Source organism: Euryhalocaulis caribicus, assembly GCF_000412185.1.
GTDB lineage: Bacteria > Pseudomonadota > Alphaproteobacteria > Caulobacterales > Maricaulaceae > Euryhalocaulis > Euryhalocaulis caribicus.
Window position 1 is genome coordinate 1 of the sequence record NZ_ASJA01000001.1, and the last position, 55,372, is coordinate 55,372.

The 55,372-nt window shown below is 58.5% G+C and carries 60 protein-coding genes and 1 tRNA gene (1 of these 61 cut by a window edge); 38 read left to right on the top strand and 23 right to left on the bottom strand.

The window, feature by feature from the left end; all coding sequences use genetic code 11:
- Both L338_RS00005 and L338_RS00010 read right to left on the bottom strand, forming a co-directional pair.
- Nucleotides 1–2,152, bottom strand: a 2,152-nt coding sequence (locus L338_RS00005) for a DUF4175 family protein (RefSeq protein ID WP_152485755.1), incomplete at its 3' end; no start/stop codon positions are given.
- A 39-nt stretch (nt 2,153–2,191) separates the two neighbouring features.
- Nucleotides 2,192–2,470 (bottom strand): hypothetical protein, encoded by a 279-nt coding sequence (locus L338_RS00010; protein ID WP_022696301.1) that lies wholly within the window; start codon nt 2,468–2,470, stop codon nt 2,192–2,194.
- A gap of 76 nt (nt 2,471–2,546) precedes the next feature.
- Here L338_RS00010 and L338_RS00015 point away from each other — a divergent pair, with 76 nt between their 5' ends.
- Together L338_RS00015 and L338_RS00020 are read left to right on the top strand one after the other, a co-directional pair.
- Nucleotides 2,547–3,149: a TlpA family protein disulfide reductase gene (locus L338_RS00015; protein ID WP_022696302.1), complete on the top strand. Its 603-nt coding sequence runs from the start codon at nt 2,547–2,549 to the stop codon at nt 3,147–3,149.
- 68 nt (nt 3,150–3,217) lie between these two features.
- Nucleotides 3,218–4,468: a DUF819 family protein gene (locus tag L338_RS00020; protein ID WP_022696303.1), complete on the top strand. Its 1,251-nt coding sequence runs from the start codon at nt 3,218–3,220 to the stop codon at nt 4,466–4,468.
- 13 nt (nt 4,469–4,481) lie between these two features.
- Here L338_RS00020 and L338_RS00025 read toward each other — a convergent pair whose 3' ends face one another.
- The 6 genes from L338_RS00025 to L338_RS00050 form a co-directional block, all read right to left on the bottom strand.
- Nucleotides 4,482–6,731: a VWA domain-containing protein gene (locus tag L338_RS00025; RefSeq protein WP_022696304.1), complete on the bottom strand. Its 2,250-nt coding sequence runs from the start codon at nt 6,729–6,731 to the stop codon at nt 4,482–4,484.
- Nucleotides 6,732–6,886: 155 nt separating this feature from the next.
- Nucleotides 6,887–7,840 (bottom strand): electron transfer flavoprotein subunit alpha/FixB family protein, encoded by a 954-nt coding sequence (locus L338_RS00030; RefSeq protein ID WP_022696305.1) that lies wholly within the window; start codon nt 7,838–7,840, stop codon nt 6,887–6,889.
- On the bottom strand, nt 7,840–8,589 hold the full coding sequence (locus tag L338_RS00035) for an electron transfer flavoprotein subunit beta/FixA family protein (RefSeq protein WP_022696306.1): 750 nt from the start codon (nt 8,587–8,589) through the stop codon (nt 7,840–7,842). Before L338_RS00035 ends, L338_RS00030 begins: the two co-directional genes overlap by 1 nt.
- A 131-nt stretch (nt 8,590–8,720) precedes the next feature.
- Nucleotides 8,721–9,671 carry an MBL fold metallo-hydrolase gene (locus L338_RS00040; RefSeq protein WP_027068123.1) on the bottom strand — a complete coding sequence of 317 codons (951 nt, stop codon included), beginning with the start codon at nt 9,669–9,671 and terminating at the stop codon, nt 8,721–8,723.
- Nucleotides 9,672–9,789: 118 nt separating this feature from the next.
- Nucleotides 9,790–10,380, bottom strand: coding sequence for a YceI family protein (locus tag L338_RS00045; protein ID WP_161624583.1), 591 nt, complete (start codon nt 10,378–10,380; stop codon nt 9,790–9,792).
- Nucleotides 10,381–10,476: 96 nt separating this feature from the next.
- Nucleotides 10,477–11,040: a cob(I)yrinic acid a,c-diamide adenosyltransferase gene (locus L338_RS00050; protein WP_022696309.1), complete on the bottom strand. Its 564-nt coding sequence runs from the start codon at nt 11,038–11,040 to the stop codon at nt 10,477–10,479.
- A 45-nt stretch (nt 11,041–11,085) separates the two neighbouring features.
- Between L338_RS00050 and L338_RS00055 the strand changes: the two genes are divergently transcribed.
- Nucleotides 11,086–12,210 (top strand): serine hydrolase domain-containing protein, encoded by a 1,125-nt coding sequence (locus tag L338_RS00055; protein WP_022696310.1) that lies wholly within the window; start codon nt 11,086–11,088, stop codon nt 12,208–12,210.
- On the opposite strand, the gene L338_RS00060 is transcribed toward L338_RS00055, so the two are convergent.
- Together L338_RS00060 and L338_RS00065 are read right to left on the bottom strand one after the other, a co-directional pair.
- Nucleotides 12,207–12,410, bottom strand: coding sequence for a twin transmembrane helix small protein (locus L338_RS00060; RefSeq protein WP_022696311.1), 204 nt, complete (start codon nt 12,408–12,410; stop codon nt 12,207–12,209). The genes L338_RS00055 and L338_RS00060 overlap by 4 nt on opposite strands.
- Before the next feature lie 54 nt (nt 12,411–12,464).
- Nucleotides 12,465–13,520: an aromatic ring-hydroxylating oxygenase subunit alpha gene (locus tag L338_RS00065; RefSeq protein WP_022696312.1), complete on the bottom strand. Its 1,056-nt coding sequence runs from the start codon at nt 13,518–13,520 to the stop codon at nt 12,465–12,467.
- A gap of 118 nt (nt 13,521–13,638) precedes the next feature.
- Here L338_RS00065 and L338_RS00070 point away from each other — a divergent pair, with 118 nt between their 5' ends.
- Nucleotides 13,639–14,187, top strand: a complete 549-nt coding sequence (locus tag L338_RS00070; protein ID WP_152485756.1) for a membrane lipoprotein lipid attachment site-containing protein — start codon at nt 13,639–13,641, stop codon at nt 14,185–14,187.
- Between the two features lie 4 nt (nt 14,188–14,191).
- Here L338_RS00070 and gluQRS read toward each other — a convergent pair whose 3' ends face one another.
- Nucleotides 14,192–15,049: a tRNA glutamyl-Q(34) synthetase GluQRS gene (gene gluQRS / locus L338_RS00075; RefSeq protein ID WP_022696314.1), complete on the bottom strand. Its 858-nt coding sequence runs from the start codon at nt 15,047–15,049 to the stop codon at nt 14,192–14,194.
- Nucleotides 15,050–15,119: 70 nt separating this feature from the next.
- Here gluQRS and L338_RS00080 point away from each other — a divergent pair, with 70 nt between their 5' ends.
- The gene (locus tag L338_RS00080) at nt 15,120–15,818 is read left to right on the top strand and encodes an alpha/beta hydrolase (protein WP_022696315.1); all 699 of its coding nucleotides are present in this window, start codon (nt 15,120–15,122) and stop codon (nt 15,816–15,818) included.
- A gap of 136 nt (nt 15,819–15,954) precedes the next feature.
- Complete coding sequence (locus tag L338_RS00085; protein ID WP_027068124.1) at nt 15,955–16,515, top strand: HNH endonuclease; 561 nt, start codon at nt 15,955–15,957, stop codon at nt 16,513–16,515.
- A 9-nt stretch (nt 16,516–16,524) separates the two neighbouring features.
- On the opposite strand, the gene L338_RS00090 is transcribed toward L338_RS00085, so the two are convergent.
- The 3 genes from L338_RS00090 to L338_RS00100 all read right to left on the bottom strand — a co-directional run bounded on the left by L338_RS00090 (nt 16,525) and on the right by L338_RS00100 (nt 18,292).
- Complete coding sequence (locus L338_RS00090) at nt 16,525–17,097, bottom strand: demethoxyubiquinone hydroxylase family protein (RefSeq protein WP_022696317.1); 573 nt, start codon at nt 17,095–17,097, stop codon at nt 16,525–16,527.
- Nucleotides 17,090–17,611, bottom strand: a complete 522-nt coding sequence (locus L338_RS00095; protein WP_022696318.1) for a disulfide bond formation protein B — start codon at nt 17,609–17,611, stop codon at nt 17,090–17,092. Before L338_RS00095 ends, L338_RS00090 begins: the two co-directional genes overlap by 8 nt.
- 69 nt (nt 17,612–17,680) lie before the next feature.
- Nucleotides 17,681–18,292 carry an exopolysaccharide biosynthesis protein gene (locus L338_RS00100; RefSeq protein ID WP_022696319.1) on the bottom strand — a complete coding sequence of 204 codons (612 nt, stop codon included), beginning with the start codon at nt 18,290–18,292 and terminating at the stop codon, nt 17,681–17,683.
- Between the two features lie 327 nt (nt 18,293–18,619).
- On the opposite strand from L338_RS00100, the gene L338_RS17745 reads away from it, so the two are divergent.
- The 7 genes from L338_RS17745 to L338_RS17190 all read left to right on the top strand — a co-directional run bounded on the left by L338_RS17745 (nt 18,620) and on the right by L338_RS17190 (nt 22,569).
- Nucleotides 18,620–18,898, top strand: a complete 279-nt coding sequence (locus L338_RS17745; protein ID WP_022696320.1) for a hypothetical protein — start codon at nt 18,620–18,622, stop codon at nt 18,896–18,898.
- The gene (locus L338_RS00105) at nt 18,898–19,794 is read left to right on the top strand and encodes a tyrosine-type recombinase/integrase (protein ID WP_206740757.1); all 897 of its coding nucleotides are present in this window, start codon (nt 18,898–18,900) and stop codon (nt 19,792–19,794) included. Before L338_RS17745 ends, L338_RS00105 begins: the two co-directional genes overlap by 1 nt.
- Before the next feature lie 61 nt (nt 19,795–19,855).
- Nucleotides 19,856–19,941 (top strand) — tRNA-Leu (locus L338_RS00110).
- Between the two features lie 381 nt (nt 19,942–20,322).
- Nucleotides 20,323–20,841 (top strand): antirestriction protein ArdA, encoded by a 519-nt coding sequence (locus tag L338_RS00115; RefSeq protein WP_022696321.1) that lies wholly within the window; start codon nt 20,323–20,325, stop codon nt 20,839–20,841.
- A gap of 734 nt (nt 20,842–21,575) precedes the next feature.
- Nucleotides 21,576–21,818 carry a hypothetical protein gene (locus L338_RS17180; protein ID WP_152485757.1) on the top strand — a complete coding sequence of 81 codons (243 nt, stop codon included), beginning with the start codon at nt 21,576–21,578 and terminating at the stop codon, nt 21,816–21,818.
- A 137-nt stretch (nt 21,819–21,955) separates the two neighbouring features.
- Nucleotides 21,956–22,366: a hypothetical protein gene (locus L338_RS17185; protein WP_152485758.1), complete on the top strand. Its 411-nt coding sequence runs from the start codon at nt 21,956–21,958 to the stop codon at nt 22,364–22,366.
- Nucleotides 22,366–22,569, top strand: a complete 204-nt coding sequence (locus L338_RS17190) for a hypothetical protein (RefSeq protein WP_152485759.1) — start codon at nt 22,366–22,368, stop codon at nt 22,567–22,569. The genes L338_RS17185 and L338_RS17190 overlap by 1 nt, the downstream gene beginning before the upstream one ends.
- A 14-nt stretch (nt 22,570–22,583) precedes the next feature.
- Here the strand turns inward: L338_RS17190 and L338_RS00125 are convergent, their stop codons facing one another.
- Complete coding sequence (locus L338_RS00125) at nt 22,584–23,219, bottom strand: recombinase family protein (RefSeq protein WP_081639400.1); 636 nt, start codon at nt 23,217–23,219, stop codon at nt 22,584–22,586.
- A gap of 10 nt (nt 23,220–23,229) precedes the next feature.
- Between L338_RS00125 and L338_RS17480 the strand changes: the two genes are divergently transcribed.
- Both L338_RS17480 and L338_RS00135 read left to right on the top strand, forming a co-directional pair.
- Nucleotides 23,230–23,547: a hypothetical protein gene (locus L338_RS17480; protein WP_161624584.1), complete on the top strand. Its 318-nt coding sequence runs from the start codon at nt 23,230–23,232 to the stop codon at nt 23,545–23,547.
- Nucleotides 23,548–23,587: 40 nt separating this feature from the next.
- On the top strand, nt 23,588–24,892 hold the full coding sequence (locus L338_RS00135) for a hypothetical protein (RefSeq protein ID WP_022696325.1): 1,305 nt from the start codon (nt 23,588–23,590) through the stop codon (nt 24,890–24,892).
- A 126-nt stretch (nt 24,893–25,018) separates the two neighbouring features.
- Here L338_RS00135 and L338_RS16820 read toward each other — a convergent pair whose 3' ends face one another.
- Nucleotides 25,019–25,432: a Ros/MucR family transcriptional regulator gene (locus L338_RS16820; RefSeq protein WP_081639401.1), complete on the bottom strand. Its 414-nt coding sequence runs from the start codon at nt 25,430–25,432 to the stop codon at nt 25,019–25,021.
- 214 nt (nt 25,433–25,646) lie between these two features.
- On the opposite strand from L338_RS16820, the gene L338_RS00140 reads away from it, so the two are divergent.
- The 12 genes from L338_RS00140 (at nt 25,647) to L338_RS00200 (ending at nt 37,540) form a co-directional block, all read left to right on the top strand.
- Nucleotides 25,647–26,774: an acyltransferase family protein gene (locus L338_RS00140; protein ID WP_081639402.1), complete on the top strand. Its 1,128-nt coding sequence runs from the start codon at nt 25,647–25,649 to the stop codon at nt 26,772–26,774.
- Between the two features lie 124 nt (nt 26,775–26,898).
- Nucleotides 26,899–27,423: a DUF305 domain-containing protein gene (locus tag L338_RS00145; RefSeq protein ID WP_022696327.1), complete on the top strand. Its 525-nt coding sequence runs from the start codon at nt 26,899–26,901 to the stop codon at nt 27,421–27,423.
- Between the two features lie 103 nt (nt 27,424–27,526).
- Nucleotides 27,527–27,799 carry a metal-sensitive transcriptional regulator gene (locus L338_RS00150; RefSeq protein ID WP_022696328.1) on the top strand — a complete coding sequence of 91 codons (273 nt, stop codon included), beginning with the start codon at nt 27,527–27,529 and terminating at the stop codon, nt 27,797–27,799.
- 77 nt (nt 27,800–27,876) lie between these two features.
- Nucleotides 27,877–28,236 (top strand): ion channel, encoded by a 360-nt coding sequence (locus L338_RS00155; RefSeq protein ID WP_081639421.1) that lies wholly within the window; start codon nt 27,877–27,879, stop codon nt 28,234–28,236.
- Nucleotides 28,237–28,794: 558 nt separating this feature from the next.
- Nucleotides 28,795–30,642: a copper resistance system multicopper oxidase gene (locus L338_RS00160; protein ID WP_051122653.1), complete on the top strand. Its 1,848-nt coding sequence runs from the start codon at nt 28,795–28,797 to the stop codon at nt 30,640–30,642.
- Nucleotides 30,639–31,385, top strand: a complete 747-nt coding sequence (locus L338_RS00165) for a copper resistance protein B (RefSeq protein ID WP_027068127.1) — start codon at nt 30,639–30,641, stop codon at nt 31,383–31,385. Before L338_RS00160 ends, L338_RS00165 begins: the two co-directional genes overlap by 4 nt.
- Nucleotides 31,386–31,397: 12 nt before the next feature.
- Nucleotides 31,398–31,826, top strand: coding sequence for a DUF411 domain-containing protein (locus L338_RS00170; protein WP_022696331.1), 429 nt, complete (start codon nt 31,398–31,400; stop codon nt 31,824–31,826).
- Nucleotides 31,827–31,857: 31 nt separating this feature from the next.
- On the top strand, nt 31,858–32,901 hold the full coding sequence (locus tag L338_RS16090) for a DUF2231 domain-containing protein (RefSeq protein ID WP_051122654.1): 1,044 nt from the start codon (nt 31,858–31,860) through the stop codon (nt 32,899–32,901).
- Nucleotides 32,902–32,910: 9 nt separating this feature from the next.
- Nucleotides 32,911–33,642: a PepSY domain-containing protein gene (locus L338_RS00185; RefSeq protein ID WP_022696332.1), complete on the top strand. Its 732-nt coding sequence runs from the start codon at nt 32,911–32,913 to the stop codon at nt 33,640–33,642.
- An 89-nt stretch (nt 33,643–33,731) separates the two neighbouring features.
- Nucleotides 33,732–33,995: a hypothetical protein gene (locus L338_RS00190; protein ID WP_022696333.1), complete on the top strand. Its 264-nt coding sequence runs from the start codon at nt 33,732–33,734 to the stop codon at nt 33,993–33,995.
- Between the two features lie 3 nt (nt 33,996–33,998).
- Nucleotides 33,999–36,206 (top strand): copper-transporting P-type ATPase, encoded by a 2,208-nt coding sequence (locus L338_RS00195; RefSeq protein WP_022696334.1) that lies wholly within the window; start codon nt 33,999–34,001, stop codon nt 36,204–36,206.
- A 5-nt stretch (nt 36,207–36,211) separates the two neighbouring features.
- Entirely contained in the window at nt 36,212–37,540 is a 1,329-nt protein-coding gene (locus L338_RS00200) for an APC family permease (RefSeq protein WP_022696335.1), read from the top strand.
- Nucleotides 37,541–37,580: 40 nt separating this feature from the next.
- On the opposite strand, the gene L338_RS00205 is transcribed toward L338_RS00200, so the two are convergent.
- Together L338_RS00205 and L338_RS00210 are read right to left on the bottom strand one after the other, a co-directional pair.
- Nucleotides 37,581–39,473, bottom strand: coding sequence for a type IV secretory system conjugative DNA transfer family protein (locus tag L338_RS00205; RefSeq protein WP_022696336.1), 1,893 nt, complete (start codon nt 39,471–39,473; stop codon nt 37,581–37,583).
- Between the two features lie 160 nt (nt 39,474–39,633).
- Nucleotides 39,634–39,957 (bottom strand): hypothetical protein, encoded by a 324-nt coding sequence (locus L338_RS00210; RefSeq protein ID WP_022696337.1) that lies wholly within the window; start codon nt 39,955–39,957, stop codon nt 39,634–39,636.
- Between the two features lie 176 nt (nt 39,958–40,133).
- Between L338_RS00210 and mobQ the strand changes: the two genes are divergently transcribed.
- Complete coding sequence (gene mobQ / locus L338_RS16095) at nt 40,134–41,648, top strand: MobQ family relaxase (RefSeq protein ID WP_022696338.1); 1,515 nt, start codon at nt 40,134–40,136, stop codon at nt 41,646–41,648.
- Between the two features lie 26 nt (nt 41,649–41,674).
- Here the strand turns inward: mobQ and L338_RS00220 are convergent, their stop codons facing one another.
- A complete protein-coding gene (locus L338_RS00220) occupies nt 41,675–42,562 on the bottom strand; it encodes an ImmA/IrrE family metallo-endopeptidase (protein ID WP_033310179.1) in 888 nt (295 codons plus the stop codon).
- The gene (locus L338_RS16825; protein WP_022696340.1) at nt 42,559–42,891 is read right to left on the bottom strand and encodes a helix-turn-helix domain-containing protein; all 333 of its coding nucleotides are present in this window, start codon (nt 42,889–42,891) and stop codon (nt 42,559–42,561) included. Before L338_RS16825 ends, L338_RS00220 begins: the two co-directional genes overlap by 4 nt.
- 379 nt (nt 42,892–43,270) lie before the next feature.
- Here L338_RS16825 and L338_RS00225 point away from each other — a divergent pair, with 379 nt between their 5' ends.
- Genes L338_RS00225 through L338_RS16830 form a run of 4 tightly spaced genes read left to right on the top strand, consistent with a single transcriptional unit; the run spans nt 43,271 to nt 45,875 of the window.
- Nucleotides 43,271–43,543, top strand: coding sequence for a hypothetical protein (locus L338_RS00225; protein ID WP_022696342.1), 273 nt, complete (start codon nt 43,271–43,273; stop codon nt 43,541–43,543).
- 4 nt (nt 43,544–43,547) lie between these two features.
- Nucleotides 43,548–44,000, top strand: coding sequence for a hypothetical protein (locus tag L338_RS17195; RefSeq protein WP_152485760.1), 453 nt, complete (start codon nt 43,548–43,550; stop codon nt 43,998–44,000).
- Nucleotides 44,000–44,500, top strand: coding sequence for an MPN domain-containing protein (locus tag L338_RS00230; protein WP_022696343.1), 501 nt, complete (start codon nt 44,000–44,002; stop codon nt 44,498–44,500). Before L338_RS17195 ends, L338_RS00230 begins: the two co-directional genes overlap by 1 nt.
- A 25-nt stretch (nt 44,501–44,525) precedes the next feature.
- Complete coding sequence (locus L338_RS16830) at nt 44,526–45,875, top strand: ThiF family adenylyltransferase (protein ID WP_081639403.1); 1,350 nt, start codon at nt 44,526–44,528, stop codon at nt 45,873–45,875.
- Between the two features lie 22 nt (nt 45,876–45,897).
- On the opposite strand, the gene L338_RS00240 is transcribed toward L338_RS16830, so the two are convergent.
- On the bottom strand, nt 45,898–46,815 hold the full coding sequence (locus L338_RS00240) for a nucleotidyl transferase AbiEii/AbiGii toxin family protein (RefSeq protein WP_152485761.1): 918 nt from the start codon (nt 46,813–46,815) through the stop codon (nt 45,898–45,900).
- A complete protein-coding gene (locus L338_RS00245) occupies nt 46,805–47,662 on the bottom strand; it encodes a type IV toxin-antitoxin system AbiEi family antitoxin domain-containing protein (RefSeq protein WP_027068129.1) in 858 nt (285 codons plus the stop codon). Before L338_RS00245 ends, L338_RS00240 begins: the two co-directional genes overlap by 11 nt.
- A 439-nt stretch (nt 47,663–48,101) precedes the next feature.
- On the opposite strand from L338_RS00245, the gene L338_RS00250 reads away from it, so the two are divergent.
- The gene (locus tag L338_RS00250) at nt 48,102–49,067 is read left to right on the top strand and encodes a CBASS cGAMP-activated phospholipase (RefSeq protein ID WP_022696347.1); all 966 of its coding nucleotides are present in this window, start codon (nt 48,102–48,104) and stop codon (nt 49,065–49,067) included.
- Between the two features lies 1 nt (nt 49,068).
- Nucleotides 49,069–50,454, top strand: coding sequence for a CBASS cGAMP synthase (locus L338_RS17200; RefSeq protein ID WP_152485762.1), 1,386 nt, complete (start codon nt 49,069–49,071; stop codon nt 50,452–50,454).
- Between the two features lie 74 nt (nt 50,455–50,528).
- Here the strand turns inward: L338_RS17200 and L338_RS17205 are convergent, their stop codons facing one another.
- Nucleotides 50,529–50,720, bottom strand: a complete 192-nt coding sequence (locus tag L338_RS17205; protein WP_152485763.1) for a hypothetical protein — start codon at nt 50,718–50,720, stop codon at nt 50,529–50,531.
- Nucleotides 50,721–51,258: 538 nt separating this feature from the next.
- Here L338_RS17205 and L338_RS00255 point away from each other — a divergent pair.
- The 4 genes from L338_RS00255 to L338_RS00270 all read left to right on the top strand — a co-directional run.
- Entirely contained in the window at nt 51,259–51,585 is a 327-nt protein-coding gene (locus L338_RS00255) for a response regulator (RefSeq protein WP_051122655.1), read from the top strand.
- Nucleotides 51,586–51,629: 44 nt separating this feature from the next.
- A complete protein-coding gene (locus L338_RS00260; RefSeq protein ID WP_022696349.1) occupies nt 51,630–53,084 on the top strand; it encodes an SLC13 family permease in 1,455 nt (484 codons plus the stop codon).
- Between the two features lie 66 nt (nt 53,085–53,150).
- The gene (locus L338_RS00265) at nt 53,151–54,617 is read left to right on the top strand and encodes an alkaline phosphatase (RefSeq protein WP_022696350.1); all 1,467 of its coding nucleotides are present in this window, start codon (nt 53,151–53,153) and stop codon (nt 54,615–54,617) included.
- 159 nt (nt 54,618–54,776) lie between these two features.
- A protein-coding gene (locus L338_RS00270) for a glycerate kinase type-2 family protein (RefSeq protein ID WP_206740758.1) crosses the window boundary here: on the top strand, nt 54,777–55,372 show its 5' portion. 490 nt of this gene lie beyond the right edge of the window; 596 of the gene's 1,086 nt are visible here — the first part of the coding sequence; the start codon lies at nt 54,777–54,779; the stop codon falls past the right edge of the window.

The following is a 55,372-nucleotide window of genomic DNA, read 5'->3' on the forward strand; positions in this document are numbered from 1 at the left end:
GACGCTCGGCCAGCGCGGAATTGGGCGCGGCTCCGGCGCCGGGCTGCTCGCCTTCCTCCTCGCCCGCGCCGTCCTCGCCCGGCTCCATCATCTCGGGCGGGAGCGGATTGAGCCCGGGCTGGCCGGGCATGGGTTGCGGTTGCTGGCGATTTTCCTGCTGTTCGCCATACTCCCGCAGGGTTTCGTCCATGACGCCGCGCTCATCGCCAATCATGTCGCCAAGCTCTTCAAGGGCTTCGAGGTCGCGCTGCTGCTGCTCGCTCATCTCGCCTTCGCCCTGACCGCCGCCGCCCATGGCGAGCTGCATCTGCATGTTCCGAAGCATTTCGCCCAGCGCCTGCAGCGCGGCGGAAGCATCGCCCGTGGCGCCCAGCTCGGCGGACTCGCGGATGGCGTCCAGCATTTCCTGAATGTCGGTGGACTGCATCGCTTCGCTGGCCTGACCGGCTTCGGCGAAGCGGCCATTCTCCATGGCGTTCTGGGCCAGCGCCTGCATGTAGCGGTCGACGGCCTGCTGATACGCCTCGAAAAGCTGCATCAGTTCGCTCATCTCCGCGCCGCGGGCCATCGCCTCCATCAGGGCGCGCTCGGCGGCGCGCAGCGCCTCTTCCGCGTCGGCCAGATCGCCAGTCTCGGCCCGCAGCGCGATGCGCCAGAGTTCGGGCGGCAGGCTGGAGACTTCATCCATGCCGCGGGAGAGTTTCAGGCGCTGACGCACCTGTGCGAGGCCGAGAAACACCGCGTAATCGCTGAAATAGTCCTCGCCGCCATAGGTGACGGCCTGAAGCATGTCGGCCACGCGGCGCACGTCGCGCGGGGCGCGTTCGATGCGGCGTTCGGGCATGTCGTTTGCGAACAGGGACGGCTCGCCCGGCTTGCCCTTGGGCGGCATGGGGGCGTAGTCGCGCGTTTCGTTCAGCAGGATGGAGCGTTGCTCGACAATGGCCTTGGCCAGCGGGTCGATGAAGACGCGCTCTGGCAGGCGGGTGACCAGCCAGTCGCTGTAGCCGGTCTGGTCCGCCCCGTCGGTCACGGCCACGCGCAGACGCACCTGCCGGCCCGCCCAGCGGTGGCCCGTCAGGTCGATCTCCACCGGGCCTTCATAGGTTTTGGTCGGGCTGGCGAACATGTCCAGATCGGCTTCGTCCACCTGCCGCGTATCGGCGGCCAGGGCGAAGATCAGGGCGGCGCCGGTCATGCCGTGATCGTCGCTGGCCTTGATCGCCAGTTTCAGCGCCCCGCTGGCGGTCGCCTCCGGCGCGGCGGTCATGCCGGCCTGCGGAGCTTCGTCGGGCAGGGCGGCGATGCGCCAGACACGGCCCCCGGCGCGAATTTCCGCGTCTTCGGTGATGATGGTCCGCGTCTCGAAGACGCCGGTCTCGATCTGTTCGGGCTCCAGACGCTGTGTTCCGGTATCGCTTTCCACCATGACGCGCGGGGCGCGGCGGGCGGCGGAGGCGCGCAGGGTAAATTCGGACCCGGCGGGGGCCTTGATCGCGCGGCCGTTTTCGCCGGAGGTCAGGAAAATGGGCGCCATGCCCGTATAGGCGGGCGGGTCAAGCCAGGCGTCGATGACGGCCCCTGCGCCGGCCTTGATTTCGAGGCGTGGCGCGAAGGCGGTCTGCAGCCGCGGCGCGGCGCGGTCCCCGGCGATGCCGGCGGCGACCAGAAGAGCGGCCAGCACGGCAAAGCGCAATGCGTATGGGTCGGACGCCGCCAGCGCGGCGCGCGGACGCCGGCCGCGCGCCTGACGCGTCATGGCCTTCAGGCGGGCCTGATGCGCCGTCCACAGGCCGTTCTCGCCCAGCGCGGCGCGGTCCTCCAGCCCTTCGAGCGGCCGGGCCTGGAACGCGGAATCGTCCTCCACGCGCCGCCGGGCCACGGTCTCGGTCACCGGGACGGCTCTGCGCCAGGCGCGAATCGTCAACAGGACAGCCAGGATAAGCGTGATAGCCAGCGCGATGGCGCGCCAGGGATCGCCGGTGGCGTCCCACAGTCCGAACAGGGCCAGCGCCGCATATGCGCCCAGCGCGGCGGCGGGCGGCCACAGCACGGGCGCCCAACGCTCCCACCTGAGAGCGAAGCGCGCCTGCGACAAGGCGCGGCGGAGCGGATCGGACCGGCCGAACATGGTCAGGAATCTAGCACGCAAGGCTGCGTCTTCGCCGCCCCGGCCTGCATTACGTTTTCGTTAGCCGTCGTTGTCAGGCGCGGCGTCGCCGTCCGCCTCGTCATCAAAGCGGGGATCGGATTCGGCTTCCTCGTCCTCGAAGGCTTCGGTCTCGAAGTCCGGGGACAACGGGTCGCCGAACGTGTCGCGTCCGCGCGTATCCTTCTCATAGGGCTCGGGAAGGGGCGGGGCCGTGCGGTCTTTCTCGCCCCACGTCGGCTCGGGCGTCTGCAGGCCGCCGCGCACGCCACAGGCGGCCAGCGCCGGCAGGAGAGCCAGGATGAGGATGATGCGAGCCATAATGTCCTCGTGCGTTTTGCGCGCCTATCTGTCATGAGACCTATAGAGGCAAGCGATATGGGCGCAAGTAAGACTTATGAGACTCCGGGCTTCAAACATCTTTCTCAGCGCGGTTGCGGCCGCCTTTCTGCTGGCGGGATGCGGCGGCGAAGCGCCTGCAAATGCGGGCGATGCGCGCGCCGCGGCGGTCCAGAAGGCCGCCACCGGCGAAATGGCGGCGTTCCAGCTGGCCGAGGCCGGGGCGCGTATCCCCGATATGGATGTGAACGGGCCGGATGGCGCGGCGAATCCCGTCGCCGACGATCTGGCGGAGGTGACGCTGGTCAATCTCTGGGCGACATGGTGCGCGCCCTGCGTCATCGAAATGCCGGCGCTGAACGCGCTGCAGGACTCTTATGACCCGCAACAATTCCGCGTGGTCCCGATCAGCCTCGACCAGACGCCGGAGAAGGCGCAGGCCTTTTATGAGAAAAGCGGGCTGGACGCGCTGGTCTTCCGCCATGATCCGGGCTTCGAGAGCGCCTCGCTGTTTAAGGCGCCGGGCCTGCCGATCAGCGTGCTTTATGACGCCGAGGGCAATGAAATCGGCCGCATCAACGGCCCCGCCGAATGGGACACGGACGAGGCCCGCGCCCTGATCGACGCGGCGCTGGCGGCGGAGCCGGACGAGGGCGCCTGAGTCTTGCGCCGGGTTGCTCCACGCACCCGTTTCAGCCCTAATGCCTGAAACATGACGGGGGGGAGCGCATGACGCCGATGATTTCCAACGACGCCATCATTTTCGGCATTCTGGCCGCGATTCTGGGGGGCGTGTTCCTGACCGCCGCCTCGGAGAATACCGGCTGGAAGCGTTTCTACCGGATATTTCCGCCGCTCCTGCTTTGTTATTTTCTGCCCTCGCTTTTGACCACGTTCGGGCTGGTCGATCCGGAGGAATCCAATCTCTATTTCGCGGCCTCGCGCTATCTGCTGCCGGCGGCGCTGGTGCTGCTGACGGCCAGCGCGGACCTGCCGGCGACGATTTCTCTGGGCCCCAAGGCGCTGATCATGTTCTTCACCGGCACGCTGGGCGTGATGATCGGCGGGCCGGTGGCGCTGTTGCTGACCAGTTTCGTCGCGCCGGACCTTGTCTCAGGGCAGGGGCCGGATGCGGTGTGGCGCGGCATGACGACCGTGGCGGGCAGCTGGATCGGCGGATCCGCCAACCAGACGGCGATGTACGAGATTTTCGATGTCGGCGGCGACATCTTCTCGGTCTGGATCGCGGTGGACATCATCGTTGCCAATATCTGGCTGGCCGTCCTGCTCTGGATCGCGGCCAACCAGAAACAGGCCGATGCGGTGCTGAAAGCCGACCGCAGCGCCGTGGACCGGGTGCGCGACCGGGCGGAGGCCTATGAGGCCGAGCACGCGCGCATCCCCGAGCTGCGCCACCTGATCTATATTCTCGCCATCGGTTTTGGCGCGACGGGCATTGCCCATGTTCTGGGCGATCTGTTGTCCGGCTTCTTCGGGGAGCGGTTCCCCAATCTCGACCAGCTGAGCCTGAACAGCCAGTTCTTCTGGCTGATCCTGATCGCCACGGCCATCGGTGTGGGCTTGAGCTTTACGCGCGTGCGCAAATTACAGGGCGCGGGCGCGATGAAAGTGGGGTCGGTCTTCATCTATGTTCTGGTGACCACGGTGGGTCTGAACATGAATGTCGCCGCGCTGCTGGAAACCCCGGCCTATTTCGCCATCGGGGCGGTGTGGATCCTGATCCACGCGGCGCTGCTGATCGGGGTCGCTTTCCTGATCAAGGCGCCCAGCTTCTTCATGGCGGTGGGCAGCCAGGCCAATGTCGGCGGCGCGGCCAGCGCCCCGGTCGTGGCCGCGGCCTTCCACCCGTCGCTCGCGCCCGTAGGCGCGCTGCTGGCCGTGCTGGGCTATATCATCGGCACGCTAGGCGCGTGGTTTACGGGCCTGGTGATGATGCAGATCGCGGCGGGGGCGGGTTGAACCCGCCCCGCGGCTATTCCTCCGCCTCGCTGACCGTGATGGCGGTCCGGGCCAGGATGGTTTTCGACTGGTCAAGAATGTAACGGATTTCGTATTCGCCCGGCTCATCCGGCATATCCAGCATCAAGGGGGAGCCGCGCCGCGTGCGGGTATAGCTCTCATAGTGGCGCCCCTCGGCGTCCTGCCGGGCGATGGTGATATAATCATTGTTGTAATCCGGGCCTGTCCACTCGACCTCGGTCTCGCCGCCCGCCGGCGCCGATTCCGGCGCAGTGACAGTTCCGTCAACGGGCGTGGTCCGGACTGTTCCTCGGGCCAGCGCCGTGTTGGACTGGTCAAGAATATAGCGGATTTCATACTCGCCCGGCTCATCAGGCAGTTTCACCGCCAGAGGATTACCCTGCCGCGTGCGGGTATAACTTTCATAGTTTCGATCCTCGGCGTCCGGCCGGGCGACCGTGAGGTAGTCGTTATTGTAATCCGGCCCGGTCCATTCAACTTCAAGGTCCGATCCCGCCGGGGCTGTGTCCGGGAAAGAGAGCGTGGCCTCTACCGCCGTTGTCTGGATGGCGGCGCGCGCCAGAACGGTGTTTGACTGGTCCAGGACATAGCGGATTTCATACTTGCCCGGCGTGTCCGGCAGGCGGAGAGATAGCGGGTTGCCCTGCCGGGTGCGGGTATAGTTTTCATATTGACGGTCTTCGGCGTCCGGCTGCGCGACCGTGATATAGTCATTATCGTAATCCGGCCCGGTCCATTCCACTTCAAGCGCTGATCCCGCCGGCGCGGTCTCCGGCACGTTGATCGCCGCCTCTACGCCGCGGGTGGATATGGCCTGACGGGCCAGCACGGTGTCCGACTGGTCCACGACATAACGGATTTCATAGTCGCCCGGCTCATCCGGCAGCTTCACCTCAAGCGGATTGCCTTGCCGGGTACGGGTATAATTTTCGTACTCGCGGTCTTCGGCATCCGGTTTGGCGACAGTGATGTAATCATTGTCATAATCGGGGCCGGTCCATTCCACCCGGACGGTCGCCCCGGCGTCGGCGGTTTCCGGCGCGCTGATGGTTGCTTCCACCGGCTGGGCGGTGATGGCGGCGCGGGCCAGAACATCGCGGTTCTTGTCCAGCACGTAGCGCAATTCATATTCGCCCGGTTCATCGGGAAGCGTCACCGCCAGCGGATTGCCCTGCCGGGTGCGGGTGTAGCCGTCATATTCGTCATCGTCCGCATCGGCGCGGGCGACGGAGATATAGTCGTTATCCTCGTCCGGCCCGGTCCACGCTACGCGGACATCCGAGCCCGCAGGCGCGGTTTCCGGCGCGTCCAGCGTGGCTTCCACCGCAACGACGATCGGCAAGGTGGCGGCGCCGCCGTTTGGACCAGCGTTGATCTCTCCGGTTGCGCCCGCCCCGTCGGAAACGCGCTCCACGCGGACATCATGGATGCCTTTGGGAATTTCGGCCTCCACGCGGCCGGTTTCTTCGGATTCGAACAGGACGTCTCCGCTCGCACCGTGGGTGACTGTCCAAAGCAGACCTTCGGTGATGACGGGGCCGCCGTCCTGGTCCGTCGCCTGAAGCTGGACCTTAACGTTGGCGGGCGGTTCGGGCGCGGCGGCGCTGACTTCCACAAGGGCCTCGGTCAGCTCCTCGGCGTTGGCGGCGGTCATGAAGCGGCCGCCGGTATTCTCCGCCAGACAACGCAATTGCTGTTCCGCTTCCGCGCCAGCGGAGCCGAGATCGAAGCCGACGACATGGGCGGTAAAGTCCACCCCCGTCTTTTCCAGCGCCTCGGCGACGGCACAGGGGTCGGCGTTACAGGTTTCCTCCCCGTCGGACACCAGGATCACCGTGGCCTTGTCTTCAGTAAATTTCAGATCACCCGCAGCCTTTTCGACGGCGGCTGAAAGCGGCGTCTTGCCTTTCGGATTGAGCGACTGCACGGCGGTGCGGATAGCCTCCCGCTCCGCGCCGATTCCGGCCAGGGTTTCGATGTCGCCGCAATCGCCCTTCCGGTTATGGCCGTATGCGACAAGGCCAAGGCGGCGTTCGGCGGGCAGGCTGTCCAGCAAGCCGGAAATTACTTCGCGGGCGATGACAATTTTCGGCTCGCCGTCAATCTGTCCCCACATGGAGCCCGAGGCGTCCAGAACCAGGATCGCGTCTCCGTTTTCCGGCGTGGCGCCGCTTTCATCCTGCGCAATGGCGTGCGTGGCGGTGACGGCCGCAAGGCCGGAAAGAAGGATAGAGCGGACCATGTTTGCGAGCCTCCCCAGACTGACTTGGTTCTGGCTCTGTCCTATCGGAAAGACGCTCGCCTATGAAGGGTAACGCGCCAATTTCCGGTTGTGCGGTAAAGAAAAAAGCCCGGAGCGTCGCCCCGGGCTTTCTTGCTCAATCTGAAAAGAACCGCCTAGCCGGCCTTGTAGCCCAGCTTGTCGATTTCTTCCTCGAACTTGGGAAGCGCGTCGAACAGGTCCGCGACCAGGCCGTAATCGGCGACCTGGAAGATCGGGGCTTCCTCGTCCTTGTTGATGGCCACGATGGTCTTGGAGTCCTTCATGCCCGCCAGATGCTGGATCGCGCCGGAGATGCCGACCGCGATATAGAGATCCGGGGCGACGACCTTGCCGGTCTGGCCGACCTGGTACTCGTTCGGGACGAAGCCTGCATCCACGGCGGCGCGGGAGGCGCCGACCGCGGCGCCGAGGCGGTCCGCGATGGAATCCAGCATGTGGAAGTTCTCGCCATTGCCCATGCCGCGGCCGCCGGAAATGACGATCTTGGCGGCGGCAAGCTCCGGACGATCGGAGTCGGACAGCTCTTCGCCGACGAACTGGGACTTCAGGTCGCCCAGATCGACGGACAGCTCTTCCACCTCGGCCGCGCCGCCCTGTGCGTTTGCGGCCTGGAAGGTGGTGGGACGGACCGTGACGACCTTTTTCGCATCGCCGGATTTCACCGTCATCATGGCGTTGCCCGCATAGATCGGGCGCACGAACGTATCGGCGTCTTCCACGGCGGTAACGTCGGACAGCTGCATCACGTCCAGCTTGGCCGCGACGCGCGGGGCGAAGTTCTTGCCGACCGTGGTGGCCGGGGCGACCATGGCGTCATACTCGTCCATCAGGGGCACGATCACCGCTTCCATGGCCTCGGCCAGGAAGTGCTCCAGCGCCGGGTCCTTGGCGCAGCGCACCTTGCGCACGCCCTCGATCTTGGCGGCGGCCTCGGCCACCGATCCGCAATCGTTGCCGGCGCAGAGAATGTCGATATCCCCGCCAATCGCCTGCGCCGCGGTGACGGCCTTCAGCGTGGCTTCGTTCAGCTCTTCATTGTCGTGTTCAGCGACGACCAGGACAGCCATTACAGAACCCCCGCTTCGTTTTTCAGCTTGGAGACAAGTTCCTCGACGGACTCGACGATTTCGCCGGCTTCGCGCTTGGGCGGCTCGGTGACCTTCACCACCTGCAGGCGCGGGGCGATGTCGACGCCGTAATCGTCGGGCACCTTCATGTCGATCGGCTTGCGCTTGGCCTTCATGATGTTGGGCAGGGAGGCGTAGCGCGGCTCGTTCAGGCGCAAATCCGTGGTGACGATGGCCGGCAGGTTGATCTTGATCGTCTGCAGGCCGCCATCGACCTCGCGCGTTACATTGGCCGCGCCGTCGGCGATCTCCACCTTGGAGGCGAACGTGCCTTGCGGCCAGCCGAGCAGGGCGCCCAGCATCTGGCCGGTGGCGTTGGCGTCGTCGTCAATGGCCTGCTTGCCCAGCACGACCATGTCCGGCGATTCTTCCTCGACCACCTTGGCGAGCAGCTTGGCGACGCCCAGCGGCTCCACCGTTTCGTCGGTCTTGATCAGGATGCCGCGGTCGGCGCCCATGGCCAGCGCGGTGCGGATCGTCTCCTGCGCCTTTTCCGGGCCGATGGAGACCACGACGATCTCTTCCGCCTTTCCGTCTTCCTTCAGGCGAACCGCTTCCTCGACGGAAATTTCGTCGAACGGGTTCATCGACATCTTCACATTGGAAAGATCGACCCCGGACTGATCCGGTTTCACACGCGCTTTCACGTTGTAGTCGAGCACCCGTTTAACGGGGACGAGTATCTTCATGACGTCTCCGGCGTTGTTAAATCTCGGCTTTGAATTGGGCCGATGAATAATGAAATTCAATGCTGCATCGCAATACAGCGGTCGGGCGGAACGTAGCGGGGCGTTGGAGCTGAATCAACGCGGCAACGGGATCAGAGGCAGATTTCGCCGCCCTCATCGGCCACATCCATGCCCGCGGCGCGAATAAACGCCCGCTCGGGCGAGTCGGGGTCGAGCGCGGGATTGGTGTGATTCAGATGGATGAAGCGGACTTTCTGCCGCTCTTCCTCCGGCAGGGGCGAGAATCGTTCGACCGAGACCGTGATGAAGGGATGGGGAAATCCGCTCATGTCGCGGCCGGGTATCTCGCCCCTGGCGAAAAACGTGCCATCGAGCAAGGCCACGTCATGGGCGGCGATCTGGTCCTCGATACGGATTTCCTTCGCGTCCCAGTCGGCCCATGAATCGATATCCGGAATAAACAGGACGGACCGGTCCGGCCCGGCGATGCTGTAACCGGCGACTTCGGAATATTCCTGGCGGTGGGGAACCAGAAAGGGCGTGACCGTCAGGTCGGCCGCCAGTTCCACCGCTTCGCCGGCGGTCATCACGTTCAGTGCAATATTTTCATAGCGGACCAGCTGACCCCACGGCCCGTTCTCGCGCAGGAAACCGGCCATGCGGGGCAGGGCGTGAACCGGGACGCCCTCCGCCCCGGCCGATTCATGGCCGAGCAGGGCGAGGCCCGTATAGTGGCCGATATGGGCATGGGTGAGAAAAATACCGTCCACGCCGGGCGCGGCCGCAACGGGGTGGCGCTCGTCCAGACGCTGGAGCTGCGCCTTGATGTCGGGCGTGGCCTCGAACAGCCAGCGGGCGGCCGCGCCGCCGCCGCGCGTGTCCACCAGGGCGAGGGACGTCGCCAGCCTGCGCAAATCCGGATTGGTCCAGGCCGGGTCGTCCGGGTTGGCGATCTGCGGTTTGCCGCCATCCTGTCCCGCGCCCAGCACCATCAGGGAAACCGCGCATGTCTCTTTTTCCGCCAGAGCGGGCGCGGCCAGTAAAAGGCCGGACAGGCAGGCGATCACAAAGCGCAGCGTCAAGACGGTCATCCCCGGGCGGATATCAGGAAGCCGCATGTTTCATGCGGCGGGCCTGAAAAGCAATGCGCCGCCCCGGACGGACCGGGACGGCGCATGCAAAGCGGACGGGCGGGGAGGATTATTCCTCTTCCGCGTCCGGATCGTCCTTCACCAGTTCGGTGGAGATGATGACTTTCACGTCATCAGCGGCGTAATTCTCGCCATAGCCAAGGCCCCATTCGGAGCGGCTGAGCGTGGTCCAGGCCTTGAAGCCGGTGCGGGCGTTTTCGCCCTCGCCGAACGTGTCCAGCAGCTTGACGTCGAAGGTGACCGGCGCGGTCTTGTCCTTGATGGTCAGATCGCCGGTCAGCTCCGCGGTGTCGTCGCCGGTGCGGGTGACGCTGGTGGAGGTGAAGCTGGCGCTGGGCCAGGTCTCGGCAGTGAAGAAGTCGTCGGATTGCAGGTGGTCGGTGAAGCCGTCAATGCCTGTCCAGAGGCCGGTCAGCGGCAGGGTGACGTTGACCGAGGAATTCTCGATATTCTCGGCGTCATACATCAGCTCCGCGTCCCAGTCCGTGAAATAGAAGGTCAGCGGCGCGCCGGCGGCATGCGCCCAGTCGACCGAGATCTGGGTGTGGTTGGGGTCGAAATAGAGCTGTTCGGCGTCCGCATTGGCGGCCACGGGCGCGGCGGCGAAGGCCACAAGAGCGGTCATGAAAGCGGTTTTCATCGAGATCTCCGAATGTGAGCAGGGGTTCATATCCAGCACAGGAGATATGACGTCACAGCGCGGCTTCAATGCCGCCCCGATCACATTTTTGCGAAATCAGCGATTGGCGCCGGGCGTCCACGTCACATCGGAGGCCCCGTCATCATTGGCGCGGCGGGCGGCGACAAACAGCAGGTCGGAAAGCCGGTTGAGATATCGGATGGCCTCCGGATTGACCGTCTCGCCCGCTTCGCCAAGCGCGATGGCGCGGCGTTCGGCGCGGCGCGTAATGGCGCGCGCCACGTGCAGCCGCGCGGCGCTTTCGCTGCCGCCGGGCAGGACAAAACTTTCCAGAGGGGCCTGCCGCGCGTTCATTTCGTCGATTTCGCGCTCCAGCCGGTCCACCTGCGCGGCGATCACGGTCAGCCCGCCTTCCATGGGTTCGGGCGTGGCCAGGTCCGCGCCCAGATCGAACATGTCGTTCTGGATGCGCTCCAGCGTCTGGCCGAGCCAGACATCGCCGTCCAGCGCGGCGCGGGCCAGACCGATGGCGGAGTTCGCCTCGTCCACCGCGCCATAGGCCTCCACGCGGGCGGAGGATTTGGAAACGCTCTGCCCCGTAGCCAGCCGGGTCTCGCCTGCATCGCCGGTCTTGGTGTAAATCTTGTTCAGCTTCACCATGGCTGCGACAGCTATAGACCGCGACGCCCACGCTCAAGGAATTTGATGATGAAAGCGCTTATTACGGCCCTCGGCCTGATCCTCCTTTTCTTTGCTCCTGCCGCCGCTGCGCCCACGGCTGCCGAACTCCAGTCCATACTGGATACAGCACGGGAAGAGGCGGGCGCGCCCGGCATGGCGCTGGCGGTATGGACGGACGGAGGAGTCGCCGCGGAAGTCGTGTCCGGAGAGCGGGCGGCGAAAACCGGCATCGCGGTTGAGAAAGGCGATCCCTGGCATCTCGGCTCCAACACCAAGGCGATGACGGCGGTTCTTGCCGCGCGCCTTATGGAACAGGGCCGGCTGGAGCGGGACCTGACGATCGGCGAGGCGCTGGGCGGCATCGCGCCGGACATGAACCCGGCTTACGGCGATATCACGTTCGCGGAGCTGTTCACGCATCGCTCCGGCCTTCCGGCCAATGGCGGAATGGGGCTGCTGCTTGGCCAGAAGGGCACGGATGAAAGCCGCGACGCCCGCGCAGACCGGATCGAATATGCGCAAACGGTTCTCGCGAAAGAACCCTCGGAACAGGGGGCGTTCCTGTATTCCAACGCCGGTTACATCGTGGCCGCCGCGATGATCGAGGAAACGCTGGACGCCGACTATGACGCGCTGATGCGGGAAGAGGTCTTCGGTCCGCTGGGTCTGGATAGCGCAGGCTTTGGCCCGCCGGGATCGATGGACGAGATCGATACGCCGCGCGGTCACAAGAAGCGCCTTGTCTTTTTCGGCGGCCCGTCGCCGGCCGCGCCGGATTCCACGGCCGACAATCCCCCCGCCACGTCGCCGGCGGGCCGCGCCCATATGAACCTGGCCGATTACCTGACCTTTGTCGGCGACCAGATGGCCTGTGGCCGCGGGGCCGAGAGCCGGCTGATTTCAGCCGAGAGCTGTGACTGGCTGCAAACGCCGAACGGCGACTATGCGATGGGGTGGGGCGTGTCGAATGACGGCCGCCTGTCTCACGCCGGCTCCAACACCATGTGGTTCGTCCGCGTCTATGCCTGGCCCGAAAAGGACTTTGCCGTCGTCGCCGCTGCAAATGACGGGCGGATTGATGAGATCAGCCCGGTGGTCGCGGCCCTGCTGGACGGAGCAGCGGAAAGCTACGGCGTGACCGCCGACTAGCCGCCCGCCTGCTTCTTGTACCAGAAGGCGATGACAAGGATCAGGATCGCCACCGCCTGCAGCACCACGCGCAGGCGCATCAGCTTGTTGGAGTTGGAGCGCGCATACTGACCGCCCCGCATCAGCGAATAGATGCCGAAGCCGAGCGTGATCGTGACAGCGCCCAGCGCGATGAAAAGCAGGATGTCGAAGAACGTCATGGAACTGACCTAGTCTGAATTGATCGGGCCGCCAACGCGGCAATCGGGCGCTGCCTAGCTGCGCCAGCGCAACGTGGTTTCTTTCACGGGATTGACGAAGCCGCGGCCTTCCTCGCGGCTGGCCGTCCATTCGCGTTTCAGTTGGTGATACCATTTCGCCTGCATGTCGGCGTCGTCGATCAGCATCAGGTTGGGGCCGAACTTCAGGCCTTCCTGCTGCAAATCCACCATGGCGCGGTCCTGATTCAGGAACGCGCGCACGAAGGGGCGCATCAGCGGACGGATCGCGCTGAACAGCGGGATATCCCAGAAGAAGACCTGTGTGACCTCGGTCGTGTCCTCGTCCACCGGGGTGACGGCGGTGAAGCCCAGCACGGTATGCTTTTCGTTGCGGATCGTCTCGAACCGGACGCCGGGAAGGCGGAACTCGATCTCGGTCGTCGGCGCGCCGCCCAGCAGCTTGTAGGCGAAGGAATTGGAGGACGGCTTGTGCCGCTCCATCGCGAAGCCGTGAGGGCGCGGCCCGAAGACTTTCTGTTTCTCATGCATCGAGCCCTCGGTCCGCCACCACCACTGGCGGTGGACGTAAGGCCCGTGCGCCGGGTCCATCAGGCCGACGACCGCGTGATCGACATGGCAGGCAAAGACCGCCTTTTCGACCATGCGCGGCTGGCTGAGTTCGGCGGGCAGGGGCGGCGGGCCGTCCTGCGGCTCGCTGGGCCGGCGCCAGTCGGCGGGAATATAGATCCAGATCAGGCCGTTCTGTTCGGTCAGCGGATAGCGCCCCGCGCGGATGCGGGTCGTCTCCATCGCCTGATCGGCGGTGAGGGAGGGGATCGCCGCGCAGGCGCCGCTATCGGCCCGGAAGCGCCAGCCATGATAGGGGCACTCCACGGTCGCCGCGCCCCCGGCGGCCGCGTCATCCTCCACGATGCGCCCGGCGGAAAGCGGCGCGGCGCGGTGCGGGCAGATATCGCGCAGGGCGAACGCATCTCCGCCCTGCGTGCGGCCCAGCATCACCGGTTCGCCCGCCAGCATCTTGCGCTGCAGCGACCCCGGTTTGATGTCGCGCGCCGGGCAGGCGAAGTACCAGATATCCTTCAACAGCATGGCCGCAGCCTATAGCGGCGGCGCGGGCTGCGCGGAAGGGGCGCGGCGCCAAAAAATGGCCGCGAATCCCGGTGAAGCCTCGACGTCAGCCGCAACGCAAGGCATTGTGTTCATCAACATGAAAAGACTGATTTTTTGCCTGACCGCGATGCTGGCGGTTGCGGCCTGTCAGGAACGGGTCGAGACCACGCCAGCCGAGGTCACCGCCCAGATTCGCGAATTTGCCGCAGAGCAATGCGGCGTGCCCTCCGACCAGCCCAATTTCCAGCCGGGCTATCTGGAGGTGATCGATCTTTCGCACGACAAGCGGCCGGATTTCGTGGTGGATTACGCCGCCATACGATGCGGCGGCGAAACGTCCCTGCTGTGCGAGGGCGATGGCTGCCGGCGGGAAATCTATGTCTCGGACGGGCGCGGCGGATATGGCCTGGCCTATGGCCGTACGGCGCGCGGGTTCGAGCTGGACCTGGAACAGGCGCCGCCCGTGATTACCGCGACTCTGGCGGGGGAGGCCTGCCGCAAGGCGCCGGGCGTTCAGCCCTCCTCGCCCACCCCGGTGTGCGAGAAACGGTTCGTGTTCGACCCGATCCAGCTGGTTTTCATCGAAAAGCCGCGCGGCGGCCAGGCGACCGAAAAGCCGGCCGGGCCAACCCCGCCGGAAGACTGATCCGCTAAAGGCCCATCCTGGCTATTGCATCTTCGGCTGTGAATCCGGCGTTTCGCATCGCCTGAAGCGTCATCGACCCGCGCCGCTTGGCCAGACGTTCGCCGGTTTCGTCGGCCAGCAGACGGTGATGGCGGTAAACCGGGACGGGCCAGTCCATGACCGCCTGTATCAGGCGGTGCAGATGGGTCACTTCGTACAGATCCTGCCCCCGCACGACATGGCTCACGCCCTGCAGCGCGTCGTCATGCGTACAGGCCAGATGATAGGAGGTGGCGACATCCTTGCGCGCCAGCACGGCGTCGCCCAGACGTTCCGGCTCTGCGCGTAGCTCGCCGGTTTCCCCGGCCGGGCCGGTTCCTTCCTCGAAGAAGCTCAGGCGCGCGAAATCGGCGCCCAGCAGGTCGCGGCATGCGGACAGGGAAATGCGCCAGGCATAGGCCTCGCCCGAGGCGATGCGGGCCTCTTCCTCATCCGCGCTCATGGGCGTTTCCGGCCCGGTATAGACTTCCGCCGGCCCGTGCGGCGCGCGGTCAATTTCCTCCATGATTTCGCGGCGGGTCTTGAAGCAGCGATACATCACGCCCTTCGCGGTCATCGCCTCCAGCGCGGCGGCATAGTCGGCGAAATGATCGCTCTGGCGGCGAACCGGCTGTTCCCAGTCCAGCCCCAGCCAGGCGAGGTCTTCCAAAATGGCGGTTTCGTATTCCGGCTTGCAGCGGGTGAGGTCGATATCCTCGATCCGCAACAGGAACCGTCCGCCCGCGGCGTCCGCCGCGCGCCGCGCCTGAAAAGCGGAAAACGCATGGCCCAGATGCAGATGGCCGGTCGGGGAGGGGGCGAAGCGTGTGATGAAATCAGTCATGGCAAGCTGTGTGACATTGCGCCATCGCGCGCCGCTTGCAAGGCGCCGCGCGCGCCGCTAGCCATGAAGCATGACAATTGACGGCCCCCGCGTCGCCCCCAAATCCGGCGGCGATCCCAAGCAACTCGTAATTTTCATCCATGGCTACGGCGCCAATGGTCAGGACCTGATCGGTCTGGCCGAGCCGCTGGGGCAGGTCCTGCCCGATGCGCAGTTCGTCTCGCCCGACGCGCCGGAAGAGGTGCCGGGCTATCCGGCCGGGCGCCAGTGGTTCCCCCTGACCCGGCTGTCGCAGGACGAGCTGGCGGACGGGGTGCGCAAGGCCGGCCCGGTGCTGGACCAGTTCATCACGGAAGAACTGGAGCGTTATTCCCTGACCGCGGACAAGCTGGCGCTGGTCGGTTTCAGCCAGGGCACGATGATGGCGCTGCATGTCGGGCTGCGCCGGGATCCGGGACCGGCCGCGATTGTCGGTTTCTCCGGCGCGCTGGCCGCGCCGGAAACGCTGGTTGATGAGTTCAAGAGCAAGGTTCCGGTGCTGCTGGCGCATGGCGAGGCGGACCCGGTGGTGCCGCATCAGGCGCTGGACGCCGCGGCGCAGGCGCTGCAGCAGGCGGGCCTGTCCGTGCTGTGCCACAAGACGCCGGGCCTGCAGCACGCCATTGCGCCGGAAGGCTTCCAGATCGCGGCCGGATTCCTGCGCCAGGCCTTTGACGGATCGCTGGATGTTCCGCCCGGCGCGCACATGGTGCAGCCCGCCCCGGCATAACGTCATGGCCACGTCACAGAAGTCAGGCTAAAGATATCCACAGGTTGCCCGGTGATTCTGCCGCGCAGCCGGTGAAAGCGGGAGGTTTCGTCTTCAGGACGCCGGACGCCGACACATCTCCGAAGGGAGAAATCCGATGCGGGTGGTGACCCATCCCCCGCAAGGGTGGCCTTGCTTGGTTCTGAACGCGGACTTCCAGCCGCTCAGCTATTATCCCTTATCGTTGTGGCCGTGGCAGGAAGCCGTGAAGGCTGTCTTCCTGCAACGCGTTCAGATCGTTCAGGAATACGATCACAAGATCCATTCCCCGTCTTTCGAAATGAATTTGCCCAGCGTGATCGCGCTGAAGGATTTCATTCCTCAGGACCGCCCGCCGGCCTTTACCCGGTTCAACGTCTTCCTGCGCGACAGTTTCGCCTGCGTCTATTGCGGCGATTCGGACGACCTGACTTTCGATCACGTGGTGCCGCGCCGGCAGGGCGGGCGCACGACATGGGCGAACATCGTCGCGGCCTGCGCGCCCTGTAACCTCAAGAAGGGCGGGCGCACCCCGCGGGAGGCGCATATGTCGCTTAACCGCAAGCCGGACCGGCCCTCCATGCACCAGCTACAGGCGCAGGGGCGGAAATTCCCGCCGAACCACCTGCATGAAAGCTGGATGGACTATCTCTACTGGGATGTGGAGCTGCAGCCCTAGGCTCGCCGCTCAGACCTTTTTCGTGATCCCGATGGCCAGCTTGCAGCCCGTCTTGATGGCGTGGGAGAGCAGGGCATAGCCCGGCGCTTCCTTGGCGCCTTCCTCGACGGCCAGATCGCGGTGCTCCAGCTCTTCTTCGCGGAACTTCGTGAAGGCGGCTTTCAGCTCCGGCTCCTCGTCCGCCGCGTCCAGTTCGTCAATCTGGTGCTGGTAGTGTTTCTCGATCACGTCCTCCACCGCCTCGGTGCAGGCGTGCGCGGCCTTTTCGCCCATCAGGGCGGTGACCGCGCCCAGCGTGAAGCCCGCGGCCTCCCACAGCGGGGCCATGGCGGTAGGGCGCACGCGGCGCTCGGCGATCAGCTTGTCGAACGCGTCCAGATGGCCCTGTTCCTGCGCCGCCATCTCCTCGATCTGGCGGGAGATACGGCCCGTCTTCGGCGAGCGCGAGAACACGGCCTGCTGGCCGCGATAGATGGCCACGGCGCCGTATTCCCCGGCGTGATCGACGCGGATCATCTCTTCGACGCGCTTCTTCAGCCCGGACTGGCCGGGCGCTCTGGGCATGGGCTTGGGATCAGGCATGGGCGTTCCGTGTCACGGTTTCGATGCGGAAGACGGCAAGCACGCTCAAGCCCAGAAGGGCGAGCGAGATCAGGGCGTTGAACCCGGCCATGGAAATACCCATCAGGCTCCACGGCGCCTCCGAACAGGAGGGCGCGTCGGACGGGCCTTCCAGCGCGGCCAGGATGTCCGCCCCCGAAACGGCGCCGCCGCCAACGGCGGAGCACGCCGCCGGTCCCGGCCAGAAGCCGTACTCGACCCCGGCGTGATAGCCCGCGACCATGAAGGAGGTCAGGAAGACCGCGGCCAGCGCCACATTGGTCAGGCTGATGACCCGCCGGTCCGGCCAGCGCCAGATGGCGATCAGGCCCGCCGCCGCAACCGCCAGCGCCGCCCAGTGGATTTCACGCTGGCGCAGGCAGAGCAGGCACGGATCATAACCCATCGCCTCGAACACATGCGCGCCGATCAGCAACAGCGCGCTGACGGAAAAAGCGATAACAGGCCAGAATTCAGGTCGGCTCAAACGGTCCATGGCGCAGAGACTAGTGCGCGCTTGCCTTAAACGGAATGGGTGCGTGACACCGCGCCGCGCCCCGGCGGCTCAGGCGCGCACCATCGCGATCAGGCTGTAGATCAGCGCCGGGCCGCCAATCAGCAGCAGCGCGATCCATGCCGCACCCAGCAGCAGGCCGGCCAGAATCAGAAGCCCGTCCCGCGTCAGAAGCCCCAGAGAGGCGACCGCCACGCCAATGCCCGGCGTGGTGTTGGTCAGCGGCAGAGGCACTAGGACGGAGGCGCAGAACGCCACGAAAAAAACGCCGATCACGCGCTCCGCCGGGCCGCTGGACAGGAACAGCAGGCGCGGCGCGGCAAGTCTTTCGATCCAGCCAAACCATTTACGGCCGCCTTCCGCCATGTGCGTCAGACTGGCCTTGTCCATGCGCCGCTGGCGGAATTTTTCCGGCAGCCACGGCTCGGGCCGGCCCGCCGCCATCTGCGCGGCCAGCGCCATCATGGGCAGGGCGACCAGTTGCGGTATGACGTAGAGAAAGGGGATGCAGACCGGCAGGGCCAGCGAAAACAGGATTACGCCGAAAGCGCGCTCGCCCAGGCTTTCAATAAACTCGCCCAGCGTCAGCCCGTCTTCAGGCGCGCGCTCCGCGATGACTTGCAGGGTGGCGATCAGGCCGCGCGACGGGGCTGTTTCGGTCATGATTTATCGGCTCCGGCGATTTGCCGGGCTGATTATCCGGTTTCGCGGGCCGCGTCCATTGATTGACCCTGCGCCGCCAGCCGGTATTTAAGCGGGGAAATTTTGTACCGGGCCCGGATGGCGGAATTGGTAGACGCAGCGGACTCAAAATCATTCAAAATCATGATAATTCACCTTCATAAAAAACACAAAACTCAATAAAAACATATAGATATATTAATTTACGGGTCTTAATAGAAGCTTAAATTTCCTTACGCATCTCTTACACACTTCTTGCATTTTTTCGCAACATGTTCTATCATTGTTCTAATGACGGAACAGCACGACATGTTTGGGGGAAAACTCCATCTTTATAAGCGGCCCAATAGCCGCTTTTGGCAGTGCTCAGCCTATCTCAAAGGGAAAAATCGCCGAAAGAGCACCAAAGAGAAAAGTCTCGCGCGCGCCAAAGATGTTGCAGAAGATTGGTATATTGATCTTCGCGGCCGCGCTCGTGAGGGGCGGTTAAAAAACGAAAAACATTTCGCGAAGCGGCGGAAAAATTTCGCCGTGAATATGAGGTCATCACTGAAGGGCAGCGCAGTGAAAAATACGTCGAAGGCGTAATGGCGCGATTGGATAATTACCTAATCCCATTCTTTGGTGATAAGGGGCTGTCGGAGGTGACACCCGGACTGGTTCAGGATTACCGCGTCCACCGGCAAACCCATTCAGTTCCTCGACATAATCAAAAAGAACCGGAAGAGCCTCGCCGGCCTGCGGTTAGCACTTTGAAGCAAGAAATCATTGCCCTGCGGCAGGTTCTAAAAACTGCTGTCCGGCACGGGTGGCTCGATCGGTTGCCAGATCTTTCAACTCCCTATCGCACCAATGTCAAAATTGCGCACCGAGCATGGTTCTCTCCCGAGGAATATCGCCAGCTCTATGAGGCAACCCGAAGAAGGGCCAAAAAGCCTCTTCGCAAGAGCCATCGATGGGCGGCTGAGCAATTGCACGACTACGTTCTGTTTATGGCGAACACCGGGTTGCGCCCGGACGAGGCAAATCAGCTTCAATATCGTGATGTGGAGATTGTTGAAGACGAGAGCACCGAGGAAACTATTTTATTGATCGCCGTACGTGGTAAACGCGGCGTGGGATATTGCAAAAGTATGCCCGGCGCTGTTCCGCCTTTTGAGCGCCTTCAAAAGAGAAATGAACCCGATCCGGGAGATTTGGTTTTTCCAACCAATCAATACACTGTTTTTAATAATGTCCTGAAGGAAGAAAATCTGAAATTCGACCGGCAGGGGCAATCTCGAACGGCTTACTCATTACGACATACCTATATCTGCTTAAGGCTCATGGAGGGTGCGGACGTTTACCAAGTGGCCAAAAATTGCAGAACTAGTGTCGAGATGATTGAAAAATACTACGCATCACATATCGCGAATAGCATTGACGCGGCAGCAGTTAACGTCAGAAAAACAGTAAAAACAAAAGAAAAATATAAAAATACTTGAAATTTATTTGCCGTCATGCGAGCTTGCGGCTATAGTCTTCCAATGCCAATAAATGGCTCAAGCGGGTGTGGCGGAACAGGTAGACGCGCGGGTCTCAAAAACCCGTTCCCTCGTGGAGTGCCGGTTCGATTCCGGCCACCCGCACCACAACTCTTATAATTTATTCTAGTATAAGGCGCGGCGAGCACCCGCCTAAGCCGGTCCAGTCCAGCCCGTGGCGATCAAGGACTGGATGGTTCTAATTGTCCGAGATCGGTGCTTGAGATCCGTGATCGAACCACAAGCGCCAAGTTCGGACCTTTAAAAAGAAAACGCCAGAGGTCCCGTGGACTCCTCTGACAATCTCTTCCTTTAATTTCTTAGGGCTTCGCCCTCAGCGCGCTTCGCAAAAAATAGACGGTCTCCCGAGGCTCATTCGCCTTGCGGCTCCACTGCGCCCGCCATCGATTTTTCTCTCCGCTTGCACACCCATCCTCGACCGGAAGCAGGGGTTCATGTGCAACCCGAACCCCAAGGAGGGATTTAAAAATGAAATCGAAAAAAGGAGACATCAGAATCTATGTGGCCTGTCTGGCCGCTTACAATAACGGCATCTTGCATGGCGCGTGGATTGACGCCGATCAGGACGCGGACGCTATCCGCGAGGAGATTCAAGCCATGCTTACTACGTCACCTATAACCGAAGCCGAAGAATACGCCATTCACGATTATGAGGGCTTCGAGGGAGCCTCCATCAGTGAATATGAAGGCATCAATGAGGTGACCGAGATCGCCGCTTTTGTTGCCGAGCATGACAAGCTGGGCGGTGCCTTGCTGGCATATTTTTCAGACATGGACGACGCAAAAGAAGCGATTGAAGACCGCTATGCGGGCGAGTATCGCAGCGTCGCCGACTTTGCCGAAGAGCTGACCGAGCAAACCGTCACCATCCCCGAAAGCCTGCAATTCTATATCGATTATGAGCGCATGGCCCGCGATATGGAGATCAACGATATTCTCGCCATCGAAACCGGTTTCGAGGAAGTCCATATCTTCTGGAATTCATGACCCCCCAGGCGAAAAGCCGGAGCTACGGCTCCGGCTTTCTAGCTTCGCGAACAGACCGAAGTCGCGCGCGACGAAGCGCGGTGCTGACTTGATGCATGATCACGGCGCACCGTGTTCGCGTCTCGCTCGCCGGCGGAAGAGCGGCGAGCTCGGCTTGCAGGGTTGCGTAGAGTTCCAACAAATCCGCTTCGCTTAATTCCGCCAAGTCTGACTCTGTGATGTGATTGGGCATTGCTCTTTCCTCCTTATCTGACGAGCCCCGCCGATTGGGGCTCTCGTGACGAAGAGGAGGGACTTGCACCGGTTCAGTCGAAGCGCACCCATTTAAGGGCCGCAACGCCAGTGGAGGAGAACGGACGGCGCGCCGGACGCCTTGCGCTCCAACATGACTGTCCTGTGCGATAACCGATGGCTGACACGAGAGGCCGTATCAGGCTGGCACGATAGATCGGGGACAGGATGGCCAATGCCAGCCTCAAGTCAGACGGTAACGAGGCGGAGCGATTTGAGCGTCTCTGGTCTTTGAAACGGGTCTCGACCCAATTTCGTATGAGTGGACCTCACGCGACATGCGTCTTCTAATCGATCAAGCTGCCATGGCCCGCATGCGCTTCAAGGGAAATGCGGTTCGTGGCTCCTATTTGCCCTTGAATCTCTGCTCTCTCACCATGGACGGGCGCTTCTCATAAGCCGCAGCGGTTGCGGCGAACCACTCAAAAATGAGGAGCGATCCCATGAGAAATTCAAAGACTCAAAAAAACCAAACTCAATCCGAAACCAATGCTGGGCGTCCACCGGCCTTTCGGGTCATCGGCAATGTCCGGCCGGATGATCAAAAGCCCTACTGGCACGAATTCGGCGCCCTCTGGACGCGCCGCGATGATCAACCCGGTTACGTGCTCAAACTGCACGCTCTGCCCTTCGATCCGGCCATGCCGCTCTTGATCGTTCCCACTGACCCTAAACAGGGTGACTAACTCGCCTTTGAATGAGTGCCCGATCTTGAGGTCGGGCACTCGCTGTCATTTCACATTTTTTCTTGTGGGACATTGATAAGTTGCAAGAGGCCGATTTACACTGGAGCATTCTAGTCGCACATCTGCGGTAATTAGCTATGTCAAGTGAAGAAGAACAAATACAAAAAGTTGCAGAAGCCGTTGCTGTTGAGCAAGAATTAATCAGGCAACATGAGGAGCGATTGGATTCTTTTCAAAAAAATATTGAACAAAGCGAAGATAATATTTATAGTAAATTGAAAGAATTGGTTACTAATATAAAGGGGTGGAGGAATTTTATGGCTCAAAATTTTAATTCTTTAAAGTTAGGCGGATTGAAAAGAGAGAAAAAATTAGATGAAATATTATCTACATTATCAGAATTGAAGGAGTTCAATAAAAAATCTCTGTCTCGTTTTGACAAAATTGATGACTCGATTTTAGAGTCAAAAATAGAATTATTGAAAAGTGTGCAGTCAGAATCTAAATCGATTAAAGCGCGGGTGCGGAAGTTAGAGAATAATGACTGATGGCGAAACCATATAACAAATCACAATTCGAAAAAAACCTCACTGTTTCAGATGACGGCGAGAAGCTTTATTGGAATGGCCGGTCTATTCTTATTCGCCCTACCGGCTTAGCATGGGCTGGTGCTTTGGCCGCTCTATTCACATCGCTGGCAGCTTTAGTAGCTTCGATTGTAACCACCATTGCCTTTTTCTCGGGGAATTAGCGGCCTTAAGAAGATCAGTTTTTAGGGCGACCAAGTTTTACGCCACGTTCTCTCGCTGACCGCATTCCCGCCTTCGTCCGCTCTGAAATCAGCTCCCACTCATATTCGGCGAAGGCCGCGATCATCGCAAATTGAAGCCGCCCCAGCGGCGTGTCGGTGTCAATTCCATCGGTAAGCGACCGAAAGCGGATTTGCTTCTCGTAGATATCGTTCAACACTTGGACGAGATGAAGGAAACGCCGGCCGAGCCGGTCCAGCTTCCAGACGATGAGATGATCCCCGCGCCGGAGAGACTGGAGCGCTTGGTCTAGCGCCGGTCGCTTTTTCAGGGAACCTGAGACGCCGATATCCGCGAAAATCTCATCGCAGCCAGCCTGTATCAGAGCGTCTCGTTGTAATTGTTCGCTCTGATCATCCGTCGATATGCGAATATAACCTATCTTCTTCAAATCTATCCATTTCTCTATGAAGTATAATTCCAAAAAGGAACCTTTTTTGTCAATGTAATTTTGTGAAAGATTTGCGATTTCAGAGTTTAAATTAACAGTGATTCCATAGGCTTGGCGTAACGGCTCAAAATCGGGTTGGCCCAACCCAAAAAGGTTCCTTTTTCTACGTTTTTCCCTGCGAAGGACGTCGTGACAGGTCAAGGAATCTCTCGTGCATCAACATTCCATAGCCTTGTGCGCTGCCGCTCTGCTCACCGCGTGCGGCGATCACTTTCCGGCGGGCGCTTGGGTTTTGGACGCCAGCGCGGAGCAAGGCCCCACCTGCTTCCAACAACAACTCATGATCAACGAAGAAAGCATGACCCTGCCCGGCATGGGCGACATGCCTGTTCGCTATGAGCGGTCGGGAGAGGGCTGGCTCATTATTGAGACCAGCCTCATGGGCGATGCTGTCGGCTCGTTTGAGCGCGATGGATCGCGTCTTTTTCTCACCTTTGCCGGAAGCCGCTGCGTCTATCGCCGTGCCTGATTCCTAAAAAATGGTCATTGTCCCTATTGGAGATGTTTTGATGAAATCCCTTCTTCTCGCTGGAACCGCCTGTCTTCTGCTGGCCGCGTGTGACGTCGCGCCCGGTGACTCGGATAGCGGCGCAAACTCAGGCACGACCACAGAAGAAACGAGGGCCGATAATAGCGGCCCGCGCACATCAAGCGCGGACGGAATTGAAAACCGTGCGGCGCTGCATGCCGCTATCGCGGCGGCCTTTCCTTACAACACCCAGACGCTACAGGGCTGCGCCAGCTCGAATACGCTGCAAGTCTATGGTGAGTGCCAGACCCGTGCGGGCACGATCTATGTTCGCGGCGAGGGCGACCGGTTCTCCCATGTCGCGCTTCACACGGGCGACGTGATCGGCGAGGACACGGAGCTTGAGCGCTTCCTTGGCCTGTTCGGCATCACCGATCCAGCGGCAAGGGACTGGGCCATTGAAATCTGGCGCACCGGTTCAACCGGCAACCGCGATGCGGGTTCGTATCGCCTCAGCGCCGGAACCAACATGTATGAACAGCTTCAAATCACCGTCAGTGACAAAAGCGCGGAAGCGGCCAAAGAACGAGAAGAAGTGGCCATCGCCACCAGTACCGCTTTGATGAGCCCGGCCGAGGCCAATGCCGACCCACAGACCCGCGCGGCGCTCTTGATGTTCAAGCACCACCCAGCGCTTTTGAACTATGACGGCCCGCTCAGCTATTTCGCGGCGATCAATAATTTGGAGCGCTTTGAGCGTGTCAGAGACAGCGAATTTGATTGGCCCGCTATGGCCGACGAATTGAGAGATGGCGCGCCCGCGCTTTTGGACCAGATCAATCCGACGCTTGAGCTCCAATATCAAATCGGCCTTGGCCCCTTTGATAGTGGCGCCGGGGCCTTCCCGGTCTATCTGACCGCCTCACAGGCCCGCGCCCGTGCCCGCTTTAATCGGGAGGGCGATCCCTTGGTGATCCGGGAAACAACTGTCCCGCTGGCGCGCCCTGACACACAGCTCATGAAATCCGGCCCCGCCATCGAACAGGAATTTCCGGACCTATCCATGTTCTTCGGGCGGCTCGAACAATCCCCGCTCGAACTGGATCAGGCCGTGCGGCTTGAACGGATCCCGCTAAGCGAGTCTCGGGCGCGCGCCTTCGCCGAACAGAATCCCGGACGCGACAGCTTTCGTGATGTAACCTTGAGCCTCACGGTCGAAATCACCAATGTCGCAATCGAGCAGCATGGGAATTCCATGGGCCGGGTGCCTGTCTATTACGGCACGCCTCAATCCTTGCGCGTCAGCACGCCCTCAGGCGAGTTGCTCTATGAGGAAACGCTCTAAAGGCTCAGGCCAGCCCGCCCATAAGGGTTTTCGTGTCACCGGGATCGGCGCGAAGCAAGCGCACCGGGGCACCCGCAGCATTTACGATGACAATGCTGAGCTTTCTTCGCCATGGATGCGGTTAGTTTAGCTCTTTGATTTTGGCCTTTGTCCGGGCTTGCGCCCAAGCCCCATTTTCTTGGCTGTTTCCGCGCGCCGTTTAGAATATTCCGGCGCCACCATGGGAAAGTCTGACCTCAGATTCCATTTTTCGCGGTAATCATCGGGTGTCTGGTCATGAGCGGTGTTCAGGTGGCGCTTGAGTGATTTGAACTCCTCGCCGCATTCCAAACAGGTCACATAAGACGGCGTGACAGCCTTCTTGATCGGTACCGCCGGCTCTTGGATTGTTTCTTTAAGAGGTTCCTGCGCGGTGCTAAGAGCCGTATGAACTTGATTTAGGAACACAGGTAAATCGGCTGCTGGCAGGGCGTTGTTTGACACATAGGCAGAAACAACATCAGCGGTAAGTTGGGTAATCAGCTCCGGATCGTTATTCATAGAGCAATTTTTAGCCTTCCAGACTCATCAATCATCGCGCTTCTTTAGTGCGGAGTTTGGCGCGCCGCGCCGGTTTGTCAATTTGAGAGTGATGATCCGGAATTTCGCGTAAACTTGGGACCAAAAACCATATAAATTCTTGAAACCTTGGTAGCGCGTTCAGGCTTGCTCGCATCACTGGGATGGTCGGCATATAGATTGCACAAATCGGTGCATGACGCACAAGACGATTGGCAATTCGGCGACCACACGCGACAATTTCTTTACGCCCATTCGCTTGTGTTTGGCGGGAGCGGTGGCGTTTTCCCATTCATGGATTGTTTTTTCCGGACGGTCTGCGCCAGACCCATTCGCCTATAACGATCTGACGCTTAGCTATATGGCGGTAAACGGGTTTTTTATCCTGAGCGGCTTTTTCATCGCCAAGAGTCTGGATGATCGGCGAAATCTGATCTCCTATTTCGTATCACGCGCCCTTCGGATCATGCCTGCGCTTTTGGTGCTGGCAGTCGTTGCTGGGTTTATAATCGGTCCGGTTAGCGCCGGCGTGTCGATCTGGGAGGCGCCGTTTCGGGCTGAAACATACCGCTATCCGCTCAATGTTATTTCATTTTTGGATACACGGGGCGGCCCGCCCGGATTTGCTCCCGCCAACCCTTATAGCGGAGAGTTTTCCGGTTCACTCTGGACGCTACGCTATGAAGTCCTTGCTTACGCAGCAGCGGCAGGCGCTTTCGCGCTCAGTCTGCTGTTTCGGCGCTGGGTCTTGTTGGGTTTTCTGATAGGGGGCTGTGTCAGTTTCATCTATCTGACGCGGGCCGGTGTTCCTCCAATCTTGCCGGACGCTGCTTGGGTTTTTAACCGGCTGGGCCTCACCTTTCTGATCGGCTGTGCAGCTTACGCGTGGCGGCATTGGATCCCGCTCCGGGTAGATTTGGCCTTGCTGATCACCTTGCCGGCATTATTTGTCGATTACCGAGCCGAGAGTGAAATCTTCGCCAATCTTGCACTGGGCTACTGGTTGTTCGTAATCGGCACGGCTCATGCGCCTCGGTTCAATGGTTTAAAGCGCGTCGATGATATCTCCTACGGCCTGTATATTTGGCACTGGCCGGTGATGCAGATCCTTCTTTGGAAAGGCATCATCAATCAGCCGCTCCACATGGCGGTAACCGCAATTCCACTGGCGATCTTGATTGCGTTTCTGTCTTGGAGGCTCATCGAAAAGCCCGCCCTTCATCAAAAAGGCCGGTGTGCCACGCTGCTCGAACAAGCAGCGTCATCGCTATATGCCCGGCTTTTTGCGCGAAAATCGAAGCAAGCGCTTCATCCCGCACAGTGACACGATAAGTCAGTTCACCCCCTTGGATAAAAATAGGAACCGTTTGAGAGATTCCGACGTTTGGGAAGAAACCGGAAGGATGGATCAATCCGTCTGGCAACCAACAAAACCAAATGGGGGACCGATGAATAAATATATCAAATTCGCGGCAATGATCCTGACTGCGACACTGGTCATGTTCGGCCTAAAATATCTAAATACCTACGAAATCGGCCACGTCTTCTTTAGCGAAACCCGCTTTTACATGGCCTTCATGATGGGCGCCGCGATGGCCATCATCATGCTTGTTTTCATGCTGGACATGTACAAGGACAAGAAAATCAACATGGCGATTGTCGCGGGAAGCGTCGTCCTGTTTGGCCTCACTTTGTGGCTGGTCAGAAGCCAGCAGACAATCGAGGACGAGGCATGGATGAAGGCAATGATCCCACACCATTCAATTGCCATCTTGACCAGCGAACGGGCCAACATCAGCGATGTACGCGTGCGCGAACTGGCCAACGAGATTATTCTCGCTCAGCGTCGCGAGATTGAGGAAATGAAGTTTCTCCTTGAAGATATTGAGAACAATGGCGAGGCGGCAACCGAAGACGAGGCGGCCGCGCGACCGGTTCCTGAATTCTCCGTGTCGCTAAACCCCGAGGAATAAGGGCGCACCATCAATGTGTGGGCGTGTCGCGGCCAGTTCTTGATTGGTGAGGGGTGAGCGCGCCTCTTGCGGCAAAATCAGATACCCCGTATGGGTATGTGTGATGACAGATCACAGCGCATTAAAATCCCGACTTGCCCGCATTGAGGGTCAGGTTCGCGGCGTGGCAAAGATGATCGAGGAGGGACGATATTGCATTGATATCGTCACGCAAATTCAAGCCATTCGCGCCGGGTTAAGCCGAATTGAGGATTCTGTCTTACAAGAGCATGTTGCTTGCTGCGTGCAAGAAGCCATCGAGTCTGGCGATTTGACCCAGCGCCAAGCCAAAATTGATGAGCTCATGCGCATTCTGCCTAAAAGCCGGCGGGAGTAAACGCTATCGCGGCCTCGGTTTTTCTATCGCTCATATTGGTCGGCTTGACTGCGCTGCTCCATCTTTGGGGTCTGGCCATGCTCACACGCAATATCGTCTCGCTGGAAAAGCGAGCCATGCTAGGCATCGCCAGTTTAATGATCGGCATCATCACACTGCATGTGCTCGAATCCGCTTTGTACGCCGTCGGCTACTGGATTGGGTTGAGTTATCTGGAGATTGGCGGCTTTGATCAGATGACAGACATCAATTTTATGAATGTCCTCTATTATTCGATCGTTACCTACTCATCGCTGGGGCTTGGCGATGCGTATCCGACTGGGCACCTTAAATTTATGACCGGCATTCAGGCCCTTAATGGGTTCTTGGCGATCTCATGTTCCGCCTCTGTCATGTTTGTCTGGATGAAGGACTATTTGCCGCAAATTCGACGGTGACATTGTGCGATGAAACGATTTGATCCTATAACATGCTCGTGACCCCCTTTGGGCCTCATATCTTTTTACGCCGAACCGGGCGGATGATGCTGGTCATGCTGGCAGTGCTTCTGGCGGTGCCGGCTCCATCGGCTGGGGCAATGACGGCGTCACAGATGGTGCATGATCATACCGCAGCCGCCGCGACATCCATGGCGGGGCCAAACGCGGTCTCACTCTGCGCGGCCGAGGCGACGGATCACGCGATGTCCCATTGCGACCGGAATGCGCAAGCGGATCACAATGATGAATGCTGCAGCGATGAGTGCGATGGATGCGTTTGCACATCCTGCCTGACTCATCTCTCAGGTTTGATGATGGTCTCGGCAGGCTCATTGGCCCATGACAGCGCTTTAAAGCTGAGCATTCTTAACCGCGCGCTTGAAACGCGCGTTACCCAAGTTCCCAAATCACCACCGAAGTAACCTTTTCATTGCTGCTCGCGAATAATATTCGTGAAGTTGTTTAAAAGTAATGAATGAGCATGATACAATCATGTTCTGTATACAGGTGGTATAAATGCAATCTAGACGAACATTCTTAAAGCAAACGGCCGTCGGCGTCGCCGCATTTGGAGCGGCTCAGCTTATGCCGGGTTGGGCGCGCGCCATGATTCAAAGCGAGCCGCGCAACGCCTTTGACCTGACCATTGGCAAAAGCCCCTTTGAGGTTGGCGGCCGGCGCGGCACGGCCACCACCATCAATGGCACTGTGCCGGGACCTTTGCTCCGTTTCCAAGAGGGGGACGAGGTCACGCTGCGTGTTCATAACCGTTTGCGCGAGGATACCTCCATTCACTGGCACGGCCTTTTGCTGCCCAATGATCAGGATGGTGTGCCCGGCGTGACCTTTAATGGCATACGGCCAGACGAAACCTTCACCTACCGGTTTCCGATCCGACAAAGCGGAACCTATTGGTATCACTCTCATTCCGGTTTTCAGGAACAAACCGGTGTCTATGGCCCGATCATAATCGATCCCAAAGGCGCGGACCCGGTTCAATATGACCGCGAATATATCGTCATGTTGTCAGATTGGACCTTCGAGGATCCAAACCGGGTCTTCGCGAAACTGAAGAAGCATTCGGATTATTACAATTTTCACAAGCGTACCTTTGGCGATTTTCTTGCCGATGTGCGTGATAAGGGCCTTGGTCAAGCCATGGCTGAACGCAAGATGTGGTCGGAGATGCGCATGATGCGCACCGATATCGCTGATGTGACGGGCGCAACCTACACCTACCTCATGAATGGGCTTGGTCCGGATGCAAACTGGACGGGTTTGTTCAAACCGGGCGAACGCGTGCGTCTGCGCTTCATCAACGGCTCGGCCATGAGCTATTTCGACGTGCGCATTCCCGGCCTGCCAATGACTGTCGTTTCCACAGACGGTCAGAATATTGATCCGGTCGAAACGGATGAATTCCGGATTTCGGTTGCCGAAACCTATGATGTGGTCGTCGAGCCAAAAGCCGATCAGGCCTACACGATCTTCGCTGAATCCATGGACCGCTCTGGGTATGCGCGCGGAACGCTCGCGCCGCGTGAAAATATGCAGGCTGGCGTGCCCCAAAGACGCAAACCCTTCTTGCTGACCATGCAGGACATGGGCATGGGCGGCATGGGCGGTATGGCCGGCGCGAAGGCTGGCGAAAAGATGACATCAGATAGGGATCATGGCGGTCATGACATGTCCGCTATGGATCATTCCGGCCACGATATGAGTGGCATGAAATTGAAGGACGGCGCGGCCGGTGGCATGGCCATGGACGGTATGGACATGATGGATGCCGGACATAACCATCCCGGTGGACCGGGGGTGGCCATGGAGGCCATGAACCCGCAAGAGCGGCTAGATGATCCCGGGAACGGACTGGGAGATGACGGGTGGCGAGTGCTGACCTATTCCCAGCTACGCAGCCTTTCTCCTAATCCGGATCCACGACCGCCCGAGCGAGAAGTAGAGCTCCATCTAACCAGTAATATGGAGCGCTATATGTGGTCGTTTGACGGGCTGAAGTTCAACGAAGTCGACGGCCCTATCTTGTTCACCTATGGCGAACGTCTGCGCCTGACCTTGGTCAATGATACAATGATGGCGCACCCGATTCATCTGCACGGCATGTTTGTCGAGCTGGAAACCGGGGCTGATCAGCGGCCTCTCAAACATGTTGTCAATGTCGAGCCGGGCACCAAGCGGTCCATGTTGATCACCGCGAATGAACGCGGCGACTGGGCCTTTCATTGCCATCTTCTCTATCACATGGCGGGCGGCATGTTCCGCGTTGTCAGGGTGGCCGATGCGCCCCATGCCTCGGCAGGCGCATCTCACTCCGTCCACGGCAATCATGGGGAGGCAATCAAATGAAATCCCTGACGTTGACTTTGATAGCCGGTTTGTTGGTCACGGGCCCGGCGCTGGCTCAAGAAGGGGGACCGACATTCCCCGAATCCCGACATGAAACCAAGCATGAAATGGGCGGTCAGCTCCAATACATGGTCATGGCGGACCGCCTCGAATGGCAGAGCAACAATGGCGATGAGGTCTTAGCCTGGGAAGGCTCTGCTTGGTATGGCGGAAATTACAACCGGCTTTGGATCGACACCGAGGGCGAAGCGCTGATCGATGGCGAGACAGAAGAGGCAGAGGCCTCGCTTCTCTATGGCCGCGCCGTGTCACCTTATTTCGATATCCGGGCCGGAGTTCGACAAGATTTTGAACCCGATGCCAAAACTTACGCTCAGCTCGGCGTCATGGGCCTTGCCCCCTATTGGTTTGAAATCGATGCCAATGCCTATCTGAGTGAAGATGGCGATCTCACCGCCAGCTTTGAGGCTGAATACGAGCTTCTTTTGACACAAAGGCTGGTTCTTCAGCCGCGTGTCGAAACGGGCTTTGCCTTTCAAGATGTTGCGGATCGGGACCTTGGGGCGGGCTTTACCGATATCGAGGCAGGCGTGCGTCTGCGCTACGAAATCAAACGCGAAATCGCGCCTTATATCGGCGTGTCTTGGTCTCGGCCTTTAGGCGAGACCAGCTCAATCGCATCCAGATTGGGAGAAAAGGAAAACAATATATCGGCGGTGATCGGATTCCGCCTTTGGTACTAGGAGGACCCGCTCATGACCCGTTCAATTTTGATTCTGATCTTCACACTCTTCCTGCCCCTGAGCGCGGCGGCGCAGACCACGGCCACCATGTTCAAAGACCCGTTTTGCGGCTGCTGTGCAGGTCATGCCGATTATCTGCGCGAGCATGGTTTTGAAGTGGATGTGCGTGAAACATCGGCTGATAAGCTGGCCGCGATCAAGCAGCGTCATCAAATACCGGCACCCCTTCAAAGCTGCCACACATTGCTGATCGAGGGCTATGTCGTGGAAGGCCATGTGCCCCTCGAGGCGATCAACCGGCTGCTAGCTCAAAAGCCCGATATCATCGGGATTTCATTGCCCGGCATGCCTGCCGGATCACCCGGCATGGGAGGCCAGAAAAGCGCGCCATTTGTGGTTCTGACCATTGGCGGGAACAACGCCCCGTTCGGGCAATTCTGATCCGGCAAAAAGGAAGAGAGGAAACACCGCCATGTACGACATTATCGGACCTCACTGGCACCCGATCGTGGTGCATTTCACTCTGGGCCTGCTGATTGTTTCGGCGCTGCTTTATCTGGTTGCGCAAATTCGCAAACAGAGCCCGTCAGCCCGCATCGTCGCGGATTGGACCTTTGCCGTCGGCGTGCTGGCGCTGCTGGCGACCGTCGGCTTTGGCTTTATGGCCTATTATACCGTGGCCCATGATGGCCCGTCCCATGCTGCAATGACCGATCATCGCAACTGGGCGCTTGCCACATCAGCGATCTTTCTTGGCTTGGGGGCATGGCGCTGGTTATCAAAAAGCGCCGGAGCGCTTTTTACGGCGGGCATGATTTTCGCCGCTCTCTTGTTGGGCATCACAGGCTTCAAAGGTGGGCATCTGGTCTTCCAGTATGGTCTTGGCGTTCAATCCATACCGGACGCGCATGGCGGCGCAGGCCATGACCACGATCATGGTGATGCTGCCGGACATAGCGACGAGGACGCCACAGATGTTTCTGCCGATGACGGCCATGACCATGGAGAAGGCGGCGAGCATTCCCATGAGGTCGCGACCGCCGGAGAAATCTCATCGGTGGAAACGGCCTTGCCCGGCACAGCCGAGGCGACTGCCGAGGCTTTTCATCAAGCGCTCATCACTGGTGACGAGGCGGCGGTTCGCACACTTTTGGCCGAAGATGTCTTGATCCTTGAAGGCGGCGGGGCCGAACAATCACTCGATCAATATGCCAGCGGGCATATGAAATCCGACATGGCCTTTTTAGGCGCGGTGGAAAGCGAAACCCTTTCCCGGCGGTCTGGCATGGCGGGCGATAGTGCGTGGGTTGCAACAGAAACCCGGCTTCAAGGCCGGTTTCGGGAGACCGACATTGCTCTAAAAAGTCAAGAAACACTGGTTATGGCCCGCGAAGGCGATGGCTGGCGTATCACCCATATCCATTGGTCCAATGCGCCACTGGATGCGGGTCATGACACTGAGCGAGCGCCCGAGGAAGACGGCGCTCAAGACGATCACAGTGACCATGAACATTAGGCCGGCTCCATGACACCGGTGGCCCGGCAACGCTGGTTTTCAAAAACCCATAAGTGGCTCGCGCTCTTCATCGGCGTGCAGCTGGCGATCTGGACCGCGAGCGGTCTCGTCATGGTCCTTTATGATATTGAGATCGTTCGCGGCGAGCATCTGGCTGAGCGCGGCGCAATGTCAGCGTCGCTTAACCTCGAAGAGGTGCTCTCCCTCCAACAGGTCGTTAACAGCGATCAAGAGCCCGTCTCCGCACTCTTGGTTGGCAATGCCGGCCGCCCGTATTGGGAACTGACTTTTACCGATGGGGCGGCGCTGATTGATGCGCAGACAGGTGACCCGCTCAGCCTGCTATCAGCAAACCAAATACAGGCCATTGCCCGACAATCCTATAGAGGAGCCGCCAGCATAAGATCGGCGCGACTGCTGGAACATGCCCCCATCGAGTGGCGCAACTACACGCCTGTCTGGCAAGTCGAATTTTCGGATAAGGACGCGACCCGGCTTTACATCCATCCCCGAACCGGGGTGGTGGAAACCGTCCGCACCCGGCTTTGGCGTATTTATGACATCGCATGGATGCTTCACATCATGGATTACCGCACGCGGGATAACTTCAACAACCCGCTGGTCAAAATCGTCGCTTCTCTCGGGCTTACAATCGCGCTCACAGGCCTTGGTCTGGTGTTTTACCGCGTTCTCCTGCCGCTCTGGCGTCGAGTGCAGATCCGCAAATCAGAAGGCCCTTAAATTAACGGCCGAAACGGTCATCTACATCCGATCTTGCACTATACCCATAGGGGGTATATTATACCCCCTATGGGTATAAGGAGAATGTCATGACGATATCGGAAAAACATCTTCAAATCGTCCCGTTGGGCTGGGCGCTTTCCGCCGCTTTGGTCGGCATTTTTCTGGTTTGCGCGCTGCTCGCTCTGTTGCTGCCGGGCATCGCCGTTTCTCATCAGTGGGTGGGTCTGTTCACCTTGCACGATCCCAGCGCGCCAATCGCTTGGGCGGAAGGCGTTGGAGGAAGCATAGCCTTTGGCTGGCTGGCCGCCCTGATTTTTGCGCCCGTCTATAATCGTATCGCCGGGAAATAACCGATGGCCAATCACGATCATAATTGCTGCAAAACCGGAACATCCCCGAAAACATCCGATGACCGTTATGACCAGGTGCCGCCCGACTATGAGGGCGAGGTCTATACTTGTCCGATGCATCCGCAAGTGCGTCAGCCCGCCCCCGGCTCCTGTCCAATCTGTGGCATGGCGCTGGAAACCGAGGGCGTGCCGCAAGGAAAAGCCGACACGACCGAACTCAAAGACATGTCGCGCCGCTTCTGGATCAGCGCGCTCTTCACCATTCCTCTGGTGATTTATGCCATGGGCGACCTGATACCGGGCCGTCCGTTTGAAAACCTTCTGGACCCGGCTCTCGGGCAGTGGGCTCAGCTGGCATTGGCAAGTCCCGTCGTTTTATGGGGTGCGTGGCCGTTCTTCGTGCGCGCGGTGGCTTCCGTGCGCAGCATGAATTTGAACATGTTCACGCTCATCGGACTGGGCGTATCCGTGGCCTACCTCTTCTCGGTTGTGGCCGTGCTCTTCCCGACAATTTTTCCAGACTCGTTTCGAGGAATGAACGGCCATGTCGCAGTCTATTTTGAGGCTGCCGCCGTCATCACGACATTGGTGCTGCTGGGACAGGTGCTGGAGTTGCGCGCGCGTAATAACACCTCGAACGCCATCCGCGCGCTCCTTGAACTCGCACCACCGACCGCTGTGCGTGTTTCCGATAGCGGCGAGGATGAGGAAATTGCCCTCGACGCAGTCAGAAAAGGCGACCGCCTGCGTGTGCGTCCCGGTGAAAAGGTGCCCGTGGACGGGATCATCGATTCCGGACACACAGTGATCGATGAATCGATGATCACCGGTGAACCGATGCCGGTTGAAAAGGACAAAGATGATCGCGTAACCGGCGGCACTCTTAATCAAACCGGCGGCTTTGTGATGACCGCCGACCGGGTTGGCGATGACACGCTGTTGTCCCAGATCGTCAAAATGGTCGCCGAGGCCCAACGCAGCCGCGCGCCTATTCAGCGTCTGGCGGATCTGGTCGCTGGTTATTTTGTGCCGGCGGTCGTGGTGATCGCGCTGATCACTTTCATCATATGGGCCATTTGGGGGCCGCAACCGGCTATGGCCTATGCGCTGGTCAATGCTGTGGCGGTTTTGATTATTGCCTGTCCTTGCGCGTTGGGGCTGGCCACGCCCATGTCAATCATGGTCGGCGCAGGCAAGGGCGCGCAGTCCGGGGTGCTGATCCGCGACGCTGAAGCGCTGGAGACCTTGGAAAAAGTCGATCTTCTCCTTGTCGATAAAACCGGAACCCTGACCGAAGGTCATCCGGAGTTGGTCGATGTGCAGCCTGAAAATGGCTGGGACGCAGATACGCTTCTCTCTCTGGCCGCGTCTTTGGAACGGGGCAGTGAACACCCTCTCGCCGCCGCGATTGTCCGCGGCGCTGAGGCGCGCGCTCTGACTCTGTCCTCGCCAGATGACTTTGAATCTGTGACCGGCAAAGGCGTAAAGGGCCGTATCAAGGCTCAACAGGTCGCGCTGGGCAATCGCGCGATGATGGATAGCATTGCTTCGGCCTCCGAAGCGTTTCTGGCCAAAGCGGAAGAAGGCCGCGCCAAGGGCCAAACCGTCATGTTTGTGGCGGTTGATGGCCAGCCGGCCGGATTGATCGCTGTGGCAGACCCGATCAAGGAATCCACCCCAGAAGCGTTGGCCTTGCTTCATCAGGCCGGGGTTCATGTCATCATGCTCACCGGGGATAGTAAGGGAACCGCGCAGGCTGTCGCTGATCAGCTTGGCATTGATGATGTTCGCGCCGAAATTTTACCCGAAGACAAGCACGCCATCGTCCGGGAGTTTCAGGAGCAAGGCCACAAAGTCGCGATGGCCGGAGACGGCGTGAATGACGCGCCTGCGCTCGCACAGGCCGATGTTGGCATCGCGATGGGAACCGGCACAGATATCGCGATGGAAAGCGCTGGCGTCACGCTGGTCAAAGGCGATCTGCGCGGCGTAGCCCGAGCCAAACGGCTTAGTCATGCGACCATGCGCAATATTCGCCAGAACCTGTTTTTCGCTTTCATCTACAACGCGCTTGGCGTTCCGGTGGCCGCCGGCATTCTCTATCCCTTCACCGGGATATTGCTCAGCCCGATGATCGCGGCCGCCGCGATGAGTTTTTCTTCCGTGTCGGTCATCGGCAATGCGCTGCGGCTTAACCGGTTGAGGCTCTAACTGGGATGAAGACAAACTACAAAAAAAACAGCATTACTCTTTTGGGCGGCATTGCGATGGGGACCGGCGTCATGATTGGCGCCGGTATCTTTGCGCTTACCGGCCAGATCGCGGAACTGGCCGGGCCGTGGTTTCCGTTATCATTCATAGCCGGAGCGATCGTCACCGCTTTTAGCGCCTACACATATATCAAGATGTCAAACGCCTATCCGTCGGCAGGCGGCATCGCCATGATCCTTAAGAAAGCCTATGGCCCCGGCGCTATTGCCGCCGCCGCCTCTCTCTTGATGGCCCTCTCGATGGTCATCAATGAAAGTCTGGTGGCCCGCACATTCGGCACATATGTCCTGCGGCCATTTGATTTGGGCGACAGCACATTCTGGACCCCAGTGCTCGGCGTGACGCTCATTTTCGTTGCTTTCTTGATCAACATTTCCGGAAACCGGTCTGTCGGTCTGTTTTCGCTTATTATGGCGGCGGTCAAAATTGGCGGTATCGCGCTGTTTGGCGCAGCGGCTCTCTGGGCTGGCGGTTTTAGCTTTGAACCAGCCGCATCCGATCAAGCGGCGATGCCGATGGCCGGATTCATCGCATCAATGGCTCTCTCAATCCTCGCTTTCAAAGGATTTACGACAATCACCAACAGCGGCGCGGAAATGGTCGATCCGCACAAGAATGTGGGACGGACGATCATCATCTCTATTCTGATTTGCGTGGTGGTCTATCTGCTTGTCGCTTTCGCGGTCGGTTCAAGTCTCACTCTGTCGCAAATCATCGAGGCGAAAGATTACTCTTTGGCGCGCGCCGCCGAACCGGCTTTGGGTGCGGCCGGCTTTTATTTTACTATTCTGCTGGCTGCTGTCGCCACGGCGTCCGGGCTCTTGGCGAGCATCTTCGCCGTCTCCCGCATGTTGGCGATGCTCACCGAAATGAAAATGATCCCCCATCGCCATTTTGGGATGCCGGGACCGATACAAAAACACACGCTGGTCTACACGGTCGTGGTTGCTGCGTTCCTGACGATCTTTTTTGATCTTAGCCGGATCGCGTCACTTGGCGTCTTCTTTTATCTGGTGATGGATATCTTGATCCATTTTGGTGTTTTTCGAACGCTCCGCCATGACATCAAGGCCAAAGGCTGGATCCTTATCACTGCCATGGTGCTGGACGGGATCGTTCTCATCGTTTTTGCCGGAATGAAGCTTCGCTCCGATCCGGGAATTGTCCTCATAGCCATTGCCGCTATCGGGGCCGTTTTCATCTATGAGCGCTTTTTCCTCTCCCAATGGACCGTGAGGGATGACACAGAGAATGCAACTGACCCCTCAGCTTGATGAGACGCTTTGCTTCTTAAGAGGTATGCAACATCCCTGACTACGCTTGGTCCTTAAACCACCAATGTTTATTGGCCATGATCGGGTAGCGATTTTCGATAAAGAGCACCTGCTGATCACGACCCATCGTCATCATCTGATCCGCGTAAGCGAGCGGGCGCTGAACATCATCATGACTGATCGTTTCCGACCCGCCGCTTGAGCTGGTGCCGCCTCGGCCGCTTTGGCTGGAACCCCAATTTTTCCCAAAGCTGACCGACCGCTTGGTCAGCGTGGTCATACCGGTCAGGTGTTCGGCATATTTCGCTGTCTCAAAATCCCGGCTGCCAAAATATTGAAACACCCCGGCATTGCTGATGAAGCTCTGCCAGCCCTTATCGCCGTATAGACGCATGAGCTGGGAGAGGTCCTGCGTGACCGCCCAGAGCTGAACCCCAAGCCCCGCCATGGTCGCATAGGCGCTTTCAATGAGCGTGAGTTTCTCAAGAGCGGCGAACTCATCCAAGATCACCCGCACCGGCGGACGCTCCGTATCGGCCGGCGTCCGCGTCAGATCAATCAGCGCACTGGTGATGATCAGCCGCAGCCATCGATTGAAAGTGGAGAGCCGATCAAGCGGCAGGACTAAATAGACGGTGACCGGGCATTCCCCGGTCTTTAAATCCGCAAACCGAAAATCCGACGTCTCAAGGCTCTCGGTGATTTTCGGGCTTTCAAGGAAGTGCGTGTTCGACTGCGCCGTCGAAATCACGCCGGAGCGTTCTTTCTCCGCCTTTTGAACAAAGCGGTCAGCGGCCGAGCGCACCAGAGGGTGTTCGCTTGCGGCCATGCGGATCAGGATTTCATCGAGTGTGCCGGAGAGATCCTCGTCTTCATCGCTCTCCGATCCGGCCGGAAGCGAGAGGATTTCCCGCACGCGACCCAAATGCCGATGACCTTTTTCTTCCGGCGCGCTGACCACATAGAGGATGAAGCCATAGATGAGCGCCTTGGCCTCATTGGTCCAGAACGGGTCTTTCTCTGCGTCGATGACCAACGCATCGGCGAGCATCATCGCGTCCGAAGCCAGGTCGGGATCATCCTTATCCAGCGCGTCCAGTGGATTGAACCGGGCGATCAGCTCCCCCTTCACGCCCTCGCCGTAGCGGTCACTCTCACGCGAAATCTCCCACGGATCGACGATATAGACCTGCTGGCCCATCGCTTCGCGCTTGGCCGCCGTGCGCCGGGCATTTTCCCCCTTGGGATCAATCACCAGAATGGAAGAATCCGATCGGAGCAGATTGGGAATGATGGCCGTCGCGCCCTTGCCGGTGCGCGTCGGCGCCACGGTGAGGGCGTGCATATCGCCCTCATAAATGATTGGGTCACCTGTCTCCGGCTCTTTGCCCAAAAACAAACCAGTCCCGGAAGCGAGCTCGCCCAGCAGCCCCCATTCTTTGAGGTCCGCATGCCTCGCCCACCGTGAGGAGCCAAAAACATTCTCCAATGTTTTTGGCGGCCGAATTTTTACGAAAAGCGCGGCGGCAATTCCGCCGCCGGCGACGAGGCCCAGCCCGAAGCCGAGCAAGGCGGTGATGCCGCTGATGCCCGGCTGGTCGCTGGTATCACCAATGAACCATAAAAGAACGGCAAGCCCGGCCAAAACGGCCCAGCCATATCGGCGGGTTAAAAACCGCCAGAAGGCGAACAGGCTGACAAGTCCAGCGCCAAGCACGGCGCCGATGATGATCATCATGCCCGTCATGCCGCGCCAAGGATTGGCGGCAGGACCAAAATCATAGGGATCATTGGGCGCGGTCTCACCGCCAAGCATGAGACCGACCAGAATGAAGAGGATGAACAGAGCGAGCAGGACAAGGAAGATCAGGCCAGCGATCTTGGCCGCTTTCTTCCATGCCGGGCGTTTGCCCTTTTGATCAGAAGCCCCCACAGCCTGTCCTGACCCTGTGGCCGATTAACGACTTATCTCATGACTGAGAAATAATTCGTCAGCGGCAAAAATATTTTCGACATCTTGAATACTATTAGATGTCTCTTCAGTCAATTTTAGGTTGTAATAACTTGCTTGATCATACCCGCGCATGACGCCTCTAGCCCTTGCGGGAGCGCTTTGGCGGAAGACGCGGGCGCGACGCATCCTCGAAACTCTCGTTCATTTCACTGTCGAGTCCGAACAGTGACCGGTCGCGTTTTGAGACCGCGTCATCGAGTATCTCATAAAGGGTTCTGGCAAACTTGGGATCGCGGGATGCCTTGTTTAGCACTGCTTCGCCGGCGACGAATTTGCGTCTGGCGAGACGCTTTAATTCGCTTTTCATTTGGCGCGCGGTCAGCCGATTAATGTCATTCTGGATCCGCGCTTTTTCCTGCATCAGCGATTTGAGTTTTTCATCTGAGGGGAGGCGTCTGGCCATATTCCGAATCCTTTCCCTTTCTCAAACGCAATCGCAGGGTGTATTATCCTCCAAACAACCTAATAGCGCACTTATACAAACTTGAAAAAGTTTGTGTGCGGTCTCAGTCGCCGACAGGCTTCCTCGGGCTTTGCCAAGAAGTCGTCTTGGCGTCGCCCGACCCATCAGGAGGAGTGATGGCGATCTACTCATTCCGGGCCAGTATCGTGAAGCGCGCTGAGGGGCGCAGCTCCGTTGCGGCCGCCGCCTACCGGGCGGGCGAAGCGTTGGTCGATGAGCGCACAGGCGTGACCCATGATTACAGCCGCAAGCACGGCGTGTTTCACGCCGAGATACGGGCCCCGGAACAGGCTCCTGATTGGGCCTTCGACCGCGAGGCTTTGTGGAACGCGGTCGAAGTCTGCGAGACGCGGAAGAACTCTCAGCTCGCGAGAGAATTCACGCTCGCCCTGCCACACGAATTATCCGACGAAGAGCGCCGGGGTCTGGTTACACAATTCGTGGATGAGGAGTGCGTCTCTAAGGGCATGGTGGCGGATATCGCCATTCACTTGCCTGACCGCGATGGCGATCAGCGCAACCATCATGCCCATATTCTCCTGGCGCTTCGAGAGATCACGCCGGAGGGTTTCACGCGAAAGGCGCGTGAATGGAATGATCGAAGTGGGCTTGATCATTGGCGTGAGGCGTGGGCGGAAAAAATCAATCTAGCCTTAGAACGCGCCGGCAGACCCGAGCGCGTCGATCATCGCACGCTGGACGCTCAGGGCGAGGATCGGGAGCCCACGATCCATGAAGGCAAGGACGCCACCGCGATGAAGCGCGAGGGCGAGATGCCGGATGTCTGTCAGGAGAATGAGAGTAAGCGGCTCAGGAATGATGAACGGGAGCAGGCGGAAATCGCCGCCGCCAAAGAAACCCAGTCTGAGCGAAATGTCAGGCTGTTGAAGAAACCCGCCCCCAACCGGATGAAGCGCCTGCGATCGGCCATCACGGAATTGCGCAAACAGGACGCCGGCAATACCGATCTCAATTTGATCCGGGCGCAGACGGCCGAGATCCAACGGCGTCTCTATCGCTATCAGGCGCGGACCAAATATCTTGGGGAGTTGGATGAGGTCGTCAAAGGTGGCTTTGAGAGCGTTTACCGCGACGGTGAGTCAGCCCGACAGCGCTATAAGGCGCTTAGCCAAGAAGACGGCTTCAATCCCAACAAGGCGGCACGGCGCGTGAAAAACGCGCCGGAACAGTTCGGTCGCATGAAAGGCTGGTCGCTCGGCTTCCTCTATCGCTCACGCGCCAGACGGGAAGCGCTCGCCACCCTTCCGATCCTGATGGAAAAGGCCGCGAAGGCGGAATATGTCCGCGCCAAGCTGACCCGAGAAGCCGATCAGATCGAGAAGGATCGCGCACAGGCGGATCAGCTCAAATCACTCAAGGCCACTCTAAAAGAGAAGGGGTGCTCAGATCGCTTGCCGGTCTTACGGCGCATCCAAAAGCGCGCGCGGGGTCTTACCGATAAAGAATGGGCTTCGCTAAAACCAGCCGAGAAGCATACCATCGGCGAAGCGCGACGCATGATGAAGAGCGCACCGTGCCGTGATCATGCCGATCAGCTCCTCGCGGCATCAAAGGTCAAAGAGCGCGTCCGCGCTCGTCTCATCACGAAGGGTCAGAATCGGGAACGGTGAGAAAATCTGGAAGCGGCACCAAACCTCTATCTGCCATACGCGAATTTCGGCGTCCAAGACGCTTCCAAGCTTAGGTCTTCGTCATCCTCTAACTCATCAGGGTCTTCTGGGAGATCGTCACTCGATAGGACCGTCATTGTAAGATCATAGGAGCCCAAACCAATGACCTCTTCGTCTAATTCCACGCTAGCCGGGCCATCAAACCAATCTGCTAAGGTAGTAACATCGCAGTCAGAGGCTGCGTAGCGCACGTTCTCCGGATTAGAATTAAATTTTTTGGTCACAGTGTCAGGAAGCATTGAGCCTTTACGAAGGAAAGATAAGCGCCCCAGCTTCTTGAAGCCGTCCGACAAGAACGCGTAGCAGACCTGCTTGCCTTGGCTGACAACAACCGCAACTGGATAGGGACTGCATTCTGCTGCTCGGATTGCAGTTGCTGTCAGAGAACATTTAGCCTTATCGCTGAGAGCTTTAATCCCCTCTAATCCAATTGTTTGATTTCCTAAAAAGTTTGAAACAAGTCTGCTTGGAAGAAGGAGGCCTGATGCAAAATGATCAGCTTCCAGTTCGATTGAATTATCCCCCTCACGGAAACCAGCGCGGGATATGTGCCAGGAACCAGATTTTTGAATCTCTTCTGGATGTCCGTCGAGAAAATAGTGTCCAAGCTCGTGCCCGACTGTAAAGCGCTGAAATCCACAATTATCGATGTTTGTAGCGTAAAAAATACCAGTGCCTGTATTTAAAAAAATGATGCCGCCGCTTACGCCGGGTGCGTCTGCCGGCTTAGGCTCAATAAGTATTTCTTCCTTCTCAGCGATAGCGAAAGGATCAATCGGAAAATCATCAAAGCCAAACTCTTTGGCTTTCCGTTCGCCCTGTTGCCGCGCCCACTCTAAACGAAATTTCCTCATTCCTCGCCACTGGCCTTCCGTTGATTGAGCATATCGATCATCATTTGAATATGGTCTCGATCTTGTTGATGCAGATCTGACTCACCGCGAAAAGCTGTGGTTGCACCCTCCATGTTATCAGCTCGACCCAGTAAATAATCGGCCGCCACGTTCAGGGCATTCGATAGTGCCCGAACATTCGCAAAAGATGGTCTGCGGCGCCCCCGCTCAAAATGGCCAATTGCGGCTGGTTGAAGGCCGGTAAGCTTTGCAAGCTGCGTCTGACTCAAGCCCCGTTTTTCTCGGGCTTCTATCAATCGTGCAGGAAAAATTGCGTCATTTTCGGACATAGCCTGACCCTACGTTTACGTTCGTGTTATTGTTACGATATCGTAGGAATTGAATGAGGGGCGACCCAAAAAAATTTTGGCCTCACTGCCTACGAATGAGTAACAAACAATACTACGAACGCAAGTTTAGTCAAGGAAAAAGAAAGGAGGTGAATAACTATGACACGCAAGAAAAACTCAGAAGTCACGAGCAAGAAGGCCGCTTCAGCGGCGTCCAAGGTTCTGCGCAATCCGAAGTCCAGCAAGGCTGCAAAATCGGCGGCGGCGTCTGCTCTGACGCAACGGCCAAATCGGAAGTCGTGAGGTCATAACGGGGGCGGCCAAGCCTGTCGCCCCCGCTGACCGTAAATACAAATTTCAATCCCATAAGGAGAAAGACATGGGAAAAAAGAATGAAGGTAAAAAGGACCGTGACATCGAACTCACGGTTGGGACGCCGAAAGGTCCCTTCACGGCCGCTTTTAAAAAGACGGCCAAGGTCATTGACGTAATTCTGGCGGCTATCAGCACCAAAGGACTCGCCGGGGAGTCAGAAGACTTTGAAATTTTCTTTGGTGATACCGAGCTCACACCGACCACACGGCCTCTGGTGAGTTTCGGTTTGGAAGACGGCGATAAGCTGCTTCTCACCGCTCAAGGGGATGGGGTCTAACAAAATGACGACCCCATCCGAATTGCTGATTCAAGAAGAGGTGACTGATCTGGAAGCGAACGCTGCGGCGGTGGGCTGGAAGTTTCAGAAGCTCGATAGCCTGCAATTCGTGTTGGGCGTCAAAACCAAAGATGCCTCTTGGCTTTACGTTCGATGTGAGCCGGAAAATTACCCAACCAAACCTCCTGCTTGGAGGTGGTGCAACAGTGACGGAAATGAATGCGATGAACTGCATGTAACCGCTAGGGGCGGTAATTTTTTCCATAGCAGTGGCGTTATTTGCGCCCCTTGGAATCGGCTTGCCTACAAGTCCGAAGATTCTCGCGGCCCGCATTCCGACTGGGATATCGGAGCTTGGGTCGAAAATGAAAAAACACGCCAATGCCGCACACTGAGTGCAATGGCGTCACGGATAGCCATTGAAGCGCTTACAAAATTCGAGAAGAGGAAGGGCTGATGCTGAATTGGATAAAAGCAAAATTTTTTGAACGAGAGCCCGTTTTCAAACTTATCGAGAATGAAAATAAAACACGGTTCTTGATTCCAGAGTCCTGCTTTCGAAATCTAGTTACATATTTGAACGATGCGAGCACACAAGGCCACGAAGGTGTCGTCCTGTTCTTGGGCAAAGGTAACGGCGAAACGAAAGTTGCGCTTCAGTGTGTGCAGCCAAAGGCGACCACGACACAGGGCAGCTTCAAAATTAGCTCTGCCGAGATGGCGAAGGTCATCAACCTCGCGACAGATCTCGATCTCGAAATCATCGCGCAAGTCCACACCCATCCAAGGGAAGCATTCCATAGCAAGGGTGACGACGAAGGAGCACGTATCAGATACGAGGGATATCTCTCACTGGTTATCCCCACAATGGGCGGCAGCTGCCCAATCTTGCGGGCTCCGCACTTTATGAATTCAGCGAAGATGAGGGTTGGATCCAGCTCGCGATCAACCAGTTAGAGATTATTCCTGCTGGAGCGGATCTATGAAAATGGACGGGGCGGAGAACTTTTATCGCCAATTTCACGATCGCACTTTTAAGTACGGCGAGCGCCCACTTGATCCGAACGTTCGATTAGCAATCACCGCAGAACAGAGCTATTTGAACTCCCGTCCGGGGCAGGCGGCGGTGATCGTTGCATCAGAGCTTTTGTGCCGGCTTTCCCAAAAAGTTTCTCTGGCTTTTGCTGATTTTGAGTTTGATCAGACCTTCTCCGGTCCATTTCACGGAAGCGCGCACAGCTGCTTGATTGATCGAATGCAATCAGTGGCGCCGCCCGGCCAATTCACCGCTGAACCTGCTAGATCTAATGATTATATTATTCATTTAGGGTCACAGGGCGATTCATGGATTGCCCATGGATCGGATTGGAATCTTTACACTGGACCCTCTCCATCACCGTTGGGAAAGGCTCAATCCGCTAATATTTTCGGTTCTTGCTTGGCGACGATTTCCGCTATCGCTCAGATTTTTGGCCACCGATTGCCCGGGGAGCTCAAACCAACGGTGGCGAATGCTTTATCACTCGAATCCTCTGCTACAGATCAGACTGATTGGTTGCCGCCGGAAAGCTATTTAGGAGAACTTTGGTTTGTTGGCTGTGGTTCGGTTGGATCAGCTGTCGCTTATTTTCTGGCGCTTGCAGGATATAAGTTTGATGCGGTCTTGTTTGATAAAGACCCGATTGAACTGGAGAACCTGACGCGCTCTCCGATTTTCCATTTTGATCATGTAGGCGAACCCAAGGTCGAATCCGTTGGCCGTTTCTTCGCGCTTTTCAATATAAACACGAAGGCTGAGCCTCGTTGGCTCCATGAATCATCCTTGTGGGCCGAACGACCGGCCGGTCGGCCGGATTTAATTATTTCGGCAGCAAACGAGCACAATGTTCGCTTCCAAATTGAAAGCCAATTTCCCTGCCCACAAATTTACGGGACCACGGGCAAAAATTGGCTCTCCAATGTTTTTCGTCACATACCGCCCGGCCCGTGTTCTTCCTGCTCTTTTCCGCCCTCTAAGAAAGAAACTTCCTGCGCCACGGGAGAAGTCACTGACACTCAAAATCCAGAGAAAAAAGTGGACGCCGCTCTGCCGTTTTTATCCTTTGCAGCTGGTCTCCTCGCTGCAGCGGAGATTTCGAAGCTCCAATTGAGCAACTTCCCTTATTCTAAAGATCGAGGGTTTTTTGAACCTTTGGGCGGGAAGCCGCTCTACTCTACGGATATCAAGCATCGGGATAGCTGCGTATGCGCGGATCGTCACCGAAACGTCCATAAATCTGTTCTTCAAGGCACACGTTACGAGGCCTTATGCTTTACCGAATTAGCCATCTAAATATGGGTAAAATCCAATCGGCTCACTCAAAGGTATCTTCGAGCGCTTGACGCTGCTCGGCGTGCTTTCCCGGGTTGTCGCGTTTAAGCGTTTCTAGATTAAGCAGTTTCCAGCGTATGGCGGGAAGGGCGGCCGCTTGTGGCAAGCCGATTAAATCGAAATCCGGCTCAGCATCATGAAGAGATAAGAGGAAGTGCGCGATATCTCCGTTTAATCTGTCTTTGATATCACCGTGGAGACGATGTCTAACCTCTTCGAGCTCTGCTTGCGAGACCGGCTCACGCGTCATCCCTTCGAATTCGTCTGTGAAACGTTGGTCTAGCGGCACTAAGTTTGGACTCAACAACTCATGCATGGGACGGTTTGAGCTCGCAACATACACCATGAATATCCGGAACAATTCCTCTGTTAGCCCCTCATTCTCGTAAAGCAGCTTCACATCGAACAAGTCTCGGGGATGTTGCCGGTCAAGAGCCGCATGGAGCTTACCGCCATAAAGATCTTCAAAAGCGACGACCTGTAGGTCTGCGAAGCCAAATTCCTTCTGCACGGCCTCAGATACCTGCATCTTTTGAGGCTTTAAAACTGTGCCTCTGGTGCCCTGCGACGTTTCAATTTTTATCTGTGCATCGCCGGCAATTACTCGGACACGTGTATCATTGCCATCGCCTCCTTGAATCCGTTCAGCACGGTAGTGACGACCAGCAGCATTGATGTCCGCCGTTATCTGATCCATCGCATCATCGATACGCCGCAGGGATGTCTCTCTGTCCTCTACAGGGAGGTAGAATAGATCGATATCGACCGAGAGGCGGGGCAGATCCCTGTAAAAGAGATTGATCGCCGTTCCTCCCTTCAACGCAAACATTTTTTGGTTCGCGACATAGGGTAGCGTCTCAACAAGCAATTGGACTTGGTCTCTATAGCGATCAATCATCAAAAGCCCTCATACTCTCCGCCGGTAGGAGGCCTTCAGGCACGTATATCTTGTAAGTCGGGTGAAGCTTTCCGCCCTCCGCGAGGGCACGCGGCCCCGAACCAAAGTCCACTTTCGATGTGTCAATATATTGGCGCCATGCATGGTTGTGCCGGTCGGCATAGACAAAGAATAAGCGCCGTACCTTTACGCTCTCACAAGACGCCAACAGTGTATCCAGCATCTTGGGACGCAATGTTGTGAGGCCCTCAAACACCTTATCCAGATTGTCGAAACTGGCATGCTTTGGCAGCTCATCAAGAGCTTCCAAGATCGCTCTTTCTGGCGAAGACGCTTTGATCGGCCAGCGCCAGACATTGACGGCTTTCTGATTGGTGTCGTCCGACCGGTTGCCCGACTTGTCTCGATTGGTCTCATTTATCCCGGAATGATCATTACCAAAGAGGCTGCGGCGATGGATAACGAATTTAGTTTTCGTTGGCAGACGTTTTAGCCAAGAGGGCGTGTCGCCATATAGATGAATTCTTGGTCTTTGACCGAGCGAGAGGTAGTGCGAATACCCAGCTAGATCGAGCGCGCTTTCTCCTCCCAGATGAACGTCCCAATCCATGATCCATTGGAGAGAAAGCAATGGGATCTGCCATTCTGTATCGGATGACGCTTGAACATTCTCAGGTAATGGCCTGCGATAGACCCCTCTTATGACTCGCTCTAGCCACCCGCTTCTCACATAGTCATGTATGGATTTCGGATCGATATTTTGATCCCTCAGCCACGGTGTATCGACCATAAAGCCCGGAGGGACCTTATTTAGGAGCGGTTTTAACCTTGGAGTTTTTTGATGGCTCATAACCATCATTATCGCATGAATGTAAAAGATTTTCTAGTCAGATTTTATAAAATGCTTATTTGCATGGTTTATAGCCATGAAAATCGATTAAAGTTAAAATTAGGGCCGCCCTAACGGTCAAAGGAGGCAACTTTCAACACATCCGATGATATGTAGAAAACATGATTTATGGATGACCTCCCACCGGGGTCGTGCCCTTTTCCGGGCAAGAGTTTTTATCGATTAGCCAAGGGGCGGGCGCACCCAACAGTGCACTGTGGTCCGATTTGGCTTTCGGAGATTTCCAAGCCAATAAGATCATAATATTATATGTTTTACAATAATATAGAGAAACCAAAATTAGAAAACCGTTTCAATTTCAACGGATATATGGTCTACTTTTGTTCTTGTCAGATTCGCTTATCTGGTTTCTTTGAGTGACTCTGAGATTGGAATTTGAATGAAATTACTTTGTCTTTCTGGTGGTGGCTATCTCGGCTTATTCACAGCAGCTGTGCTCGATAAGCTTGAGCAGGAACACGGCCAGCCTCTGGCCCGCTATTTCGACCTCATAGCCGGGACATCAATCGGTGGTATTCTGGCCTTGGCTCTCGCCAATGAAGTCCGAATGGAGTCGGTGGTAGATGCGATGGTTGAAAAAGGTCCCGCCTTATTCGGGCAGGGGCGACCAGCAAAGGGGATATTTGGATTACTTGAGCTTCGGAAGAATGCTTGCAGGCCAAAATACAAGGCCGAAACTCTCCGTGACCTCATCACTTCTTTGATTCAGGAAGATGTATTGGTAGGCGACCTCAAGCATCGCGTTTTGATCCCTTCTGTGAATCTCACCAAGGGGTCGCCTCAAATTTTTAAAACGGGGCATCACCCCACTTTTGTGCGAGACCCGCAAAAATCAGTTGTCGATGTTGCGCTTGCTACTTCAGCTGCGCCAACTTTTTTTGGGATGCACACGATAGGTAATGAACGCTTTGCCGATGGTGGTGTCTACGCGAATTCCCCTGATCTCCTTGCGCTTCATGAGGCCACCCATTTCCTGGGTGCCAAAGACGACGACGTGTCGATTTTGAGTATCGGTACAACGAGCACGAATTTTTCGATGGCGGGTTCTACCAAAAGTAAGCTTGGCTGGGCCGGTTGGATGAAAGAGCAGCGGCTCACTTCGGTGATGATTTCGTCTCAGCAGATGATGAGTGATTTCATGCTCAAGCATAAATTGGGCGAGCGCTATTTGCGTATTGATCGAGCCCAATCCAAAGAGCAGGAGCGTGAGCTGTCGTTAGATACAGCTAGCAAGGTCGCGCAGGATGACCTTCGCGGACTGGCGGAAGCCGCATTTCAGGAGCACGTCGCTCATAGCCAACTCAAAGCCTTCTTCGCAGAAGAAGCTAAACCGTTCGAGAGCTGACATGGGTACATGTGCGTCCCTTTTTCACTCAACTGACGTCGATGCGCAAACACTGCATCGGCGCGTGCGACCGTCTGATCAACAGTATGAGGCGCAGAAGGCCGAATGGAATAGCTTGAGGGACTTCATCGTAGAAGGTCTAAAGGAAGACACAGGGCTAGCGATCAATAGCTGGCTCCAGGGGTCCTATAAATTTGGGACGCAGATACGGCCATCTAAGAAGGGCGAGCAGTTTGATATCGACCTCGGCATTTATGCCGGCTGGGCGGGAAAATGTACTGAGGGCCCCATTGGACCAAGGGAGCTGAAAGAAAAGGTGCATTCGTTGCTACAGGTTTATGCCAGCGAAGCCGATGACGGCAGATGCGAGGTGATGGAGCCTAAAGAGCGGTGCAACCGGATTCAAATTGGCGATGATTTTCATATTGATACGCCGTGTTATCATCTGGACCAGGCGCAGGATGCTCGGAATTTGGCGACCCAGTCAGACGAGTGGGAAGCAAGCGATCCAAAAGCGATTTACCTATGGTGGCGCGACTCTTTCCCTGAAGAGTTTCGGCCGCGCGCAAGACGAATTGTGCAGTATTTCAAAATGTGGGCAGCGCTAACTTTTGAGGATGGTTCTCGCCCATCCTCGGTAATGCTGACTGTGCTGGTTGGCCAAGCGATGCACTCAATAGATGCAGATGGACTTAGCGGTGACGATGAGTGGTTTGCGGCGGTGGTCAGCCATCTAAGTGACGAAGTGGAACTGGGGTGTGTTCCAAATCCCGTTGATAAGGGTGAGAATCTCAACCGTCTAAGTGCCGATCAGACCAATGCAATCAAATCGGCGCTTAGCGTTTTAGCTGAGATTTCCAATCGTGCTTTAAACGCGGACAATAAGTGGGTCGCTTCAGAAATCTGGAGTGAGGCTTTCCAGCAATTTTTCCCGATACCAGATGAGCCAGTTATCAAAGAGAATGCGGGAGCCATCGTCCAATTCAACTTTGATCCCCAGGTATCGGTCAGAGCAGTTCCGCGAGGTTCCGGCACAGCAGGAATTACAGGTGTAAATCGGATCGGTCCGATACCTAGAAATTGCGAAATCTATTTCGAGCTTAGTAATTCGGACACGCTCCCACCAAATTCAAAGGTGAAGTGGACGGTACGAAATCAGGGCGCCGACGCCGAAGATGAAAATGACCTCGGTCATGCTGCGGGGTTTGGATATAAAGCCCAGGAAAGTTCCGCTTACATCGGCACGCATTATATGGACGTGTCGGTTTGGCAGTATGGCAGCCTGATCGGGCGGCGAAGAGTGCCTGTTGAAATTTCAGGCCACAAGATGCCTCCACGAAACGCGCCGAAACCGAATTGGGTGAAGTTCAGGTCAAGAAGAAGGTAGCCATCATTTGCCTTACCTGTACCAGAAACGAGAGGCGCGACAGCGTCATCTGGCTGTAGCGCTTTGATGGTTTCTCAAGGAGCAAGCTGGCCTTGTCGCTTGCAGATGATCGCACCGCGTATCCGGGCGATCAAAGCCTCAGCCTCAATCCGTGAAGGGCTGCCTTCCGGCATGCCTTCGATCTCGGCGGCGATGTTTCGCCACAGGCAAAAAAGTTGAGCCTTGCTCAGGGCGTAGAGTGGGGCGTCATTGATGTGGTGAGTCACAAAAGCTTCCTAAATCTGGAGCCCAGCCTCTCCAGGTCACCCGGTGGTAAGCAGCTCAGCCTTTGAACTATGTCTCTGCGCCCCCAGTAGGACAGCTCCCTGTTGCGCCCGCGGCAGGGCTTAAGGAAACGTCGGACTCAATGGATCGAACGAACTGGCTTTCGTGATGACATGGCGGAGCTTCAGCGTTTGTGATGCGTCAACCGGTTCACCCTAGTCTGAAACTTGTGCGGTCGATGCCACGCGAAAGGCGTCAAAGTCGCTCAAAGCTTTCACATTTTGTTACACATACACATGAAGATTTAAAATATTATCATTACATATCAATATGTTATAATTGAAAAACGATGACTCAAAATCCGCCGGCCGCAAGGCCTTGCGAGTTCGAGTCTCGCTCCGGGCACCATTTGCACGCATACAATAATACGTCAGGTAATTTGACGCAGGTTAATGACGCCGCCCCCCGCCTCCTCTAGCTGGGGCGCGGGGACAATATTTTTTGGGGGTTGATTTGATCGTTTCGCGCAAGCGAGTCCTCGTGCTCGAGGACGAACTTCTGATTGCCCTGCATTTGAAAGATATCCTGACGGAGATCGGGTTTGACGCTGACCTCGCGGAAAGCATCGCCGATGGTTTGCAACTGGTCGAAAACCACGATTTCGACATCGCGCTGCTGGACGTGAATGTCGAGGGCGCGTCCAGTTTCGAGATCGCCGACACTCTGATCGGGAAAAATGTCCCCGTCGTGTTCATCACCGGCTACCGTCCCGAAGGACTGAGCGCCCGGTATGCGAACGCGACGATCGTGGAAAAGCCGTTCGACCCGGACGAGCTGGCAAACAAGGTGCGGGCGCTGACCTCTTAGCAGGTGCAGCTTGCCGCGCGTGTTGGCGCAATTAAGCTGCGCCCATGACCGCCCAAGCCAGCGATTCTCCCGCCGCGCGGGCGCCGCAACTGATCGGCCTGTTTCTCGGCCTCGCGCTCGCCCTTCTTCTCCAGTTCCTGCCGCCGCCCGAGGGGCTCTCCCGGGACGGCTGGGCTGTTGTCTCGCTGGCCGTATTGATGGCGGTGTGGTGGGCGACGGAGGCCATTCCCATTCCCGCCACGGCCCTGCTGCCCATGGCCGTGGCGCCGGTCGCCGGGATCGCGGCGGTCAATGACGTGTCGATGCAATATATGCGCTCGACAGTATTCCTGCTGCTGGGCGGATTCATCATCGCCATGGCGATCCAGCGCTGGAACCTGCACGCCCGTATCGCCCTGAATATCGTCGCCCGTTTCGGGGCGCGGCCCAAGGCGCTGATCTTCGGATTCATGCTGGCCGCGGCCTTGCTGTCCATGTGGATATCCAACACCGCCACCACGATCATGATGACCCCCATCGCGCTCAGCGTCGCCATGGCGGCGGGGCGCGAAAAGGCGGCCCTGCTGGCGCCGCCGCTGCTTCTTGGCCTGGCCTATGCCGCCAGCGTGGGCGGGCTGGGCACGCCGGTGGGGACGCCGACCAATCTTCTGGTCATCGGATGGTTGCAGGAGACAGGGCGGGACATCGGCTTTGCGCAATGGATGGGGCTGGGCGTGCCGGTGGTGGCGCTGATGGTGCCGGTGCTCTGGTTCGTGCTGACGCGGGTTTTCTCGCCGCCGGGCGCGCCGTCGCCGGAAGCCGCCGCGGCGGTGAATACCGAATTGTCCGCGCTCGGCCCCATGCGCGCGCCGGAGCGGCGTGTGCTGATCCTGTTCGCCTTTATCGGGCTGGCCTGGATGACGCGCCAGTATGTACTGACAAGCATCCCCGGTCTTGGCGGGCTGACCGATGCGGGAATCGCCATTATCGGCGCGCTGGCCTTCTTCCTGACGCCGTCGGGCGAGGGGCGGGGCGAGGCGTTGCTGGACTGGCGGACGGCGGAGCGCCTGCCCTGGGGCGTGGTGATCCTGTTCGGCGGCGGGATGAGCCTGGCCTGGCTGATCGAAACCAGCGGCCTGGCCGCGTGGCTGGGCGGCGAAATGTCCGCCGTCGGGGCCTGGCCGCTGATCCTGCTGATCCTGTCGCTGACCGCGCTGGTGATCTTCGCGACCGAGATGATGAGCAATATCGCCACCGTGTCAGCATTGATTCCGGTCTTTTCCGCGCTGTCCGCCGCTTCGGGCGCCGATCCGGTTCTGATCGCGGCCCCGGTCGCCATGGCGGCCAGTTGCGCCTTCATGCTGCCGGTCGCGACCGGGCCGAACGCGGTGGTGTTCGCCTCCGGCGAAATTCGCGTGCCGCAAATGGTGAAGGCGGGATTCTTCGGCAATCTGGCCGGGATCGCGATTATTACCCTGCTGGCCTACTGGCTGACTCCGCTGCTTTTTGCAGGAGGCTGATTCCAAAGCGTCATAAACCCTTGTTAGCGAGGTCCGAACCCAAACCGACCGCATGGAAATCGGCCAATGCTGACCACGCTTTTACTTTCAGCCGCCATCGCCGGCCAACCGGCCGAACCGCCGCAGGATTACGCCGCGGACGCCCGCGCGGCGCTGTCCGATCGTCTTGCCCGGATCCCGGTCACGGGCCGCGCGAAGAATGTGATCGTGTTCGTTGGCGACGGGCTGAGCATTTCCACCGCCACCGCCGCGCGCATCCTCGACGGTCAATTGCGCGGCGTTGACGGCGAATCCAACGCGCTGTCGTTCGAGAAATTCCCTTATACGGGCCTGTCCAAAACCTATTCCCATGACTTCCAGGTCTCTGATTCCGCGGCCACCGCGACAGCCATCATGACCGGCTCCAAAACTCGCAGCGGCATGATCAATGTCACATTGGACGCCCAGCCGTCCGACTGCGGGCCGGATGCGCCGAACCGCCTGCAAAGCCTGGCTGAAATCGCCGAGACCGCGGGCAAGGCGACGGGCCTGGTTTCCACCGCCCGGATTACCCACGCGACCCCGGCGACGGTCTATGCCCACGTTCCGGAACGCGACTGGGAGTCGGATGACGACGTGCCGGAAGGCCTGCGCGAATCCTGCCCGGACATTGCGCGTCAGCTGATCGAATGGCCGGCCGGCGACGGTCTGGAACTAGCGATGGGCGGCGGCCGGGCCGGCTTCCTGCCGGAGGACATGGCCGACCCGGAACATGAGGGCGAATTCGGCAACCGGCTGGACGGCCGCGACCTGACGGCGGAATGGGTCGAAAAGGCTGGCGAAAATGGCGCCTATGTCTGGAATCGCGAGCAATTCGATGCGCTGGATGCGGCCGGCGCGCCGCGCGTTCTGGCCCTGTTCGAGCCAAGCCACATGCAATATGACGCCGACCGCGCGGACGACCCCGCCGGAGAGCCGTCACTGTCGGAAATGACGGCCAAGGCGATAGATATTCTTTCCACGGACGAGGACGGCTTCTTCCTGATGGTGGAGGGAGGACGCATCGACCACGCCCATCACGCCGGAAACGCCTATCGCGCCCTGACGGACGCCGTCGCGTTTTCAAAGGCGGTGGAAACGGCGCTGTCAAAAGTCGATCCGGCGGAGACGCTGATCGTGGTCACGGCCGATCATGGCCACACCCTGACGATTTCCGGCTATCCGGCGCGGGGCAATCCCATCCTTGGCCTCGCCGCAACGCCCGCTGCCCTCATCAAGGCGCAGGACGGCAAGCCCTATACCACGCTCGGCTACGCCAATGGTCCGGGCGCGGTTGACGGCGAACGCCCCGATTTGTCCGATGTCGATGTCCGGGACAAGGACTTCCGGCAACAGGCGCTGGTCCCTTCGGGCTCCGAAACCCATACTGGCGACGACGTTCCCATCTATGCAAAGGGGCCGTGGGCGCATTTGCTGACCGGCGTGGTGGAGCAGAACTATATCTTCCACGCCATGCGCCACGCCATGACGTATGAGGAAAACGCTGCCGAGTAACGCCGCTTCGCTGGACCCCGGAGATCCGCGGGGGTTTCTGCGCAGCCTTCTGGCGATCGCGCTGGACGCGGTGAACCCGGCCGCCCGCATGGGCGATTGTCTGCCGGAACCGCCAAAGGGGCGCACGTTGGTTCTGGGCCGGGCAAAGCCTCCGCCCTGATGGCCGAAGCGCTGGAGGCCCTGTGGCCGGGCGAGCTGTCGGGTGAGGTCGTCGTGCCCGATGGCCATGAACGGCCGCTCCGCCGCATACGCGTCGAGACCGCCGGGCATCCGGTTCCAGACGCGCGCAGCGCCGCCGCCGCGCGGCGGGCGCTGGACCAGGCCGCAGAGCTCGGCCCCGACGATCTCCTGATTGCCCTGATTTCCGGCGGCGGCTCGGCGCTCTGGTGCGCGCCGCGGGGTGTGGCCCGGGAAGAAAAGGCGGACTTGCTGAACGCCCTGATGGCGGCGGGCGCGCCGATCGGCGATCTGAACGCGGTGCGCGGCGTCTTGTCTGACATCAAGGCGGGGGGCCTGGCGCGAGCGGCCTGTCCCGCCCGCCTCGCAACCTTCGTGATTTCGGACGTGCCCGGAGACGACCCGGCGCTGGTCGCCTCCGGCCCGACCGTGCCGGGACCGGCGCGGGACCCGGCGGCGATTTTACGGCGGTGGAATGTGCCGCCGCCGGCGCGATGGCCAGCGCAGGCGGAGGGCGAGGCGGCGCGTGGCCCGGTGCGCCTTATCGGATCGGCGCGCGAGGCGCTGGCCGCAGCGTC

Excerpts from the sequence above, each read along its gene's own strand:
- L338_RS00060 (WP_022696311.1), bottom strand. The coding sequence starts at position 12,410 with ATGACGTTCTTCGACATCCTGCTTTTCATCGCGCTGGGCGCTGTCACG.
- L338_RS17180 (WP_152485757.1), top strand. The coding sequence starts at position 21,576 with ATGAGAAATTCAAAGACTCAAAAAAACCAAACTCAATCCGAAACCAAT.
- L338_RS17195 (WP_152485760.1), top strand. The coding sequence starts at position 43,548 with ATGACGACCCCATCCGAATTGCTGATTCAAGAAGAGGTGACTGATCTG.
- L338_RS00070 (WP_152485756.1), top strand. The coding sequence starts at position 13,639 with ATGAAAAGACTGATTTTTTGCCTGACCGCGATGCTGGCGGTTGCGGCC.
- L338_RS00145 (WP_022696327.1), top strand. The coding sequence starts at position 26,899 with ATGAATAAATATATCAAATTCGCGGCAATGATCCTGACTGCGACACTG.
- L338_RS00030 (WP_022696305.1), bottom strand. The coding sequence starts at position 7,840 with ATGGCTGTCCTGGTCGTCGCTGAACACGACAATGAAGAGCTGAACGAA.
- L338_RS00265 (WP_022696350.1), top strand. The coding sequence starts at position 53,151 with ATGCTGACCACGCTTTTACTTTCAGCCGCCATCGCCGGCCAACCGGCC.
- L338_RS00055 (WP_022696310.1), top strand. The coding sequence starts at position 11,086 with ATGATGAAAGCGCTTATTACGGCCCTCGGCCTGATCCTCCTTTTCTTT.
- L338_RS00100 (WP_022696319.1), bottom strand. The coding sequence starts at position 18,292 with ATGACCGAAACAGCCCCGTCGCGCGGCCTGATCGCCACCCTGCAAGTC.
- L338_RS00245 (WP_027068129.1), bottom strand. The coding sequence starts at position 47,662 with ATGAGCCATCAAAAAACTCCAAGGTTAAAACCGCTCCTAAATAAGGTC.
- L338_RS00220 (WP_033310179.1), bottom strand. The coding sequence starts at position 42,562 with ATGAGGAAATTTCGTTTAGAGTGGGCGCGGCAACAGGGCGAACGGAAA.
- L338_RS00190 (WP_022696333.1), top strand. The coding sequence starts at position 33,732 with ATGACGATATCGGAAAAACATCTTCAAATCGTCCCGTTGGGCTGGGCG.
- L338_RS00230 (WP_022696343.1), top strand. The coding sequence starts at position 44,000 with ATGCTGAATTGGATAAAAGCAAAATTTTTTGAACGAGAGCCCGTTTTC.
- L338_RS00115 (WP_022696321.1), top strand. The coding sequence starts at position 20,323 with ATGAAATCGAAAAAAGGAGACATCAGAATCTATGTGGCCTGTCTGGCC.
- L338_RS00160 (WP_051122653.1), top strand. The coding sequence starts at position 28,795 with ATGCAATCTAGACGAACATTCTTAAAGCAAACGGCCGTCGGCGTCGCC.
- L338_RS00200 (WP_022696335.1), top strand. The coding sequence starts at position 36,212 with ATGAAGACAAACTACAAAAAAAACAGCATTACTCTTTTGGGCGGCATT.
- L338_RS16090 (WP_051122654.1), top strand. The coding sequence starts at position 31,858 with ATGTACGACATTATCGGACCTCACTGGCACCCGATCGTGGTGCATTTC.
- L338_RS00015 (WP_022696302.1), top strand. The coding sequence starts at position 2,547 with ATGAGACTCCGGGCTTCAAACATCTTTCTCAGCGCGGTTGCGGCCGCC.
- L338_RS17745 (WP_022696320.1), top strand. The coding sequence starts at position 18,620 with ATGTTTGGGGGAAAACTCCATCTTTATAAGCGGCCCAATAGCCGCTTT.
- L338_RS00135 (WP_022696325.1), top strand. The coding sequence starts at position 23,588 with ATGAAATCCCTTCTTCTCGCTGGAACCGCCTGTCTTCTGCTGGCCGCG.
- L338_RS00035 (WP_022696306.1), bottom strand. The coding sequence starts at position 8,589 with ATGAAGATACTCGTCCCCGTTAAACGGGTGCTCGACTACAACGTGAAA.
- L338_RS17190 (WP_152485759.1), top strand. The coding sequence starts at position 22,366 with ATGGCGAAACCATATAACAAATCACAATTCGAAAAAAACCTCACTGTT.
- L338_RS17185 (WP_152485758.1), top strand. The coding sequence starts at position 21,956 with ATGTCAAGTGAAGAAGAACAAATACAAAAAGTTGCAGAAGCCGTTGCT.
- L338_RS16830 (WP_081639403.1), top strand. The coding sequence starts at position 44,526 with ATGAAAATGGACGGGGCGGAGAACTTTTATCGCCAATTTCACGATCGC.
- L338_RS16825 (WP_022696340.1), bottom strand. The coding sequence starts at position 42,891 with ATGTCCGAAAATGACGCAATTTTTCCTGCACGATTGATAGAAGCCCGA.
- L338_RS00020 (WP_022696303.1), top strand. The coding sequence starts at position 3,218 with ATGACGCCGATGATTTCCAACGACGCCATCATTTTCGGCATTCTGGCC.
- L338_RS00195 (WP_022696334.1), top strand. The coding sequence starts at position 33,999 with ATGGCCAATCACGATCATAATTGCTGCAAAACCGGAACATCCCCGAAA.
- L338_RS00225 (WP_022696342.1), top strand. The coding sequence starts at position 43,271 with ATGGGAAAAAAGAATGAAGGTAAAAAGGACCGTGACATCGAACTCACG.
- L338_RS00090 (WP_022696317.1), bottom strand. The coding sequence starts at position 17,097 with ATGCCTGATCCCAAGCCCATGCCCAGAGCGCCCGGCCAGTCCGGGCTG.
- L338_RS00210 (WP_022696337.1), bottom strand. The coding sequence starts at position 39,957 with ATGGCCAGACGCCTCCCCTCAGATGAAAAACTCAAATCGCTGATGCAG.
- L338_RS00080 (WP_022696315.1), top strand. The coding sequence starts at position 15,120 with ATGACAATTGACGGCCCCCGCGTCGCCCCCAAATCCGGCGGCGATCCC.
- L338_RS00010 (WP_022696301.1), bottom strand. The coding sequence starts at position 2,470 with ATGGCTCGCATCATCCTCATCCTGGCTCTCCTGCCGGCGCTGGCCGCC.
- mobQ (WP_022696338.1), top strand. The coding sequence starts at position 40,134 with ATGGCGATCTACTCATTCCGGGCCAGTATCGTGAAGCGCGCTGAGGGG.
- L338_RS00105 (WP_206740757.1), top strand. The coding sequence starts at position 18,898 with ATGGCGCGATTGGATAATTACCTAATCCCATTCTTTGGTGATAAGGGG.
- L338_RS00185 (WP_022696332.1), top strand. The coding sequence starts at position 32,911 with ATGACACCGGTGGCCCGGCAACGCTGGTTTTCAAAAACCCATAAGTGG.
- L338_RS00065 (WP_022696312.1), bottom strand. The coding sequence starts at position 13,520 with ATGCTGTTGAAGGATATCTGGTACTTCGCCTGCCCGGCGCGCGACATC.
- L338_RS00045 (WP_161624583.1), bottom strand. The coding sequence starts at position 10,380 with ATGAAAACCGCTTTCATGACCGCTCTTGTGGCCTTCGCCGCCGCGCCC.
- L338_RS00250 (WP_022696347.1), top strand. The coding sequence starts at position 48,102 with ATGAAATTACTTTGTCTTTCTGGTGGTGGCTATCTCGGCTTATTCACA.
- gluQRS (WP_022696314.1), bottom strand. The coding sequence starts at position 15,049 with ATGACTGATTTCATCACACGCTTCGCCCCCTCCCCGACCGGCCATCTG.
- L338_RS00095 (WP_022696318.1), bottom strand. The coding sequence starts at position 17,611 with ATGGACCGTTTGAGCCGACCTGAATTCTGGCCTGTTATCGCTTTTTCC.
- L338_RS17200 (WP_152485762.1), top strand. The coding sequence starts at position 49,069 with ATGGGTACATGTGCGTCCCTTTTTCACTCAACTGACGTCGATGCGCAA.
- L338_RS16820 (WP_081639401.1), bottom strand. The coding sequence starts at position 25,432 with ATGAATAACGATCCGGAGCTGATTACCCAACTTACCGCTGATGTTGTT.
- L338_RS00050 (WP_022696309.1), bottom strand. The coding sequence starts at position 11,040 with ATGGTGAAGCTGAACAAGATTTACACCAAGACCGGCGATGCAGGCGAG.
- L338_RS00025 (WP_022696304.1), bottom strand. The coding sequence starts at position 6,731 with ATGGTCCGCTCTATCCTTCTTTCCGGCCTTGCGGCCGTCACCGCCACG.
- L338_RS00260 (WP_022696349.1), top strand. The coding sequence starts at position 51,630 with ATGACCGCCCAAGCCAGCGATTCTCCCGCCGCGCGGGCGCCGCAACTG.
- L338_RS00170 (WP_022696331.1), top strand. The coding sequence starts at position 31,398 with ATGACCCGTTCAATTTTGATTCTGATCTTCACACTCTTCCTGCCCCTG.
- L338_RS00165 (WP_027068127.1), top strand. The coding sequence starts at position 30,639 with ATGAAATCCCTGACGTTGACTTTGATAGCCGGTTTGTTGGTCACGGGC.
- L338_RS00150 (WP_022696328.1), top strand. The coding sequence starts at position 27,527 with ATGACAGATCACAGCGCATTAAAATCCCGACTTGCCCGCATTGAGGGT.
- L338_RS00140 (WP_081639402.1), top strand. The coding sequence starts at position 25,647 with ATGACGCACAAGACGATTGGCAATTCGGCGACCACACGCGACAATTTC.
- L338_RS00155 (WP_081639421.1), top strand. The coding sequence starts at position 27,877 with ATGCTCACACGCAATATCGTCTCGCTGGAAAAGCGAGCCATGCTAGGC.
- L338_RS00085 (WP_027068124.1), top strand. The coding sequence starts at position 15,955 with ATGCGGGTGGTGACCCATCCCCCGCAAGGGTGGCCTTGCTTGGTTCTG.